Genomic DNA, 57,671 nt, shown 5'->3' on the forward strand with positions numbered 1-57,671 from the left:
CGCTTTAGCTGCAAGTGGGGTTAGTCCGGTGAGGGTCAGCATGAAAACCTGGTTTAAAATGGTGGCCCCAGCTGGGTGAAACGAGTGCAGTGACAAAGCATTGCTTTGAGCGAGTTGAACGCGCAGCCGCTTTAGCTGCAAGTGGGGTTAGTCCGGTGAGGGTCAGCATGAAAACCTGGTTTAAAATGGTGGCCCCAGCTGGGTGAAACGAGTGCAGTGACAAAGCATTGCTTTGAGCGAGTTGAACGCGCAGCCGCTTTAGCTGCAAGTGGGGTTAGTCCGGTGAGGGTCAGCATGAAAACCTGGTTTGAAATGGTGGCCCCACCTGGACTTGAACCAGGGACCTGCCGATTATGAGTCGGATGCTCTAACCAACTGAGCTATAGGGCCATTTTTACACTTTTGTATGAGGCTGCAAGGTACGTCCTGTAGCTTCATTCCGGTTCGGCCATCCACGGCCTCACCTTCGGGTCTTTCGCAGTGAAGTTAAATCACTGCTCATCGCCTTACGGCGACTGCCCCTCAGCCAACACAACTATAGGGCTGCATGCTTGGAAGCTGCAGGGCTGCAGCACAAAGCCACCGCAGTATATGTATTTTGTGTTGGCTTGTCACTGCTAAAACCACAGCACAAACAACTGATTGGCGGAATTTTAGGCAAAAAAACAGGCGCTGTACTGCGCCTGTTTTGTTCTGAATCGCTTTTTAAACTTTTATTCGTCCAGGAAGCTCTTTAATACTTCGCTGCGGCTTGGATGGCGCAGTTTACGCAAAGCTTTGGCCTCAATCTGACGGATACGCTCACGGGTAACGTCAAACTGTTTGCCTACTTCTTCCAGCGTGTGGTCGGTATTCATATCGATACCAAAACGCATCCGCAGCACTTTGGCTTCGCGGGCTGTTAAACCGGCCAGCACTTCGCTGGTGGCAGCTTTTAAGCTTTCCATGGTGGCTGAATCCAGTGGCGATTCCGAGGTGCTGTCTTCAATAAAATCGCCCAGATGCGAATCTTCATCGTCACCAATAGGGGTTTCCATTGAGATTGGCTCTTTGGCAATCTTCAGCACTTTACGGATCTTGTCTTCCGGCATACCCATACGCTCAGACAGTTCTTCCGGTGACGGTTCACGGCCCATTTCCTGCAGCATCTGACGGGAGATACGGTTCAGTTTGTTGATGGTCTCGATCATATGCACCGGAATACGGATAGTCCGTGCCTGGTCCGCGATAGAGCGGGTAATGGCCTGACGGATCCACCAGGTGGCATAAGTAGAAAACTTATAACCACGGCGGTATTCGAATTTGTCGACCGCTTTCATCAGACCGATGTTACCTTCCTGAATTAAGTCCAGGAATTGCAGACCGCGGTTGGTGTATTTCTTTGCAATTGAAATAACCAGACGTAAGTTGGCTTCCACCATCTCTTTTTTCGCCCGGCGCGCTTTGGCTTCACCAATCGACATGCGGCGGTTGATGTCTTTAATTTTGAAGATAGACAGGCCAGTCTCTTCTTCAATTTTTTTCAGCTTGTCGATGCTGCGGTACAGCTCGTCTTTCATCTCGGCCATCCGGGCTGAGTGAGGTTTGGCGGCTGCAATTTCGGCGTCAATCCAGGCCGTGCTGTTTTCGAAACCGCTGAAGGCTTTCATAAAGTTCTTCTTCGGCATCTTGGCGTATTCAACGCAGTGTTTCATCACAATGCGTTCCTGCACCCGCACCCGGTCCATCATCTCGCGCATGTTTTTTACCAGGCGGTCGAATTGTTTGGGGACCAGACGGAAGCAGCGGAAGACTTCGCTCAGCTTCTCAATTTCTTCTTTGGTGGTTGGGTGCTCACGGCCATTATTGATGATGGAGTGACGGGTCACTTCATACTGGGCACGTAAGGCACCGAATTTTTCCCGGGCCATTTCTGGGTCTGGGCCCGAATCACCGTCGTCCGAGGAGTCACCGTCTTCATCTTCCTCGTCGCCGGAGATGTCCGTGTCTTCGTCATCCAGTTGATCTTCTGGCACGTCGGAGCCGATATGGGTCGCGGTTGGCGCCATATCATCGGCTTCGTTCGGGTCAATAAAGGCAGTGACTATGTCACTTAAACGGATTTCTTCGGCTTCGTATTTATCCCACTGTTCCAGCAGGTAGGTAATGGCCTCAGGGTATTCAGCCACAGAGGTCTGAACCTGATTAATGCCTTCTTCAATACGTTTGGCGATGTCAATTTCGCCTTCACGGGTCAACAGTTCCACTGTCCCCATTTCACGCATATACATCCGAACCGGATCAGTGGTGCGGCCCAGTTCTTTATCGACACTGACCAGCGCCTGGGCAGCTTCTTCTGCTGCGTCTTCATCTGGTGTGGCATCTGTCATGATCAAGTCATCGGCATCTGGTGCTGTTTCAAACACCTGAATGCCCATGTCGTTGATCATCCGGATTATGTCTTCAATCTGATCCGAGTCGATGATGTCTTGTGGAAGGTGATCATTGACTTCAGCAAAGGTTAAGTAGCCTTGCTCTTTACCCTTTAAAATCAGGAGTTTTAGTTGCGACTGAGGATTTTGCTCCATAGAGGCTGCTCTTCCACCCAAATAAGTTAGTCTGAAAATGCGAATTAGCGATTATAACAAAGCGCGGCTTTTCTAGCCAGCCACGACCTGCCTGCCAACCCAGTGTTATTTGCTTTTAAACGCTTTTAATAACAGCACGAATTCCTGTTTTTCTGCCTGCGAAAGCTGTTCCAGCGTATCCTTACGTTGCAGCTCTTCCAGACGCTGCGCCAGATACTGATCTTCGATCGATCGGAAGGTATCCAGAAACTCCTGGGTCAATTGCTCTTCGGCGACCTGATGGTCCCACAAGGTCAGTTTGACCAGAATGTTGTATTCGGCGGTATCCCGCCAATGTTCTAACAATTGAGCTGTGGTTGCTTTGGGTTGTTGCAGCAGCTTCTGCTGCAACGCCAGTAATAACTGAATGCCCGGCAGATTGGCCTGAGCCAGCTCAGGCGCCACGGGCATCACCTGCGCCAGCACCGGGTGTTGTATCAACAGTGCAATGGCACGCCGCATAGGTGTAATTTTCGGGGCCGGTGTCGCCGCGGCAGCCACGGCCGTTTTTGCCACGGGCCGGGCCGCTGTTTTCACGTTTTTCCCCACCAGCGCCTGCAGTTTTTCATACAAGGCGTCACGGTAAAATTCGCTCGGTATTTGTTTAATCAGCTCGTTGGCTTTGGCCCACAAGGCGGATTTACCGGCATCTGTACTGACGTCCAGTTCTTTGACCAGATGATCAAACAAATAAATCCCTAAGGATTGTGCCTGGTCCAGCCGCTGTAAGAACGCTGCTTTGCCTTCTTGTTTGACCAGCGAATCCGGGTCTTCGCCTTCAGGTAAAAACACAAAATTCAGTTCAACACCATCTTTCAGATGGGGCAGGGCACTTTGCAATGCCCGCCAGGCCGCATCACGACCGGCTCTGTCACCGTCATAACAGCAGGTGACTGTGCTGGTGAGCCTGAACAGCGTCTGCATATGATCTGGGGTCGTTGCAGTGCCTAAACAAGCGACAGCGAAAGAAATTCCTTTATCTGCCAGGCCAACCACATCCATATAGCCTTCAACAATCAGCACCCGGTTTAACCGCTCGTCATTCTGCCGGGCTTCATAGAGGCCGTACAACTCACGGCCTTTATGGAACAAGCGGGTTTCCGGTGAATTCAGGTATTTTGGGGTTCCATCACCCAAGACCCGGCCACCGAAGCCAATAACCCGGCCACGTTTATCCCGAATTGGAAACATCAGGCGGTCGCGGAAAAAGTCGTACTCTCGGCCGTTTTCGTTGCGGTTGATCAGTTTCAGTTCAAATAGCTGATCGCGCTGCGACTTAGTGCTGGCCAGTTGCTTTAATAAAAAGTCCCAGCTTTCAGGTGCATAACCAATGCCATATTTTTCGGCTGTGGCTGCACTGATACCGCGATTGGTCAGATAAGCACTGGCTGTTTCATGGTTGCTTAAGGCCTGCTGATACAGCGCCGCCGCTTTTTGCATCTGACTGTAATCGTCGGCTTGCGCCTGCGGTCGCTGCGGCCCTTTGCCTTGCTCCCGTGGCACTTCCAAATGGTGCAAGCGGGCTAAATCTTCAATAGCTTCAACAAATTCCAGTTGTTCATACGCCATTAAAAAACTAATGGCATTGCCGTGTGCGCCACAGCCGAAACAATGGTAAAACTGCTTATCCTGACTGACGGTAAAAGACGGCGATTTTTCGTTATGAAAAGGGCAACAAGCCTGGTAATTCTTACCAGCCTTTTTTAATGGAACTCTGTGATCAATCAGCTCAACAATATCGGTGCGGGCGAGCAGCTCGTCGATAAAGTGTCTGGGAATTTGTCCTGCCACCTTTTTCCTTGCGCGGTCTTCAGAAAAAGACAAGCCGAGCATTAGCCCGGCATGCAGTGATTTGGCCTTAACTTAGTTCAGTCTGGATTTGACCAGCTGACTTAATGCACCCATATCAGTGCGGCCCTGCACCTGTGGTTTTAACCACGCCATCAGCTTGGCCATGTCCTGCATTGAGCTGGCACCGGTTTCTGCTATGGCTTGTTGCAGTAAATCATCCAGTTCTGCCGCCGACAAGGCTTTTGGCAAAAACTGTTCAATGATTGTAATTTCGGCTAACTCAGTGTCAGCCAAATCCTGTCTGCCTGCGGCGCTGTATTGACTGGCAGATTCTTTGCGTTGCTTGGCCATTTTGGTCAGCACGGCAAGAATATTGGCGTCAGTCGGTTCCATCTGCGCATCAATCTGGCGTTGCTTTACTTCGGCCAGCGCCAAACGAATAGTGCCAAGGCGTAATTTATCCTTGGCACGCATTGCGTCTTTTTGTGCTTCTTGCAGTTGCTCTAACAGCGACATCAGTCAGGCAGAAAAGAAATTAGTAAAGCTTGATACGACGAGCGTTCTCGCGGAACATTTTTTTCATGTGGCGCTTTACTGCGGCCGCTTTTTTACGTTTACGGATCCAGGTTGGTTTCTCGTAAAACTCTTTAGCGCGCACGTCAGCCAGAACACCAGCTTTTTCGCAAGAACGTTTGAAACGACGCAGAGCTACGTCAAACGGCTCGTTTTCTTTAACTTTTACTACAGGCATTAAATTCTCACCTCGGTCACTTTGGTTAGCGTCTAACCAATACGATTAAAAATGGTGCGGCATTCTACCCAAAAGCCACTACCAATGTAAAGCAATAAGTGTTTCGCTGGCTCTGCTCTACGGATGCCAGTACAATTCGCCGCGTATCATAGAGTGGAAGGGGAAAAAATGCGAGTCCTTGGCATCGAAACCTCCTGTGATGAAACAGGAATTGCCATATACGATGAACACAAAGGCTTATTAAGTCATGTGCTGTACAGCCAGATCCCACTGCATGCCGATTACGGCGGTGTGGTGCCTGAGCTGGCGTCGCGTGATCATATCCGTAAAACCCTGCCACTGATCAAGCAAGCGTTAACTGAAGCCGGATGCAGCGCTTCGGACATTCAGGGGGTTGCCTACACAGCAGGCCCGGGTCTGGCTGGTGCATTGATGGTGGGGGCTGCTATTGGCCGTTCTCTGGCAATGGCCTGGAATGTGCCGGCTCTGGCGGTACACCATATGGAAGGCCATTTATTGGCACCTATGCTGGAAGAAAAGCAGCCTGAATTTCCTTTTTTAGCTTTGTTGGTGTCCGGTGGTCACACTCAGCTGGTGCGGGTCGATGGCATTGGCCAATACAAGTTGCTCGGTGAATCCATTGACGATGCGGCGGGCGAAGCCTTCGATAAAACAGCCAAATTAATGGGGTTGGATTATCCAGGCGGCCCACTGCTGGCGAAATTAGCTACTTCCGGTGATCCGGCCGCTTATGCTTTTCCGCGGCCTATGACGGACAGACCTGGTCTGGATTTCAGCTTTAGTGGCCTCAAGACAGCGGCTGCGAACGTGATTGCTGCACAAGGCAAGAGCCCGGATGTGCAGGCGAATATCGCGGCGTCATTCCAACAGGCAGTGGTGGATACCCTGGTGTTGAAATGTCGCAGAGCGTTGAAAGAACAAAAGCTGAAGCGGCTGGTGGTGGCTGGTGGTGTCAGTGCCAATACTTCTCTGCGCGAGCAGCTGGAACAACTGCTGTCCAGCTTAAAAGGGGAAGTGTTTTACCCACGTAAAGAGTTCTGCACCGACAATGGTGCCATGATTGCGTTTGCCGGATTCCAACGCTTAAAAGCAGGTCAGCAGCAGGATTTATCGATAGGAGTCACGCCACGCTGGCCAATGGATCAATTGCCCGCTCTTTAAATGAATGGGGTCAGAGTCATACTCTGACCTCTACTCTGACCCCGGATCTGATTCCTTTTTGGTTTTCTTGCGGCCTTTATGCCAGACTTTGCTTTCTTCACCCTGCCAGAGCCGGATGATGTTGTCTTTATGGCGCAAAATAATCAGCAGGCTCAGCATCGACACAGGAACAGTGTATAAAGGTTTGATAAACCAGGTAAAAAGTGGTGCCAGCGACACTGTCACTATGGCAGCTAAGGACGAATAACCGGTCGCACCCACCAGTATCATCCAGGTGGAAATTAATAAACCTGCCAAATCCAAACCTATAGGCATCATGCTGCCAAAAGCCGTGGCGACCGCTTTGCCACCTTTAAAACCAAAAAACAGCGGATAGATGTGACCGAGGCAGGCGCAGATGGCAATCATGCCAAGGTAGAAAGCTTCAATCCCTAAGAAATAAGAGCCCCAGACCGGAATAGTGCCTTTGAGCACATCAAACACCAGCACTAAAATTGCGGGGAATGCGCCGCCCAGGCGCAATACATTGGTGGCTCCGGGGTTGCCTGAACCGTGGGTGCGCGGGTCGGGTAAACGGAAAATCCGGCTGACCAGAATAGCAGAGCAGATCGAACCGCTTAAGTAGGCGGCAAGCATCATTACTGCTATGGTTGGGGTCATGGTTCTGGGTTCCTCAGTCTGGCAAAGTGCGCTAGAATCACGCCCTTATCAAAAGGCGGTCAGCTTATAGAGTTTTGTGGTTTTTGCCTATCCGACCAGCAGACTACCTGAAACAGTAACTTAACAAAAGCGGAAATCAGAATGGACAAAGTTTTTATCAGTGCTTTACAGGTCCCGACCGTGATTGGGGTCTATGACTGGGAAAAACAAATCCACCAGACGCTGGTGTTTGATATTGAGATGAAAACAGATATCCGCCAGGCTGCCGCAACTGACGATTTGCAATTGACCATCGATTATGCAGCCGTCTGTCAGGCCGTCACTGAGCTGTGTGCTGTGCCGCATCAGTTGCTGGAAACTGTGGCGGAAAAAACTGCCACTATGCTGCTGCAGCGTTTTCCCACTACGGCAGTAGCGATCCGTATTGGCAAACCTGGTGCGGTGCCACAGGCCGCTACTGTCGGTGTGAGCATTAAAAGGGGCGACTGGTAATGGCACTGATCTACATCAGTGTGGGCAGCAATATTGAACGCGAGCGCCATATTGCTGCCGCTTACCTTGAGCTACACGCCTTGTTTGGTCCGCTGCGCTGTTCGCGGGTGTTTGAAAGTGAAGCTGTCGGTTTTGTCGGAGAGCCCTTTTATAACCTGGTGATCGAAGCCCATACGGAGCTGGCCGTTGCTGATTGTATCAGTGCGCTGAAAAGCCTGGAGCAGCGTTACGGCAAAGAGGCCACGGCGCCTAAATTTTGTGGCAAAACCCTGGACCTGGATTTACTGACCTATGACGCGCTGATCTGCCAGCAGCCGGTGGAACTGCCGCGCGGTGAAATCCTGAAAAATGCCTTTGTGCTTTGGCCCCTGGCTGAACTGGCACCGGAGCAGCTGCACCCTGTGACTCAGCAGTCTTATCTGGCTTTGTGGCAGGCCTATCAGGAACGGCAGCAGCTCTGGCCTATTGAGTTTGTCTGGCCTGATCCCACTGTTGTTTTACCTGCGTCACTGCTGCCAGCCGATGCTCAGCCAGTTTGTGTTTAATAGCTTCACCTTTTAAGCCTGACGCCACTATGGCTTTGATATCCACAGCACGTGCTGCTTGAGCCGCGTCTGTTAAATACTGCTGTTGTGGGTAGTCGGCTTGTTCAAAGCCGGTACGGCCACGTAAATCCGCAACGGCACACAGCAGCAATAAGTCCAGCCGTTCTGGTTTACGCCATAAATCAATGCCATCAAAGAGTTTCAGCACTGTCGCCGGGCGCAGCTCCAGGGCTTTGTGCAGCAGTTGATGGTACTGACAGGCAAGCAGCGCCAGATCTTTGCAGTCATTTGGCACCCGCAAGCGCTCACACATGGCTTTGAGCACAGGTAAACCACTATGTTCATGGCCATGATGCGAAGGCCAGAGCGCCGGGTCGGTTTCGCCTTTGCCAACGTCATGGCACAGCGCAGCAAAACGTACGTCTAACCGATCGGATAACAATGCCGCCTGTTGCAGCACCAACAAAGTGTGAATACCGGAGTCGATTTCGGGGTGCCATTTGGCTGGGTTGGGCACGCCCCAGAGTCTGGCCAGTTCCGGCATCAGCGCAGCCAAAGCACCGACCTGATACAGCACCTCAATATAGGCCTCTGGGTTGCGTTCCTGCAAAGCCCGGGCGCTTTCCTGCCAGACCCGCTCCGCCGTCAGGTGCTGTAACTCACCGCTGTGACTGAGCAGGCGCATCAGGTTCAGGGTCTCGTCGGCAATCTGAAAACCCAGGTGCTTATAACGGGCGTAGAAGCGGGCCACTCTTAATACCCGCAGCGGGTCTTCCGCAAAAGCCGGCGATACATGACGCAGAATTTTGTGCTGCAGGTCCTGGTAACCGCCATAAGGGTCATGCAGCTGCCCTTCTTCGTCCATCGCCATTGCATTGATGGTCAGATCGCGGCGCAGCAAATCCTGCTCCAGCGTGACGTCTTCTGCGAAATAGCAGGCAAAGCCGGTATAGCCCTGGCCCTGTTTACGTTCAGTGCGGGCCAACGCATATTCCTGTTTGGTTTTGGGATGCAGGAACACCGGAAAATCTTTACCAACGGCCTGATAGCCCTGAGCCAGCATTTGTTCCGGTGTGCTGCCGACCACCAGCCAGTCCTGGTCCAGCGCCGGATAATTCAAGAGTTTGTCGCGAACTGCGCCGCCGACCAGATACAGCTTCAATGCTTTCCCACCAACAGTTTTTTTGCCATTATAACGCCCCAGCAGCAAAAGTCGCTCAACCCAACCTCAGGAACGCCATGTACACCGGATTTTTTGGCCTGAACAGCCAGCCGTTTTCGATAGCGCCGAACCCTGATTTTTTGTTTCTCAGTGCCCGTCATGCAGAGGCACTGGCTCATTTGCGTTATGGTTTGGGTGATGCTGGTGGTTTTGTGCTGCTGACCGGGGAAGTCGGCACCGGCAAAACGACAGTATCACGCTGTTTATTGCAGGAACTGACCGACCAGACCGAAGTGGCTTTTATTTTAAACCCGACGTTGAATGAGCTTGAGTTGTTGGCGGCCATTTGTGATCAGTTGCGTATCCGCTACAAAAAGGCGGATGCCAGCCTGAAAAACCTGACCGACAAAATTACCAACCGCCTGCTGAAAAACCATCAGGCCGGTAAAAATACCATTTTGATTATTGATGAAGCCCAGCATTTGCAGCCTGCGGTGCTGGAGCAGTTGCGTCTGCTGACCAATCTGGAAACCAACACTAAAAAGCTGCTGCAGGTGATTTTAATTGGGCAGCCGGAATTACAGCAGTTGCTGCAGCGACAGGACTTACGCCAGCTGGCGCAGCGCATTACCGCCCGCTACCATCTGATGCCTTTAACCGAACAGGAAGTGCAGCAGTATGTCAGTTATCGTTTGCAGGTAGCCGGTTGCAGCCGGCCTGTGTTTACCGCAGCGGCGCTGAAAAAACTGTTTCTGTTGTCTGGTGGTATTCCGCGTCTGTTGAACCTGATTTGTGACCGGGCTTTGCTCGGCGGCTATAGCCAGCAAAAAGCCTTGGTGGATGCCAAACTGGTAGAGCAGGCAGCGACTGAAGTGTTGGCGGTAAAAATGCCGGTGCAAAGCCAGCCATGGCCCTGGTGGTTGTGGCCGGCTGTTACTTTATTGGCACTTGGCGCTGGTGCAGCTGTCGCCACACTGTGGTGGAAGTGAGAATTTATGTCGTTATTGATGGATGCGTTAAAACAACAGCAGCAGGTACAGATTGCGGCTGCATCAAAGCCAGCTTTGAATTGGCTGAAACCTCTGTTGTTGCTGCTGATTATTGGGACGGGTTTGGCAGTGGGGTTCTGGTTGGGCCGACAGCCCCAGCCAGAGGTTGTTGCTGTGCCCACAATACCAGCACCGCCTGCGGTGGTGCAGCCTGTGGCAGCGAGCGCCGCTGAAATTGCGCAGGAGCTGCAACTTGCGGCCGATCTATTGCCTGCTCAACCAACCGAAGACGCCGTTTCTGAGCAACTGCTGGTCTCAGCGCAGCCGGAGCCGCCGATGCTGGGGCGCAGCCGGGCCGAAACCGACTTTACTCAGCAAGAGGATTTTGTAGAAGCCGATCCACAGGAAGAACTAAGCCCGCTGGCCGACTTGCTGCCAGCCGAAGAGCTGGAAAACTCCGAAGCACCGGCTGAGCTGAAAGAAAAGTTTGCCAGTGCACTGGCGGCTGCAGAGCGCAGCAACAGACAACCTCAGATCAATTACCACGATGTGCCAGCCGTGCCGGTTCAGCAGCTGGACGATCTGCTGCAGCGTCAGCTGCCTGAGCTGAAATTTGAAGCCCATGTTTATGCGTCAGAGCCGGCTCAGCGCTGGGTGAAAGTCAATGGCAAAGACTTGCAGCAGGGCCAATGGCTGACGGCCGACGTGCAAGTCAAAGAAATATTGCCACAGTATGTGGTGTTGCAGTTTGGTCAGCAGACGTTTAGCGTCGAGGCGCTGAGTGACTGGAGTTATACCCGTCGTCCCTGAAGCAACCGTGCTGTTTATTGCAACACTGACTGGCGGAAAAAGCGCATTAAATCAATGTCAAAGTCTTCTGGCATTACCGCCGCTTCAATTTCATCATCCACTTTTGCCTGGGCTAAATCCAGTTCCTGCACTTCCAGATAATGGCGAAATTTGGTGTGATAAAACACTTTCACCACGGGTTTGAGCGGATCGACCAGATTGGCTTTGAGTACTATGGCCAGCCTCTGGCTTTTCAGTTTCACCAGCGTACCAACCGGATGGATGCCAATGGCCTGAATAAATTGCGCCAGCAATTCCTGATCATAGCTGTGGCTTTCTTTTTTCATGATTTTCAGAGCCGTAATGCCGCTTTGCCCTTCTTTGTAACAGCGGGTTGCTGTGATGGCGTCATAGGTATCGACGATAGCAATCATGCGGCCATACTGGGAAATCTGCTGGTCTTTCAAACCTAAAGGGTAGCCCTTACCGTCCAGCCGTTCATGGTGCACTGCCGCCACATCCAGACTGGCTTGGCTTAACCCTGCTATGGACTCCAGCAATTCGAAGCTGTAGATCACATGGTTGCGCATTTCCTGCAGTTCCTCCGGATCCAGCCGACCTGGTTTATTCAGAATATGGTCCGGCACTTTAATTTTGCCCATATCATGCAGCAAAGCGCCGGTCGCCAGTTGCTGGATCAGCTCTTGTTCAAAGCCCAGTTGTTTGGCAAAAATGGTCATCAGGATCGAGACATTGACGGAATGTTCCAGCAGGTAGGCGTCTTTGTCGCGGATACGGCTGATGCAGAGCAAAGCGTCCTGATTACGGAAGACGGATTCAATAACACCATTGGCGCAATCAACAAAAGGCTGCAGAGCCAAAGGGCGACCTGCCTGGATATCGGCAAAGGCTTTTTTCTGCAGACCTTTGGCTTGCTGGTACAACACCTGCGCCTGTTCCAGTTCCTTGCTGTAGGGCACAACGCGGCTTCTTTTTGTGCCTGCCGCTGCGCTGACAGGTTCGCTTGCAGGCAGCTCAGTCGTTTCTTTCGACTGATTCAGATCTTTGCTTGGATCGGTCAGCAGTTCCAGCACGCCCTTTTTTTTCAGCTGGGCAATAATAGCGTCAGTGCGAACCCAACCTTCGGTTTTAATTTCGACCCGGCCTTTTTGTTTTAAAACGGCCACCACGTACATTCCTGGTACTAACTGGTCTATAGAAACGGTTTTGAACTGATTTGACTGATTCATTGGACCTCAGCAACAAAAAGTTAACCGAAATATATAAAAACTGTAAATTTGATAAAAATGATATCATTTCTTTTGGGCAAACAAAAGCCCACCATGAGGTGGGCTTATCCAGTGAACGCCAGAAATAAAGTAAGGGGGTCAGAGTGGCAACCTGACCCCGGGCATTAACCCAGATTATCGGCCATCGTCATCAGTGACGCATTGCCACCGGCCGCCGTAGTATTGATGGTCACGGTTTTCTCTGTGACCAGGCGGTGCAGCAACTGATGATCGGCCGGGCTGGTCACCAATGCTGTAATAGCACCTGAGCGTGCAGCAATCCATTCACCTGCCAGTGCTTTGTGCGGATCTGTGGCTTCAATCACCGCAGTGGCCAGTTCAGGTGCTGCCAGCAGTGCTTTCAGCTGATTCAGGCTGGTGACGGCCGTCAATTCAGCCGGTAACCCCACCTGAGTCAGCAACTGACGAATGGTCTCCAGTTCTTTCAGCTGGCTGTCACTGCCGGTGCTGACCAGAGCGTTGCCTGACACCAGGGCTGTGATCAGGCTCAGCACATAGTGGTGGAAACTGCTGTGTTCGCTGTGCAGCAAAGCGACAACCCCTTTGGCTTCCAGGAACAGCTGGTTCGATTCACCGGTCGGGCCTGGTAAGGTGATGGGGTTGGTCAGTTGTTTTTCCAGGAAACTCAGCTGCTCGCGGGCCGCTTCCAGTACCTGATTCAAATCATGTTCACGTTCGGAGACCAAACGGTTACCGGCCAGCTGCGCCAGGAAACGTCGCAGTACGGAACTGCGCGCTGTGACGGACTGACGTTGCCACTGGTACTGCGCCTGCGCCATTTGTTGCAGTTGTTGATTCAGCTTGCTGTCGGTGGCTGGGGCTGCACTGAGCTCTGCTACCACAGCGCTGTCCAGCGCCGGTGCGTCCAGTTCATGTTCTTTCACCAGACGGCTTAAGTAAAAAGGACCACCGGCTTTCGGGCCAGTGCCGGACAAGCCGCGGCCACCGAATGGCTGCACACCTACCACAGCACCAATCATATTGCGGTTCACATAAATGTTACCGGCTTTGATTTCGCTGGCCACTTTCAGTGTGGTCTGTGCTATACGGCTGTGTACACCCATGGTCAGGCCGTAACCTGTGTTATTGATCTGGCGAATCACCTGGTCCAATTGCTCAGCTTTGAAGCGGATAATGTGCACCACAGGGCCGAACACTTCACGTTCCAGCAGGCTCAGGCTGCTGATTTCATACAAACGCGGCGCAAAGAAGAAGTGGTTGCCTGCCGCTGGCGCCTTGCAGACATAATGCAGTTTGGCTTTGCCTTCCAGGTACTGCACATGGTCGTTCAGGCGTTGCAGGGCTTTGGCGTCAATCACCGGGCCTAAGTCGGTCGATAACCAGGCCGGGTCGCCGACTGTCAGTTCGGCCATGGCCCCTTTGATCATGGTGATGATTTTGTCCGCCACGTCTTCCTGCAGGAACAGTACCCGCAGTGCCGAACAACGTTGGCCGGCACTCTGGAAACCAGAGGAAATAACGTCGTCCACGACCTGCTCCGGCAGGGCGGTGGAGTCGACAATCATACAGTTTTGACCACCGGTTTCGGCAATTAAAGGTACGGGCTCGCCACCACGTTCAGCCAGTTTACGGGCAATCCAGGCGCCGGTTTCGGTCGAGCCGGTAAACATCACGGCTTTAATCCGGCTGTCCGGCACCACCTGTTCACCGACCTGACGGCCTGGCGCTATGATCAGACGGACCACGTCAGCAGGGAAACCGGCTGCGGCCATCAGCTCGACCGTACGCACCGCAATTAAGCTGGTTTGTTCGGCAGGTTTAGCCACCACTGTGTTACCTGCCACTAAAGCAGCAGCCACCTGACCTAAGAAAATAGCCAATGGGAAGTTCCATGGGCTGATGCAAAGCACCACGCCGCGGGCCTGGCTGTGCTGCAGGTTCTGGTTAGCCTGGTCTGCGTAATAACGGCAGAAGTCGACGGCTTCGCGTACTTCAGCCATGCTGTCGCCCAGGGTTTTACCTGCTTCTTTGATGCAAAGGGCCAGCAGTTCATCACGGTGCGCTTCCAGTTGATCGGCCAGTTTATTCAGCAACAAGGCGCGCTCAGCGACAGGCCGGGTTGACCAGCTCTGGAAAGCCTGCTCTGCTGCTGCGACAGCAGCCTGCATATAGTCCGCAGTGGCATGTTGGTGATAACCAATAATTTCGTCCGTATTGGCCGGGTTACGCACGGGTTCGGCATCGGCCTGATGTTCGATGGCGTGCACTGTCGCCAGCCAGTTGTCCATGGCCTCACGCATTTGGCTCATCTGATCGATATCGGTCAGATCCTGGCCTTTGGAGTTCAGGCGGCTGCTGCCATACAGATTGGCCGGCATCGGAATAGAGCCGTTGCGTTTTTTGCTCCAGCTGCGCACCAGTTCGACCGGGTCTTTCAGCAAGGACTCCACCGGAATGTTTTCATCGACAATGTTATTCACGAAGGAGCTGTTGGCACCGTTTTCCAGCAGGCGGCGCACTAAATAGGCCAACAGATCCTGGTGTTCACCCACAGGGGCATAAATACGGCAAGGCACTTTATCGTCAGCCACCACCTGGTCATACAAAGAATCCCCCATGCCGTGCAGGCGCTGGAATTCGTAACCTGTGCGATCGGGCGCCATTTCAAGAATGGTGGCTACTGTGTAAGCGTTGTGGGTGGCGAACATAGGGTAAATGCTGTCGCGGTAGTCCAGCATCTTTTTGGCACAGGCCTGGTACGACACGTCGGTCGATGGCTTGCGGCTGAACACAGGGTAATCGGCCAAGCCTTCGGCCTGGCTGATTTTCACTTCCGTATCCCAGTAGGCGCCTTTGACCAGACGCACCATCATTTTGCGGCCCACTTTGACGGTCAGCTCACGCAGCCATTCAATGACAAACAAACCACGTTTCGAGTAGGCCTGTACCGCCAGGCCAAAACCTTCCCAGCCGTTCAGATCCGGGTCGGCAAACACCGCTTCGATAATATCCAGCGACAGATCCAGCCGGTCGGCTTCTTCGGCGTCCACGGTAAAGCTGATGTTGTAGGACTTAGCCGCCAGCGCCAGCTGTTTCAGCATAGGCACCAGTTCTGCCATTACGCGTTCGCGGTGAATAAATTTGTATTTCGGATGAATGGCCGACAGCTTGACTGAAATACCGGGGCTTTTGAACGGCCCCCGGCTTTGCGCTGCTTTGCCTATCACATGAATGGCCATCATGTAGCTGTCGAAATACCGTTTGGCGTCTTCGCTGGTGCGGGCGCCTTCGCCCAGCATGTCATAGGAATAGGTAAAACCTTTGCTTTCCAGCTCCACTGCACGTTCTACGGCTTTTTCAATGGTGGTGCCCATCACAAACTGGGTGCCCATAATTTGCATCGCGTACCGCACCGCCTGGCGGATCACCGGTTCACCCAAACGGCCACAGGTGCGTTTTAACAAACCAAACTGGGCTTTTTTCTGGTCGTCGCTGTAGTTCACCAGCTTGCCGGTCAGCAATAAACCCCAGGCAGAGATATTCACAAAGAGCGATTCGCTGTTGCCCAGGTGAGAGCTCCAGTCGCCGGTGGACAATTTGTCCCGGATCAGCAAATCGGCTGTGTGTTTGTCTGGCACCCGCAGCAGCGCTTCGGCCAGACACATCAGCACCAGGCCTTCTTCGGTCGAGAGGGAAAATTCGTTCAGCAGCGCATCGACGCCGCCTTTACCAACCTGCAGACGGCGGATTTCCACCACCAGCTGACGGGCGCGTTCCCAGGCCCGGCTGCGCGCAGCCACACCAATATCTGCAATAGGCAGCAGGTTGTTCAGTACCAGATCTTCGTCGGCGCGATAGTGGTCGCGCATGGCCTGGCGGATGGGATTTGTGGTGGTCAGTTGGCCTTGAAATAGCATGATCATTGTCCGGTTGAGGTCAAAAATAATGCTGCATTTTATTGAAAGCGCAGCCGCATTTGGTGGTTTTCTTTTAGGTTTAACCCTATATAATTTGGATTAATCATAATTGGGCAAGAAAAAATACTGCCATGACGCAAAGTGCCAAAAGCCGTCCGCTGGACCGGATTGACATGACCATTTTAGACACGCTGCAAAAAGACGGGCGGATTTCCAACGTGGAGCTGGCGAAAAAAGTCAATTTAAGCCCGAGCCCCTGCATCGACCGGGTGCGTCGTCTGGAACTGGAAGGTTATATCGAAGGCTTTGGCGCGCGTTTAAGTGCCAGTAAGCTGGGGTATGGCACTGCGGCTTTTATTCAGGTGACGCTGGACCGGACCACAGCGGCTATCTTCGACCAGTTTCGTGATGCGGTGGTGAATATTCCACAAGTAGCCGAATGCCATATGGTGGCCGGTGGTTTTGATTATTTACTGAAGCTGCGGCTGTCCAGTATGGAAGCGTACCGGGCCGTGCTTGGCCGTATTGTCGATTTGCCCGGCGTGCAACAAACCCATACCTATGTGGTGATAGAGCAGGTGAAGCAGGATGCGGGTTTACCACTCAAAGCGGTAAACCCGGAGTTAAAAGCGGACTAGAGCTTACATCCAGCGGTCATTGCGACGGCGTTGTGGTAACAAAGCCGGTACCAGTAATCCCAGAATTAAACCGGCAATGGCCAGCAGGGCGCCCATCACCATTTTATCCTGCCAGAATGACGTTGGTTTGTCCTGCAACTGGGTAGTCAGCAGCGCTATGGTCTGCTGCGCTGTCGCCGTGGCGGCTTCGGCCTGAGTGACAGCTGCCGCGGTTTCTTCCAGCTCTTGTTGTAACTGCTGTTTTTCCTGCGCCAGCGCTTCAATCTGGCTTTGCAGATTGTTCAGCTGGGTGGTCAGTTGTTCTGTATTCTGGTCAAACACTGGGGTCGCGCTGACATACTGCTTTAAGATCCAGCCGGTACGGCCTTTACTGTCGGTCACCTGCCAGTAACCCGCTGTGGCATCTTCCCCTGTCAGCTGAATTTCGTCACCGGCATTAATGCTGGCAATAATTTTATAATCCTTGCCAGGACCATTGTATAAATAAGTCACCAGCCGATCACTGATATAGGCGGTGCCTGAGACGGCAGGAGCTGCAGTGGTGACAGCGGCCGTGCTGTTGTCTTGCTGAGCCGAAACAGGGAAAACAAGACTGGCGCTGAGCAGGGCCAGGCCCAACCAGCGGGAAGAATGTGCAGGCATAAAAGTTCCAAAAAAACGGGCGACTGACTGGCCAAAATTTTAAATTGCATCGATCATAGGCCAGGTGATTGATAAATAACAAGAGGCAGTAGAAAAGGATGCAAACGAATGGCGGTTGAAGCTGAGCTGAAGTTTATCTGTAACGGGCCATTGCCGGCGGATTTAACCCCTCTGTGGTCTGCCGTGGCAGAAAAAGTTGAGAGCCGGGCGGGCAAACAACTGGTGAATGCTTATTACGATACCGCTGACCAATGGTTTCGCCGGCAGGATGCTGGCCTGCGAACCCGCTTGCAGCAAGGCCGCTATGAACAAACTATGAAGCTGGCCGGAACGCAGCAAGGCGCCTTGCAGGTGCGGCCTGAATACAATCTGCCGTGCGCTTCGGTCTGGCCTGAGTTAAGTGCTTTTCCTGCCGATATCTGGCCAGCCGGGGTAACAGCGGCAGAGTTGCAGCCACAGTTAGTGCAGTTATTCAGCACCGATTTTTACCGCCAGACCTGGTTACTGCATTTGGCCGGCGGCGCTGTGGTGGAAGTGGCACTGGATAAAGGCTGGGTTACAGCAGGTGAGCGCAAAGAAGCCATCGAAGAGCTGGAGCTGGAACTGATTGCCGGGGACACTGATGCTTTGTTTGACCTTGGCCAGGTCGCGGTGCAGCAGCTGCCGCTGCGTCTTGGAGTCATGTCCAAAGCCGAGCGGGGGTATCGTTTGTTTCAGCAGCAGCCGGTCAAGGCGACTGCGGCTGAAAGTGCGGCCCCTGCCGCGGTGCTCACCGCCATTTTGTATAACGAAGCCTGCTGGTGGCAGCAGCAGGACCAGGCCGCTTTGGCGTTGTTGCACCAGCAATGGGCGGCGCTGGCCGAATTCTGGCCGGAGTTTTTGGTGTTTACCGGCCAGCCAGCCACCACAGTGCTTGGCAGCCAGAGCTATGTGCAGGCACAGCTCAGGCTGTCGCAACATCTGAGTAAGGAGTAAGCCGATGTCTGGTGCAGAGCTGTTACTGCAGGAAGCTCGCTGTACCCAGGCCAGCCTCGCGCTGCAGCTGACCACAGCGGAACAGCAGCAGAGTCTGGATTTGTTGCTGTCCGTCAGTCCTTTTATTGGCCGGGTGCTGACACAACAGCCTGAGCTGGCGACACAGCTGCTGGATAAAAAGGCGTTAAGCCAGGACTGGCAGTATCAAAATCCGCTGCTGAGCTTGACTGAGCTCAATGAGAACAATGTGTTCAGAGCATTAAGGCGCTATCGCAATCAGGTGCTTGCGCAGGTGATGGCCGCAGAGCTGTTGGGCGTAAAGACAATCCGGCGTTGCCTGACTGAAATTTCTGCCTTGGCTGACGGGCTGATCAACAGCGCTTACCAGTGGGCCTACGCGGATTTAACCCCACAGTGGGGCACGCCACTGGACCACAAAGGCGTGCCGATGCCATTGCTGATCCTGGGGATGGGCAAACTGGGCGGCGGTGAACTGAATTTTTCTTCGGACATCGACCTGATTTTTACCTACCCGGACAACGGCGACACTCAGGGCGGGCGCCGCAGTATTGAGCATCAGCAGTTTTTTACCAAACTGGGGCAAAAACTGATTTCTGCCCTGCATCAGGTGACGGCCGATGGTTTTGCGTACCGGGTCGATATGCGGTTGCGGCCTTTTGGTGACAGCGGTCCGCTGGTGCTGAGTTTTGGTTCGATGGAAGACTACTACCAGGCGCAGGGCCGGGAATGGGAGCGTTATGCAATGCTCAAGGCCCGGGTGCTGAATCCGGACCCGGTCTGGACACCTCAGCTGCAACAGCTGCTGAAGCCTTTTGTGTACCGGCGTTATATTGATTTTTCGGCGCTGGAATCGCTGCGGCGCATGAAGCAGCTGATTGAGCAGGAAAACCGTCGCCGTAACAGAACCGACAATATCAAACTCGGCTCCGGCGGTATTCGTGAAGTGGAATTTGTGGTGCAGACCCTGCAGCTGATCCGCGGTGGCCGTTTACCCGACTTACAGCAAGTGTCTGTTTTTGCCGCAATGGAGGCCTTGTGCCGGCATCAGCTTTGGTCAGAGGCCGATACCCTTCAACTGACAAAGGATTACCTCTGGCTGCGTCGGGTAGAGCAGGTCCTGCAAGGCATAGACGATGCGCAAACTCAGACCCTGCCGCAAGACGAGCTGAACCGTGCCCGGCTGGTTCTGGCGTTGGGGCTGAGCGACTGGTCAGAATTTTCGGCGCTGACAGAGGCCTGTATGACCCGTATTCACCAGCAGTTTAAAGCAGTGATTGATCAGGGAGACAACCCGGAGCCGGAAGCTCTGGCTTTGGGGCGTTTATGCTGGGACTCACAACTACCGGCGCAGGAACTGGCAGAGCAGCTGGACTGGCTGCAGCCGGAGCAGGGGCTGGAACTGCTGGCAGAGCTGCAGCAGTTTAAGCTGGACTGTCAGAAACGCAGTGTTGGCCCGCGCGGCCGTGATTTGTTGGAAAAGTTGCTGCCGTTTTTACTGCAGCTGTTGGCGAAGCAACAGGGCTCGGCCACTGTATTGAAACGGTTGTTGGGCGTGTTCCGCCAGATTGTCAGCCGCACTGCTTATCTTGAGCTGTTACATGAAAACCCGGCGGCTTTGCAGCAACTGGTTCTGCTCTGTGCCAAAAGCGGCTGGCTGGCCGAACATTTGGCGCGTTACCCCATGTTGCTGGACGAACTGATCGACCCGGCGCTGTTGTACCAGGTGCCGCAGATGACGGATTACCAGGACAGACTGCGCCAGCAGATGCTGCGGGTACCGGCGGATGACCTGGAACTGCAGATGGAAGTGCTGCGCCAGTTTAAGCAGGCGCAGCAGCTGCGCATTGCGGCGGCTGACATTAGCGGTATTTTGCCGCTGATGAAAGTCAGCGACCATCTGACTTTTCTGGCGGAGGCCTTGATAGCTCAGGTGGTGGAACTGGCCTGGGCTCAGATGGCGGAAAAATACGGCGTGCCACAGGGCTTGTCCGGTCCGGACGACAAAGCTTTTGCCGTAATAGGTTATGGCAAGTTGGGCGGGCTGGAACTGGGCTACGGTTCCGATCTGGATTTGGTTTTTGTACACCAGTCCAACCCGGATGGGGCCACGGACGGCGACAAATCCATTGATTCACGCCAGTTCTATATCAAGCTGGTGCAGCGTATTGTGCATATTTTCAGTACCAGAACCGCCAGTGGCGTGCTGTATGAAGTGGATACCAGGCTGCGGCCTGCCGGCAACTCCGGCTTGCTGGCCGTGCATATCAATACGTATCGGGATTATCTGCAAAGCGAAGCCTGGACCTGGGAGCATCAGGCGCTGGTGCGGGCCCGGCTGGTCTATGGCGGGGAACGCATCCGTCAGAGCTTTGTGCAGATCCGCGCTGAAATTCTGGGGCAGACTCGTGATCCGCAGCAGCTGCTGTCTGAAGTGGTGGAGATGCGGCAGAAGCTGCGCCAGCACCACGGGATGAATTCGACGGAAGTCAAACATGCCACAGGCGGTATTGTTGACCTGGAATTTATCAGTCAGTTTCTGGTGTTAGCCCATGCAGCCAGCTACCCGGCCTTGTACCAGTACAGCGACAATATCCGTATTCTGGACGCCGCCCAAAGCTGTGGCCTGTTATCTGATACTCAGGTGGCTGATTTGCAGCAGGCCTACCGTCAGCTGCGTGGGGTCAGCCACCGGCAGACACTGGCTCCGGCCGCTGAAGAGCCTGCTGAGGTGCAGCAGGCAATGACTTCAGTGCAACAGGTATGGCAGCAGTTATTTGGTGCAGGGTCAGAGCTTCAGCTCTGACCCTCTGTTAACCAAACAGGGGTAAGCGTCGTTTCGGCGCCTGAATGTTGATACAGCTTTGCTGCAGGTAAGGAACGGTTTTGTCGGTCAGTACCACAGCGCGGGATTGGTTGCAAAAATAAGCCTGTACCGGGTCTTCGAAATCGGACGCAAGCGCAGTGGCCGCTTCACGGATCGCACTTAAATAACTGAAATCGGTCTGGAAGTAATGTTTGACCTTGTAGTCCCTGGACAACACCCAATACAGCTCCACGCCTTCTTTGCGGCCTTCCATCGTCAGAATAGTTTTCAGGGTATCCCCAACACGAAAGCGCCGGTCTGTGCGGCTGCCCTGCCAGTTTTCAGGTAAAGACTCCACCCGCTCAGCCCTGTCTTTTAACAGGCTGACCAGCTGGCTGTGATCATCGTGCAGTTCAATGACGAAGTCTTCAGAACCTTCCGACTGGCTGTTCATGGAATCCCGTATCGTGCTGTAGAAGTTGGTAAAGCCCTGTACCGCTTCATTGCCTTTTTCTGCCAGATTTTTTGGCTGTATTACCAGCCATTCTGGTTTCAGCATGACCAGAGCGGCAAGCGCCAACAAAAAAGCAGCTAATAATAAGTGCCTGATCCAAAACCACATAGCTTATCTTCCCGATTCCATTGCAGCCATCATAGCCAACCCACCAGAGGCTGCCAACACTTTATCAGTAAAGGCTGGGGTCTTCTGGGTTGGGTCTTGTCTTAAAGCGACGGTGCAACCACATATATTGAGAAGGGTGTGCAATTATTCCTTGTTCCAACCACTGATTGACCCGGGTGACATCAGCTTTATTGTCGCCGCTGGGAAAGTTATCGAACGCAGGCAACACTTCCACCTGATAGCCCTGGTACCCAGGCAGACGGTAGCTGTGAATAGTGACTGTTTTGCAGTTAGCGCTGCCAGCAAATAACAAAGTGCCGGTGGTGGTGGCGGTTTCTTGGACGGCAAAAAAGGGCACAAACTCAGCTTTATTGCGGCCATAGTCCTGGTCCGGCAGGTAAAAACACACTTCTTTGTCATTCAGCGCCTGGATCAGCGCCCGCACATCGCGTTTGCCAATCAGGGCTCTGTTGGAGCGCAAGCGACCATGGTACTGAAAGTACTCCATAATGGGGTTGTCATTCGGCCGGTAAAAACCAACAGCCGGGCAATAAAAACCGAAAGTGCGGGCAATCATCTCCAGGCATAAGAAATGGCCACTCAGCAGGAACACACCTTTGCCTTCGGCCTGAATGGCTTCAATATGTTCCAGCCCTTTAAAGTGGCACAAAGGTCGGGCACGCCAGTCCGGCCACCACCAACCCATAAAGGTTTCAAAAGCCGCTTTGCCGGTTTCTTTAAAGTTTTGCCGTACCAGACGTTCGCGTTCAGCTTCAGGCATATCCGGAAAACAGAGCTCAAGATTGCGGCGTGTGACTTTCACGCGGGATTTCAGTGCCTTCATCAGCAGCAGTCCCAGGCCTTCTCCCAGTTTCATCAGTGCCGGATAAGGCAACCACAACAACAACCAGAGAAAACCTAATCCCAGCCATAAAGGCCAGTGTTTTGGATGCAAAAATGACAGCTGAAAACGCGGAGCCTGAACCACAGCAACCCCTTAAGAAAATTCAAGTGGCGCTATTGTAACGAAATTGCCGGACGGCGAAAGGTTTAACTGGTCTGAGGTATCGGCTTCAGGCGCATCCCATAAAGCCTCAGGTCAGAAGACGGGAACCTCAGCTTTTCGTGCAATCGGCTGTAACCGTGCATGCCTCTTCGGCATTACATTCGCTAGCCTGTTTGCAGGCCATTGCCCGTTCTTGCTGATAGAACTTGTGCAGAAATCCAAATAGCTCGCTGTTCGCCTGGTGGCCATAGCTATGTTTCAGCTCGGCAAAGCCTTTGGTATCCGAGATTTTCATGGTGCCCTCAACAGGCTCGCAGAGTCCTCGCTGCGTAGTGACGTTGAGTTTACATACCTGATATACACCGGGGCTGACCTCGATAGCGGTAAAACTTGGGGCTTGCTTAGGGGCTGTGGCGACTTTTGCCTGTTTAAAGTAGATAGTCTCACCCTGGCCTGCAGTGTCAATCAGACTAATGGTGACTGAGGGGGGGATCATGTGTTGTATGTAGCTAAATAGCTCATAGGTGTGGTCGTCATCAGGCATTTCTGTCACGCTCACTTTATTGGCGGCTCTGGCTTTTTGGAACGAAGATTGTAGTGACGCCGCTGCAATTTCTGAATTTTCACAGTTCAGTTTGGCGTGACACTGAGTGTCAAAATAAAGGTTGCCATGCAGCAACTGCTTGTCAGCTTTTGATATCACAGCGGTCATTCTGACCTTTTGTTGTACACCAAAAGCATCAGGAAAATGGCCTTCTGCTGAGGCGTATTCATAATCCGGGCAGGCAGAGCTTTGGTCCTGCCAGGGGCTAAAGCAATTGTGTTGTTCAGGGCTGGCGACTAATAAATAACTGGCCAACGAGCCAAGTACCAGCAGTGGAGCTGCAATGCAGATTTTAGTTGTCAGTTTCATAGAAAGTCTATTTATCGAGTGAAAACATCAGGTTGGGCACAGTGGTTGTCCCCATTTTTGACATAATCAAGGTAACATGGGCGCTCTGATTTGCAAAGTTTGAAGCTGGGGTTGAGGAAAAAAAACAGGGAAAAAATGAGTGGCTGGCAATAAGACTAAGGGGCTGTGCAGCCCCTTAGTCGTGCTAAAAAATTTAGCTACCCAAGGCTTTATTGACTGTAAACAGGTCGTCTTCGGTCAGAGTGCCGGCAGCCTGTTTCAGTGCCAGAATGGACAGAATATAGTCATAACGGGCTTTGGACAGGTTACGGCGGGCGTTGAACAGGTTACGGGTGCTTTGCAGCACGTCAACAATGGTCCGGGTGCCTACTTCAAAACCAGCTTCTGTGGCTTTTAATGCCGACTCGGCTGAAATGACCGCCTGCTCCAGCGCCTTAGTGCTGGAGATTAAGGAACCGACATTGTTGTAGTTGCTACGCACCTGACGCACCACGCTGCGATAACTCAGTTCCAGGTCTTCAGAGGCTTCGACATAATTAGCCCGTTTGACTTCTTCATTGGCACTGGTGCCGCCACCTGAATAAAGGGGGACTGACAGTTCCAGGCCAACAGAGCTGCTGTCAGCTTTGGGTGAGTTAAAAGTGATATCTGTGTCACGGTTTTTGCTCTTGCTGTCGCTAAAACCGGTTTGAGCTGTGAAGTCCACAGTCGGGTAATGACCAGCTTCGGCCACATTGATATTGTGTTCAGCAATTTCCACCGATAACTTACGGACTTTCAGTTCCAGGTTATTGTCTTGTGCCAGTTGCACCCAGTCCTGCGGGTTGGCCGGATTGGGTTGGGTGGGCGCAAAACGGCTGGTATTCAGCGGGTCCAGTTGAGCATGGTATTCGCCGGTAATTTCACGCAGGTATTCGCGGGCAATTTCCAGAGCGTTTTGGGCGGCAATTTCGCTGGCCACAGCGCTGTCAAATTGGGCCTGTGCTTCATGCACGTCAGTAATGGCGGTTAAACCCACCGCAAAACGTTGTTTGGTCTGTTCCAGCTGGCGCTCAATGGCGCGTTTTTCCGCCACCACAAAACTTAAGTCGTCGTCGGCGGACAGCACATCAAAATAAGCCTGAGACACCCGCACTATCAGCGCCTGCACTGTAGCGTTGTATGCGGTCTGGCTTTGCAGCGCCACTTTTTCGGAAATATCCAGATTTTCCCAGTTGGTCCAGTCAAACACTGACTGGCGCAAGGCAATTCCTGCGCTGGTCTGGGTGCTTTCTGCTTTGTATTGAGTGCCGGTTTCAGAGTTGTACTGGTCACCTATGGATTTAGTCGCGCTGGCACTGAAACCAATTTGGGGCAGTAAACGGGATTTGCTGACATCAATGCCGGCTTTGGCGGCATCACGGGTAGCGGCCGCTTTTAAAACCTGCGGGTCCTTTTTGGTGGCCAGCTGATAAATGGTTTGCAAATTTTCGGCGTTTGCCTGCACACTCAACAGCGCCAGAGTGGACGCGATGACAGTGCTCAACAGGGTCTTTTTCATAAACTAAATTCCATTATTTAGCGAAAGTGATGTCATCATACTCTGTGGAAACGGAGCAGGTAACGAAATAAAGCGTAAACGATATGCGCTCAAGTGTAACAGAATGTGAGATCTCAAATGTCTGATTTCAAGCCGGAAAATTATCCAATCTTTTCTAAGGCCGATGTTGAGGTTGTCGACAGGCAGACAGTTTTTCAGGGTTTTTTCCGGATTGAGCAGTATAAAGTCCGACACAGGCTGTTTAATGGCGGTCACAGTGAAGTGTTTTCGCGTGAGCTGTTTGAGCGGGGGCATGCGGTGGTGGTGCTGCCCTATAACCCGCAAACAGACGAGCTGGTGCTGATTGAACAATTCAGGGTTGGCGCTCTGGACAACCCCAATGGCCCTTGGTTGCTGGAAGCCATAGCCGGCATGATTGAGGCGGGCGAAAGCACAGAGCAGGTGGCACAGCGTGAAGTACAAGAAGAAGCAGGTCTGGTACTGGACCAGTTCTGGCCTATGCTGAGCTATCAGAGCAGCCCTGGTGGCAGCACAGAACGTATCTATTTACTGCTGGCTCGCCTTGCGCAACGCGATGTGGGCGGCGTTTTTGGTCTGGCAGAGGAACACGAAGATATTAAAGTCCATTTACTGCAACGTTCAGACGCTATGCTGTTACTGAAGGCCGGAAAAATCGACAATGCCGCCACTGTGATTGCGTTACAATGGCTGGAGCTGAACCTGAACCAAGTAATTGAAAACTGGAGTTAACTTGACCCAACTGCAGCTTGCACGAAAAAAATATGTGCCGTACTTGCCAGACTTCCTCAGTCTGTGCGAGCGCAATTATGCTCAGCTGCGTTTTTTTCTGCCGCGCTCAGAGCGGCAAGGCGAGCAGCACCTAATCCATATCAGTGCCAGTGAAAGTTACAGAGTGGCGCTGCTGGAACGTTGCAAATACACGGTGACAGTGCGGATCGAATTGCTGCAGGAGCAGAGTAACTCCTGGTTTCACCCTCAGTTTGAGGTGCGGCTCTACCATGATGCCCGTATGGCGGAAGTACTGGCCTGTCAGCACGTACGCCAGTTCAGGGCTGTGTACAGCTACCCCAATGTGGATATGCTGCTGCCCGATGAGAAATTACAAATTAACCTGCTACTGCGCGACTGGCTGAAGCTATGCGCGTTACGTGGGTATCAGACCACTGAACTGCTGGCCTGAGCGCTGTTGCAGTCAAACCGGATATTCCCATGAAACTTGCCTTGTACCTGCATGGCTTTGCCAGTTCGTCATTATCGGAAAAAGCGCTGCAAACCAGAGATTATTTCACCACCGAGCTGCCGCATGTGGAGCTGTTGACGCCCGATTTGCCTTATACCCCGGAGGAGGCCATTGCAACGATAGAGCTGGCATTACAAGGCCGTCGCCCTGATGCGGTGATAGGCAGCTCCTTGGGCGGTTTTCTTGCCACCTGGGTGGCGGAACGTTATGGCTGTAAAGCAGTGCTGGTCAATCCGGCCGTTCAGCCAGACCAATTGCTCAGTCAGCATTTGGGCCTGTATCGCCACCCTGTGTTGCAGCAGGACTTTCTGGTGAATGAACAGCAGATGCCAAAACTGCGGGCGCTGGAGCGGCAACCGACAAACCCAGGCCGTTACCTGGTGTTGCTGCAAAGTGGCGACGAAGTGCTGGATTACCGTAAGGCGCAGCAGTGGTATCAGGGCTGTCAGATTGAAACGGTGCAGGGAGGCGACCACAGTTTTGTCGGTTATGCCAATTACCTGCCTGCTATTGTCAAGTTTTGCCAATTCGCGTAAAACACTGGTTGTTAATACAGTTATTTTGAGAGCTGAACCCTGTTATGACGGAAAGTCAATACAATGCCGATTCCATTGAGGTGCTGACGGGCCTTGAGCCGGTGCAGCGCCGACCAGGGATGTACACCGATACCACCAGACCCAACCATTTGGGGCAGGAAGTCATTGACAACAGCGTCGACGAGGCGCTCGCCGGGCATGCTGACACAGTGCATGTGATTTTGCATGACGACCAGTCGCTGGAAGTGATCGACAATGGTCGCGGTATGCCAGTGGATATTCACCCGGAAGAAGGAGTCAGCGGTGTGGAGCTGATCCTGTGCCGCTTGCATGCAGGTGGTAAATTTTCCAATAAAAACTACCAGTTTTCCGGTGGTTTGCATGGCGTCGGTATTTCAGTGGTGAACGCCTTATCTGGCCGGGTTGAAGTGGCGGTGCGCCGCGACGGCAATGTCTATGAAATTGCCTTTGAACACGGCAATAAAGTGTCGGAGCTGGCGGTGACCGGCACAGTCGGCAAACGCAATACTGGCACCAGGGTGCGGTTCTGGCCAGCGCCTCAGTATTTTGATTCGCCCAAATTTTCGGTCAGCCGGCTGCTGCATGTGCTCAAAGCCAAAGCGGTGTTGTGCCCTGGGCTGACCATTAAGTTTGACGACAAGGTGAATGATCAGACTTATCAGTGGTGTTATCAGGCCGGTATACGTGATTATTTAGCTGATGCGGTAAAAGAAATGGTGGCGTTGCCGGACAGCCCTTTTGTCGGCAACTTCAACGCCAAAACTGAAGCGGTGGAATGGGCTGTGCTCTGGTTGCCGGAAGGCGGCGAGCTGGTCACCGAAAGTTATGTCAACCTGATCCCGACGGCACAGGGCGGTACCCACGTCAACGGTCTGCGCCAGGGCCTGCTGGAAGCGCTGCGTGACTTTTGTGAGTTCCGTAACCTGTTGCCACGTGGCATTAAACTGACGCCGGAAGATGTCTGGGACCGCTGTGCTTATATTCTGTCGCTGAAAATGCAGGAACCGCAGTTTGCCGGTCAGACCAAAGAAAAACTGTCGTCGCGCCAGAGCGCGGCTTTTGTCACAGGTGTGGTAAAGGATGCCTTCAGCTTGTGGCTGAATGAACACACAGACATCGCCGAGCAACTGGCGGCCTTTTGTATCAGCAATGCACAAAAACGCTTAAAAGCTGCCACCAAAGTGGTACGGAAAAAAGTCACGGCTGGCCCGGCCTTGCCGGGCAAACTGGCGGATTGCAGTGCACAGGATTTAAACCGTACCGAACTCTTTTTGGTGGAAGGGGATTCGGCCGGTGGTTCTGCCAAACAGGCGCGTGACCGCGAGTTTCAGGCGGTGATGCCGCTGCGCGGTAAAATCCTCAATACCTGGGAAGTCGAATCCGAACAGATCCTGGGGTCGCGGGAAGTGCATGACATTTCAGTGGCTATTGGCATGGACCCGAACAGCGCAGATTTAACTCAGCTGCGTTATGGCAAAATTTGTATTCTGGCCGATGCCGACTCGGACGGTCTGCACATCGCGACCTTGCTGTGCGCTCTTTTTATGCAGCACTTCCGCCCACTGGTGCAGGCCGGTCATGTCTATGTGGCCATGCCGCCGCTGTACCGTATCGACTGCGGCAAAGAGGTGTATTACGCGCTGGATGAAGATGAAAAAAGCGGCATCCTGGAGCGGCTGGAGGCGGAGAAAAAACGTGGAAAAATCAACGTGCAACGCTTTAAAGGTTTGGGTGAGATGAACCCATTGCAGCTGCGTGAAACCACCATGGACCCGAACACCAGGCGACTGGTGCAACTGACCATTGACGATGTGACTCAGACGCTGGAAACCATGGATATGCTACTGGCAAAAAAACGCGCGACCGATCGCAAAGACTGGCTGGAACTCAAAGGAGACAGAGCTGTTCTGGCTTAAAGGAAGCTGAGATGACACCACAACAATACCCCAGGTTATGGGGAGCTGTGCTGAGCGGGTTGCTGCTGATTGCGCCTGTGCTGCAGGCGCAGGAACCGGAGTGGCTGGAGCTGGTCCGGCAGCAAAAGGCTCAGCAGCCAGCTGCCATGCTGAAACTTCTGCAGCAGCATGAAGCTGAATTTCCGCGCTGGCAGCGGGCTGTGCAATTGCAATACCTGCTGCAGCAGGCCGATATTTATGAAAGCCTGGAAAAGTATCAGCAGCAGTTGCAGGTGGCAGAGCAAGCTTTGGTGTTGCTGGGGGATGAGCGCACTGAACTGACGGTGGAGTTCTGGAATAATCTGGGGTTTGCCCGTGAAATGCAGGGCCAGTACCAGCAGGCCATGGCGCATTACCAGCAGGCGTCACAACTGGCCAAACAACTGGGGCTGCAGAAGTTGGCGATTGAAGCTGATATCAATATTGCCGCTATCTATTCGGCTGAAGAAAAGTATCAGGAAGCACTGCAGCTGCTTCAGGCCTGTTATAAAAAGGCCAGCCAGCTGAACGATGAAGAAACCCAGGCCTACGTCAATTCTGAATTGGGGCTGCTGTATTCCTCGCTGGGGTTTGATCGCGATGCCCGCCAGTTTATGCAGCAGGCGCTTGCCGGTTACAAAAAACTCGGTTTTCAGAAAGAGCAGCTGGATGTGTTGTTTAACCTGGCGGCCAGCTACAACCAGGCCGAAGATTACGCCCTGTCGATGCAATATTATGACGAGTTGTTGCAACTGGCCAAAACCCAGAACGACCCGGTAAACCTGTATTTCGCTTATCTGGGGTTGGCCTCCACCAGCCGCAACAGCGCTAAAACCGATGCGGCACTGGCGTATATTGAAAAAGCCGAAGATTATCTGCCGGTCTTACAGTCGACCTTTCAGAATGCGATGCACCATCTGGAACGGGCGATGATTTCGCGGGATCTGGGGCAAATCTCACTCGCGGGCCAGCAACTGGAGCAGGCAGAACAGGCGCTGGCGCAGGAAGATAACAGTCAGAACCAATCCAGCCGCTTGGGCATGCTGCGGCTAAAAGCCAGGCTGGAGGCTGATTTAGGCCGCTATCAGCAGGCCTATCAGCATCTGGACGAATTTTTTAGCGGTTACCGCAAACTACGCAATAAAGAACATGAATTGTCGGTGGAACGGCTGCGACTGGCCTTTGATGTAGAGCGGCAGACCGCTGCCAATGAATTACTGGCCAAAGACAATGAACTGAAAGCCATGCGATTGCAGGAAGTGGAACGTAACCGTCAGATCCAGTGGCTGTGGATTGCCATTTTTGGTTTCACCACCCTGATTTTACTTATTTTATTGTTATGGCAACTGACCCGGCGGCAACAGCAGATGCGGGTGCAGCAGTCAGCAAGTGGAAACAGCAGATGACAGAGATCCAAATTTCAGCCGACGGCGTGGAACAGTTACCGCTGCGCCGTTTTACCGAAGAGGCGTACCTGAACTATTCGATGTACGTCATTATGGACCGGGCCCTGCCACATATAGGCGACGGTTTAAAACCAGTGCAGCGCCGCATAGTCTATGCCATGTCGGAGTTGGGCTTGTCCCACCTGGCCAAATACAAAAAATCGGCCCGTACCGTCGGTGACGTGCTGGGTAAGTTCCACCCTCATGGTGACAGCGCCTGTTACGAAGCCATGGTGTTGATGGCGCAGCCGTTTTCTTACCGTTACCCGCTGGTCGATGGCCAGGGCAACTGGGGGGCGCCGGATGATCCGAAGTCGTTCGCCGCCATGCGGTATACCGAAGCTAAACTGTCCCGCTTCAGCGAAGTGTTGTTGTCTGAACTGGGCCAGGGCACCACAGACTGGGTGCCCAACTTCGACGGCACGCTGGACGAACCCAAGGTGCTGCCCTCCCGCTTGCCTCATATTCTGCTGAACGGTGTGACAGGTATTGCCGTAGGCATGGCCACCGATATTCCGCCGCACAATGTGCGGGAAGTGGCCAAGGCAGCTGCAGCTTTGCTGGATAACCCCAAGGCCACTGTGCCGGATCTGATGCAGTATATTCAGGGCCCGGATTACCCGACCGATGCGGAAATTATCAGCCCGGCCCATGAAATCCAGGCCATGTACGAAACGGGCCGCGGCAGTGTCAAAATGCGGGCTGTCTACCAGATTGAAGACGGTGACATTGTGATTACGGCCTTGCCGCACCAGGCGTCCGGTTCCAAAGTGCTGGAGCAGATCGCCGCTCAGATGACAGCGAAAAAGCTGCCGATGGTGTCGGACCTGCGTGATGAGTCAGACCACGAAAACCCGACCCGTATTGTGATAGTGCCACGCTCAAACCGTGTGGAGGTGGAACCATTAATGGCGCACTTGTTCGCCACCACCGACCTGGAAAAAAGCTACAGGGTGAACCTGAATATTCTCGGGCTGGATTTACGGCCACGGGTCAAGGGCCTGGTGGAAATTCTGACCGAATGGCTGACCTTCCGCCGCGACACAGTGCGCAAGCGTCTGCATTACCGGCTGGATAAAGTGCTGGACCGCCTGCATGTGCTGGAAGGTTTACTTATTGCCTTTCTGAACATTGACGAAGTGATCCGCATTATCCGCGAAAACGACGAACCCAAGCCGGTGCTGATGCGTCACTTTGGCATCTCAGAACGGCAGGCCGAAGCCATTTTAGAGCTGAAACTGCGTCATCTGGCCAAACTGGAAGAGATGAAAATCCGCGGCGAACAGGCCGAGCTGGAAAAAGAGCGGCAGTATCTGGAAGGGGTGCTGGGCTCGGAGAAGAAGCTGACTAAACTGATCCGTGACGAGCTGATGGCCGACGCTGAAAAATACGGCGACGAGCGCCGCAGCCCTATAGTGCAACGCGAAGAAGCTAAAGCGCTGAGTGAAAAAGAGCTGCTGCCCAGTGAGCCTGTCACTGTGGTGTTGTCGGAAAAAGGCTGGGTGCGCTGCGCCAAAGGTCATGACGTAGACGGCAACAGCCTGCAATACAAAGCCGGTGACGGATTCCGTGCAGCCGCCATAGGCCGCAGCAATCAGCAGGTTGCCTTTCTCGACTCCTCCGGCCGCAGCTTTGCCTGCGAAGCCCATGATTTGCCGTCAGCCAGGGGGCAGGGGGAGCCACTGTCCGGTCGTTTTGCCATAGTGGCAGGTGAGAGTTTTGAGCATGTGCTGATGGCCGAAGACAGCCAGAAACTGCTGCTGGCGAGCGACGCTGGTTATGGTTTTGTTGGCAGTTTTGTCGATCTGGTCAGCCGTAACAAAGCAGGTAAAGCGGTGTTGAGCCTGCCGACCGGAGCCAAAGTGCTGCCGCCTGTGGCCATTAAAAATGCCGACACAGATTTAGTGGTGGCGATCAGCACTGAAGGCCGTATGCTGGTATTCCCGCTGTCGGAGCTGCCGCAACTGTCCAAAGGCAAAGGCAATAAGATTATCTCTATCCCGTCCGCCCGGGCGGCGAGTCGCGAAGAGTATGTAAAACTGCTGGCGGTGGTGCCGCAACAAAGCGCCGTAACTCTGGTGGCAGGCAAACGCAAAATGACCATCAAAGCCGATGATTTACAGCATTACCTGGGCGAACGGGGCCGTCGTGGCAACAAACTCCCGCGTGGCTTGCAACGCATTGATGAATTGCTGGTGGGCGAAGTCGAGTAGTTCAGCACCTGATTGCGACAGATCAAACCAGACCAAGCGGCGGAACCCGTTATACTCGGGCCCTTGTCATAACAAGGGCCTTTTTTATTGTGTTAGCTGTGCTTCGTTTACTAGTGATCGCCATCTTTATTGTGCTGACTGCTGCTGTGGGATTAGCCATCTGTTTGGTCAAACCTTTTTATCCACCCAATACAGCCCGTTTTGCTCACTGGTACGGCTGGGCGGCGCGGATTTTTGGTTTGCAGGTGGAAATTCGCCGGGCTGACGGCATCCCTGAGGCCATGCCTTGTGTTTTTGTGGCCAACCATCAGAACAGTTATGACCTGTTTACCCTGTCGGGTTCCTTGTTACCTGGCACTGTGACCATAGGCAAAAAGAGCCTGAAGTGGATCCCGTTTTTTGGTCAGCTGTATTGGCTTGCCGGTAATATTCTGATTGACCGTGCCAATCGCAACAAAGCGGTGGGTACCATGCAAGGCGCTGTGGACCATATTCAGCAGGATAAAGTGTCAGTCTGGGTCTTCCCTGAAGGCACCCGCAGCTATGGCCGTGGTTTATTGCCCTTTAAAACCGGAGCTTTCCATATTGCGCAGCAGGCCGGGGTGCCTGTGGTGCCCGTGGTGATGAGCAGCACCCACAAGGTGCGGCTGAATAAATGGAATAACGGCAAAGTCATTATCCAGATGTTGCCACCCGTGCCGGCGCCGACAGAGCAACCTGTCCGCGAACTGATGGAGACAGTACGTCAGCAGATGCAGGACACACTGACAGCGCTTGATAGCGAACTGGCAAGCGACTACACTGCCGGTTCTGTCACTGTTACGGGATAACCTCATGGAAAACTGGAAAGAATTTGCTGAAGACACCATTGCCGCATTAATGGAAGATGGCAGCGATCCGGATGCGGAATACACCATTGAACACCATTTTTACCATGAAGATTTCAGCAAGCTGGAGAAGCTGGCGGTGGAAGTGTTCAAACTGGGTTTTGAAGTGACAGACGCCGAAGAAGTGGAGTTTGAAGAAGGTGGCAGCGCCTGGGTGTTTGACGCCATTCGTGAACAGTCTTTGGATGCCGATGCCATCACAGCCGATGCGGTCAAGCTGGACCAGCTGGCGCAGAAATTTGGGGTCGATTACGACGGTTGGGGCACTTACTTTGAAAGTGACGAAGAAGGCGATGACGACGACTTCGACGACGACGGAGACGACGAACCGCGGCATTAAGTCTGCTGTCTGTTCAAAAACCAAAGCCCGGCGCATGTGCCGGGCTTTCTGGTTTCTGGGGCTGGTCAGAGCGAATTTAAGAAAGTTCGGATGGCTGAACGTTGATCCGCACTGAGGTTTTCATACACAGTGCGGCTTTGGCTGGCTTCACCGCCGTGCCACAAAATGGCTTCGTCCAGGCTGCGGGCGCGGCCATCATGCAGGTAACGCACTTTGTCTTCACCTCCCTGTACATACTTCAGGCTGCCCAGGCCCCATAAAGGCGCGGTGCGCCACATAGTACCTGAGGCATTGCCTTGCGGCAGGTTGTCCGCCAGACCAGGACCCATATCGTGTAGCAGCAGGTCGGTGTAGGGCTGGATCCGCTGATCACGCAGCTCTGCCAGCGGGTGGGTGTTGCCCGTGGTGAAACTGGCCGTATGGCAGGCCACACACTGGCTTTGCACAAAGAGCTGTTTGCCTTGCTGAATAAGCTCCGGGTTCACATCATGTTCCGGTGAAACCCGAATGCCGTCCGGATAGCCGCTGCGCAAACTGCGCTGGGCTGGCACGCCAAGCAGACCCAAATACTGGCTCAGTTGTTGCAATTCAGCGTCAGAGACTGCAGTGGAGTCAGTCGACTGCTGACAGTCGCTGGCCGCTTTTTGGCAAGAACGCTGCGGATACACCGGGCTGGTCACGCCCATATCCTGCAGCAGCGCTTCTGCGGCCTGATGACGCGCAGAGATTTTGGTGGCTTTCCAGCCGAAACGTCCGAGCTGACGGGCACCGGTTTCCGGGTTTTGCACCCAATGAGCCATACCACGCACGCCGTCGCCGTTGGCATCATTGATATCTACATTGGCCAGAATGGCTTGCTCAGGGATGGCTTCCAGCAGCCCCATACCTATGACTTGTGGCGCTTGCCGCACTGAATACAGCTCTGGAACTGGCCCTTTAAATTCGTACAAAGGTTTTTGCAGCTCCACCTGGCTGCCATCAGGCAGAGTCCTTATTTCGGTCTGATACCCCGTCAGGTACACATGAAAGTCCGGGGCCTGACTGTCGCGGCTTTGGCTCTGAATATTCAGGCCATACAGCGGGTCGGCCTGCAGCCGGTTGTTGGCCATCACGCCGGTAAAGACCGAATAGGTGTCCAGTGGTTTGCCGGGCTGCAAGGCCAGGCTGCGGCCATTGTTCTGATGACAGCCAATACAACGTTCATTGTTGTAACGTGGTCCCAGCTGATTCTGATGTTCGGTAAACACAGGGTTCTGGGTTGGCGACTCCGAATGGATACCAGACAGGAAGGAGCTGTGGAACAAACGACGGCCTTTGGCAAACCGCAGCGTATTGGCAATGCCTATATTGTTAGCCATCTGCTGGAACATGCGAAACGGTTCTTCCGAGTAGTTGTAGGATACACTGGTGTCGCCTCCGAGCAGGGTGTGCTCAGGCAGAGGCTCTGAATCCAGGTTAGGTACCACACCATACCAGGGGCGTAAGCCGACACCGACTATATACAGCTGCTCGAAGGAGTAATAGCGTTCGCCGCCGCCATCGATCACAGGGGTTAGCAGGCGTGGTGCCGGCGCCAGCTCAATTTTGTCACCGACTTTGAGCGGGCTGTGCGGACTGGTGCGCCAGTTGGAGTTAAAGCTCATCATGCACTCACGTTTACCGGCATGACAGAGAGGCTGGCCGCCTTCATTCGGGTTGTTAAAACCATAATTCAGTGACCAGCCAAAATCGCGCACATTGGGGTTTTCAATATTACGGAACAGGCTGAAGGTGGTGCCGCGGAAACTTCCTTCATTGACATGCAGCCAGACCTCAATGCTGTTGCCGCCAGCCGGAATGCTGTCGCGGATCTCCAGACCAAAGGTGCGGTTCTGGAAATAAAAAGGCGGAAAGGTCAGGTAGCGGCCGGGTCCCTGATCGGGCGCATCCCAGGCTTCGCCGCGCTCACGGGCATGACGTTCAGTCGGCCGGGCACCCATCAGGGTCACCAGGGTGCCATCTGCTTCTTTGTACTGAATTTGCTCAATCACCTCTGTGTTTTCCGGAAACAGCGGCAAAGCCCCTTCAGGCAATGGAACTGGTTCTGGTTCCGGCTCGGGGTCAGTCGGGGTGCCGGGATCCGTCGTCTCTGGCGGCTCGGTTGGGTCTGTTGGCTCAGGTGGGTCCGTTGGATCTGTTGGCTCTGGTGCTGGCCCGAAGACTTCCAGTTCCCTGATGGAATAGCCCCAGGCGTTGCCCGAGCTACGGCTTTGCGCCAGGATCCGCAGGTAGCGGTAGCTTGCGTTCAAATCGAAGCGGTCGGTTCTGTTACCGAACTCATCAATATAGGGGCTGGCGAGGGAGGTCCACTGGCTGTTATCCAGCGAGCCCTGAATTTGATAAGCGGCGGCGTTGGCGGCCTCCCAGTGGATAGCCACCTGCTGAACCCTGCTGATGGAACCCAAGTCAACTGACAGCCAGGCTGAGGCTTCACTGTGCTCAGATTCCCAGCGACTGTCGGCATTGCCGTCGACCGCTTTGCCTGAAGACTGCAAGTGGCTGCTGGCATAACTGGTTTTACCCTTGGCCAGATTGATACTGCCCGCCGGTGGAGCGTCTGACGGTGGCGCTTGGGTTTCACCCGCCGTGCCCATGACCCGCAATTCCCAGATGGAAAAACCATAACCATTGTGCGCACTGTGTTTGGTGGCATAAATCCGCAGGTAACGCTGTTCTGTGTCCAGTTCGATCCGATCGGTCCTGTTGCCTTTTTGGCCGCCTGTTTGCACGGACAGGGTCGTCCAGTGCTCGTTGTCGTCTGAACCCTGTATTTCATAGACTTCAGCATTGGCATCTTCCCAGTCAATCTGCAACTGGTTGATATGGCTGACTGTGCCTAAATCCACCGCCAGCCAGCTTGGTGCCACTTTATGCACAGACTCCCAGCGGCTGTTGCTGTCACCGTCGACGGCCAGCTTGGCCCGGCGCAGTTCAGTGCTGGCCGTCACTTTTTTATTCAGTGCCAGGTTTTGCAGTTCAGCTGCCGCTGTGCTGGCTGATAACAGCAATACAGCGGACAGCAGGCCCTGTCCCAGAGCCATCAGCCCCGGGAGCCGCCTGAAGGTGCGGTTTTGTCTGGTATAGGGGTCCATAACATCTCCTTTGGTGAGCGGATTCGACGCATGCGAAAACGCTTGTTTGTTGTGGTGACCTGGTCGTTGCGTGCTGCGAAGAAAGGCGTTTCAAACGCTGCTACCGTCTGAAATCATCGCCAGCTCTATGATAGAGCGGCCAGTGTGAAACAGCAGTGAAGGCTAAATTGTATTTATTTGTCAGTGCAAAGATTTTATCACGCTAATGATAATTACTATTATTAGCGTCTTCTTGTTTGGTATGATAAATAGGAATAGTTATCCACACTTCAGACGTACAGAGGACTCCATGACCAGTAAACCCATTTTTGCACTTTCCCCTCTCATGCTGGCGTTTGGCTTGCATGCCCAGGCCGCAGCAGTGGCAGATGCTCAAAGCAGCCAGGCCAGTGAAGAAAGTGTTGAAGTGATCCGTATTGTTGAAAGCCGGATCCAGCGTGTCAGTTCGGGGGCTACTGGCCTGGGCCTGGACAGTTTTGATACGCCTCAGTCCCTGTCGATTCTGGAGCAAGGCACCATAGCGAATTACGGCCTGAGCGATATCAACAGCCTGTTTAAACATGTGACCGGCATCAACGTGGACCAAAGCGAAACCGACCGGACCTACTTTAATTCCCGTGGTTTTGACATCAGCAGTATGCATATCGACGGTTCAGGTATTCCTTTTGGCGATATTTTTGTCGGCGATTTGGACACTGCTATCTACGACAAAATTGAGTTTATCCGCGGCTCCAATGGCTTGATCACTGGCCTTGGCAATCCGTCTGGCACAGTGAACTATGTCAGAAAACGGCCAAAAAATGATCCTCAGGCCAGTGTGGATTTGAGCTATGGTCGTTGGTCGAACCTGCGGGCTGTGGCGGATCTATCCACCCCATTAACAGACTCCGGCAGCTGGGCAGCCCGGACTGTGCTGGTGCATCAGGACAAAGAAAGCTGGTTAAATTTATACGACAACAACCGCACTGTGTTGTATGGCGTGGTGGACGGGCAGCTTACGGATTCAGTGGCGCTGACCTTTGGCTACACCCATCAGGATAACAACAGCAATGGGGTGACCTGGGGCGCCGTACCGCTGATTTACTCAGATGGCACCCAGGTTGATTTTTCCCGCTCGACCAGCTCGGCCATGGACTGGTCTTATTGGGACACCTTAAACAACACCGCCTTTGCCGAACTGAGCTGGTTTATTAACGAAAACCTGAACTTCACCAGCAAACTGAACCATATCAGGTACGAAGAGCAGTCTGAGCTGTTTTACACTTATTCCAATACCGGCATGGATCCTCAGACAGGTTTAGGCATGCTGGGGTACCCAGGTAAGTTCTCGGCCGATGACAAGACACTGATTTGGGACAATACCCTGCAAGGCTCATTTATGGCCTGGGACCTGGAACATAAGTTTAATCTGGGCGTCAGTCTGGCAGAGGCTGAAACCAGTGATCTGGATTATGGGGCTTTAAGTGGTTTTGATGTGATGCCCGCCTTGCCCTGGACAGGCAAAGAGGTCGCAAGACCAGACTGGGCTGCCCCTTATGAGGCAGGTTTTACCGATATCAGCCTCAACCGCATTTATGGCTCGGTGCAACTGGCCCTGACAACAAATTTTGATTTGGTGCTGGGTGCCAGCTTTGTCGACTATGAAAACGAAGGGGAATCCTGGGGGGCTTCGACCTCAACAACTGAAGATGGCAGCAGCCCTTACCTGGGCTTTACCTGGGAGCTGATGGACGGTCTGAATCTGTACGGCAGTTACAGTGATATTTACCAGCCGCAGTATTATTTAAATGAGGATTTAGAGCCGCTGGGCTCTGCCGAAGGCCGCAGCTTTGAGGTGGGTCTGAAAAAACAATTCGACAATAAACTGCTGGTCACTGTGGCGTTGTTCCGAACTGAACAGGAAAACCTGTATGAGTTTGTTGAATACGGTGACGGGGATGGGGTAGAAGATGACGACTATTCGGATGACTTTAACTATGCCATCTACAAAGGGGTTACTGTCGATTCCAATGGTTTTGAGCTGGAAGTGTCCGGGCCTGTCAGTGAAGAATGGACTTTGCAAGGCGGTTTTACGGCCTTAACCATGGATGATGAACAGGGTGATGAAGCCCGTACTTTTATTCCACGCCGCACCCTGAAACTGCTGGCCGATTATTCGCCGGAGTGGCAAGACAAGCTGAACGCCGGTGTATCCGTGCGTTGGCAAAGTGACACGTACTTTACCTCTGGTTATGGCCGTATTTCCCAGGACAGTTACGCGTTGCTGGGCGGTTATCTGAAGTACAGCTTGAACGACCAGCTGTCGCTAAGCCTGAACCTGGACAATATCACCGATGAGAAGTACTTAAGTTCAGTGCGCACCGAACAAGCTTTCTACGGTTCACCCAGTAACTACAGCCTGACCCTGCACTGGGATTATTAATCCGGTTCAGGCTGGTGTAGTCATCCCCCTCAAATGCAGCAACGCCACATGCCGGTCCGTTTTACGGACTGGCATTATTCAGGCTGGCAGGCATTTTGCCGGTTGGGTCAGTTAAATTGCTGCGCCAGTTCAGTAAAAGCGCGCAGGTAGTCCACATCCAGGTCGGCTTCCCGTATACCCAAAAAAATCTGTTTTTGAATACCTTCAGCGCCAAGCTGCACCGGCACCACCGCAACGTTCTGGCTTTGCTCATCCACCAGCCAGCGAGGCAGCGCGGCAACACCTCTGTTATTGGCCACCATCTGCAGCATAATTTCGGTGTTTTCTATGGGTTTATGTTGTTTTGGCAGTATGCCGGCGGGCGTCAGAAATTGCGTGTAAATATCCAGCCGCTCTGTCGCCACAGGGTAAGTGATCAGCACTTCCTGGCTGAGCTGCTGTGGTTGAATGTGCTGCTCTTTCGCCAGCCTATGTTGTGCGCTGACGGCCAGTACCAACTCGTAGTCAAACACGGCTTCATAGTGCAGGCCCTTTTTGAATACCGGGTCTGGGGTGACCAGCAGGTCAATTTCATAACCAAATAAGGCACCCAGGCCACCAAACTGAAACTTCTGTTTCACGTCCACATCAATGTAAGGCCAGGCTTGCAGGAAAGGCGACACCATTTTCAGCAGCCACTGGTAACAAGGGTGACACTCCATACCAATGCGTAACGAGCCACGTTCACCGCTGGCAAACTGGCGCAAACGCTGCTCGGCGTGATCGAGCTGGGGCAGCAGCCGGTTCGCCACGGCCAGCAGGTAGTGTCCGGCCTGAGTTAACTTCAGGCTGCGGCCTTCCCTTAACCAGATATCGGTGCCTAGTTGTTGTTCCAGTTTGCGCATACTATGGCTCAGCGCCGATTGGGTCAGGCACAGCTGACTGGCGGCGGCGGTTAAAGAACCAAGCTCCTCAACCGCCCGCACTATGGCCAAATGGTGACGTTCCAGCATTCTAATGAATTCCATTCATGGTTTTCTAAAATAAATACCATTTTAATTCATGCATTCCCAGCCTCAGACGAGGGCGGTGTCAGTAATTTTTTATCACCTTTTATTATAACTTTGCTTCAAAAAAGTATTTTAGGTTATTTGAAAGCTCTGCTGTAATGAGACCACTTTGATTAAGGTGGGATAACCGAGATGGCGCAAAAAGATCTGCAACCGGATTTGCTGAATCAGCTGCTGGATAAACTGGAACGGCTGGTAGGTAAAGTGGAGTTTGGTTCCATTGAACTGGTGTTTCACCAGGGCAAACTGGTGCAACTGGAAAAAAATGAAAAACTGCGGCTGGATAAACCCGCTGCTTAATACCCCCTTCTTTTGGTCTTCAGCATACCGGACCACCGGCTCTGAGGTTCGATAAGGTAAGGCTCGCAGCCTGTTACTGAGAACTCACATGAGCATTCAATTACAAAACATTCAGAAAAAATTTGGCGATTTTGTCGCTGTTGATCAGGTTAATCTGCATATAGGCACAGGCCAGCTCACTGCATTGCTGGGCCCGTCGGGTTCAGGAAAAACCAGCCTGTTGCGTATTATTGCCGGTTTGGAACAGGCCGACAGTGGCCAGGTCTGGTTTCATGGTCAGGATATCAGTGAGCGCCATGTGTCTGAACGGGGGGTGGGTTTTGTGTTTCAGCACTACGCCTTGTTTAAACATATGACGGTCTTTGAAAACGTGGCTTTTGGCCTGACCGTGAAACCGAAGAAGCTGCGCCCGTCAGAGGCGCAAATCCGCAACAAAGTGCAGCATCTGCTGGAACTGGTACAACTGGACTGGACGGCCAGCCGTTACCCTTCACAGTTATCCGGCGGACAGCGTCAGCGGATTGCCCTTGCCCGGGCCCTGGCGGTGGAGCCACAGGTGCTGCTGTTGGATGAACCTTTTGGTGCTCTGGATGCCAAGGTGCGGGCTGAACTGCGGCGCTGGCTGCGCCGTTTGCATGATGAAATTCATGTCACCAGCGTGTTTGTGACGCATGATCAGGAAGAAGCCTTAGAAGTGGCCGACCAGATTGTGGTGATGAACAAAGGCCGGATTGAACAGCAAGGGTCGCCAGAGCAGGTGTATGACCACCCGGCCAACCCCTTTGTGTATGAATTTCTTGGCAATGTGAATCTGTTTCATGCCCGTATAAAGCAAGGCGCAGTGCAGCTGAGTGCCCTGTCCACACCTCAGACACAACAACATGAACTGGCCTATGTCCGGCCCCATGAAATTGATGTGCTGCTTCAGGCGGAGCCGGGAGGTATCAGCGCCGTGGTGGATCTCATCACCATAGTCGGGCCAACAGTCCGGCTGGAGGTGCTGGCGGAAGAAAACCGGCAACTTATTCAGGTGGAGCTGGCCAAGGACAAATTTAAGCAACTGGGGTTGAGCCAGCATCAGCAGATCTGGCTGAAGCCGCAGCAAAGCAGAATTTTTTTGGGAGAGGGTATTTAACCCGACTGCACATTCTGTTCACATCCTGGCGCAGCACAGGTTAAATTTTGCTGCCACTCTTTAAAATCTGCAAAAACTGCAATAATGTGATGGCCAGAGCGGTAAGCGTAAGGTTTTTCTTTATGGCGCAGTCTGGATCCGGGGTTTATCTGCACAGTCAACGACAGCAGCGACGGTTGCGTCAGGTGATTTGGGTCTGTTTTATCACTGTGGCCTGCGGCTCTCTCTTATCCGGCCCCCGTTCAGCGGTTTGGTTGTCTGCCGTGGCCGCACTGATGTTGCCTGCTTTTTTCTGGTTAAAAAACTCGGCCTACGACAAAGCCAACAGCTGGTTGCTGTGGGCTTTAACTATTGCCATCAGTGGGTTGTTACTGATTAATTCAGGGATCCATGAACCGCTGATTATCTGCTACCCCATGATTCTGATGTTTGCCGCTTTATTTGCCGGCCCCAGACTGTACCTGAGTCTGGTGACTTTTATGTTGGTTTTTTGCTGTTCTCTGGCGGCTGTGGACTGGTGGCAGCAGAACCTGACTGCCATAGGCCCTGTGCGTTGGCAGACTATTGTCACACTGGCGATGCTGTTCAGCGTTTGTGGTTTTGCGGTACGGATGGTGGCGCAGGATTATCGCACTTTATTAAAGGAGCTGTCTGATGAGAACCTGCGGGTGCAGCAATCCCACCAAACCATTTTGCATCTGGCTCAAACCGACAGACTGACTGGTCTGGCGCAACGCGATTTTGCCCGGCAATGCTTTGAGCAGTGGCATCAGCAGCAGGTGGAGCTGGCTGTGGTACTGCTGGATTTGGATCAGTTTAAACCTGTCAATGATTCGTTAGGCCATAGTGTGGGTGATCAGGTGCTGGCTGAGATTGCCAGCCGTTTGGCTCAGCAGCTGAATGACGGAGAAATTGCCTGTCGTTTTGGCGGTGATGAGTTTGTGCTGGTGCTGCGCACTGTCGATGAAACTGCGCTGTTTGCCCGGCTGGATAGCCTGCTAAGCAGTCTGCAGCAGCCCATTCTGGTTGAAGAATACAGTATTCAGTTGTCCGCTTCTGTCGGGGTGGCTTTTTCGTCCCCGCAACAGCATGACTTTAACCAGCTGTGCCGGATGGCTGATCAGGCCATGTACAAAGCGAAAGACGCTGGCCGCAATACCTACAGGCTGTACAGGCCTGAGTGGCAGCAGCATCAGACCGACACACTGAAGCTGATTACCGAACTGCGTCAGGCGGTACAACAGCAGCAGTTGGAGCTGCATTATCAGCCTAAATATGAATTAAGTACGGGTCGGCTGAATGGCGTTGAAGCGCTGCTGCGCTGGCAGCATCCTGAACTGGGCTGGGTAGGGCCACAACATTTTATCCCGCTGGCGGAAGAAACCGGGTTGATTGACAGCCTGGGGCTTTGGGTGCTCCGGCAAGCCTGTCAGCAGGCGGCGCAGTGGTATCTGGCTGGCCAGCCTTTGGTCGTGGCGGTGAATTTATCTGCCCGCCAGTTCCGTTCTGGCCAATTGCCACAGCAAGTGGCTATGACACTGGCTGACACTGGCCTGCCTGCGCATTTGCTGGAACTGGAATTGACAGAATCCATGCTGATGGACGAGCAATATCAGGTGCAACAACAGCTGGCTGAGCTGATGCAAACCGGGGTCAAACTGGCGATTGATGACTTCGGCACTGGCTATTCCAACCTGCACTACCTCAGCCGTTTTCAGGCGGCGACCTTAAAAATTGACCAATCCTTTATTTTGCAACTGAACAGCTCCATCCGCGATCAGGCGCTGGTCAGCGGCATGATCCAACTGGCGCACAGCCTGGGACTGACCGTGGTGGCTGAAGGGGTAGAGCGATCTGAAGTGGCCACTTTACTCAGCCAGATGCACTGTGATTCTGCTCAGGGCTATTTATGGTCCAAACCTGTGCCAGCCGACCAGCTTTGGCTGTTGCTGACACAAAAACAGGCCAGCAATCTGAATTAATTACTGGCCTTAAAGCTGCATCCTGCTTAATGACGGGTGTTACCGCTTTGCCATTCCAGCAGGCTTTTCAGCAGCAAGGTGACCAGTGCCAGTAATGCCAGTAACGAAGACACGGCAAAAGCGGCGGCAAACTGGTATTCGTTGTACAAAATTTCAATATGCAGCGGCATGGTGTTGGTTTGCTCGCGGATTTTTCCTGAAACCACACTGACAGCTCCAAATTCCCCCATAGCACGGGCATTGGCCAGCACCACCCCATACAGCAACGCCCATTTTACCGAGGGCAGGGTGACACGGAAAAAGGTTTGCCAGCCACTGGCGCCTAAGGTCAGAGCGGCTTCTTCCTGCTCTTTACCCTGTTCCTGCATCAGCGGAATCAGCTCACGGGCAATAAAAGGAAAGGTAATAAAAATAGTCGCCAGTACTATGCCTGGCACGGCAAACATCAGCTGAAGTTCCTGTTGCTGTAACCAGGGTCCCAGATAGCCCTGAGCACCAAAAATCAGCATCAGACAGAGACCAACAATCACCGGGGAAACGGCTATGGGTAAATCAATCAGCGTCAGTAACAGTTGGCGGCCACGGAACTGAAACTTGGCAATGGCCCAGCTGGCTGCCAGGCCAAAGACCAGATTACTGGGGACGGCGATGGCTGCGGCCAGCAAGGTCAGCTGAATGGCATGCAAAGCGGCTGGTTCGGTGACGGACGCCAGATAAACTTCTGTTCCTTTCGCCAAGGCTTCGCCAAAGACAATCAGCAGCGGCAGTACTAAAAACAGCGTTAAAAAGGCCAGCGCCAGAATAATAAGTAACAGCTGTACCCAAAGTGGTTCAGTGGTGGCCTGTCTTAACCTGTGAGTAGCAAGGATTTGGGGCATTTTGGCTGGGAGGGAGGGTTGTGGATTGAGGCGGCTCATACTTTGGCTCCTGCCTGGTGGTTACTCCAGTGCTGCAGTGCATTGATCAGCAGCAATAATAAAAACGACAGCAGCAACATGACAGTGCCGAGTGCAGCAGCTCCGGCGTAATCGAACTGCTCCAGCCGGGTCATAATCAGCAAGGGGGTAATTTCGGTTTTCATTGGCATATTGCCGCTGATAAACACCACAGAACCGTATTCGCCCACAGCCCGGGCAAAGGCCAGGGCAAAACCGGTCAGCATGGAAGGCAGCAGGGCCGGAAATAAAATCCGCCTGAAGGTCTGAATGCGGCTGGCGCCCAGGCTGGCCGCTGCTTCTTCAATTTCTTTTTCAATGTCAGCCAGCACCGGCTGCACAGTGCGCACCACAAAAGGCAGACCAATAAAAATAAGCGCAATGGTCACCCCCAGCGGACTGTACGCCGATTTAATGCCCAAGACTGCCAGATGCTGGCCTATCCAGCCGTTGGGCGCATAAATGGCCGTCAGTGCAATACCGGCTACGGCTGTAGGCAAGGCAAAAGGCAAATCGACCAAAGCGTCCAGCACTTTTTTTCCCGGAAACTGATAACGCACCAGCACCCAGGCCACCAGTAAACCAAACACCAGGTTGACGGTGGCGGCGAGCAATGACGCACCAAAGGTCAACTGATAACTGGCAATAGCTCTGGGGCTGGCAATCACAGCCCAGAATTCAGCCAGGCTCAGGCTAAAGCTTTTGGCCACTAAAGCGGCCAGCGGAATTAACACAATTAAAGACAAGTAGAACACCGAAAAACCAAGGGACAATCCTAAGCCCGGCAATACCGCTCGTCGGTTCTTGCGCAACAAATTCACATTTCTCTCCTGCAAGGCAAAAAAATGCTGACCGCTTACACGGCCAGCACCGGACCCTGGTTGTTATCTGAGGTTATTGATAAATCTGGTCAAACACCGCACCTTCACTGAAGTGCTGTTTTTGTGCTTTGGCCCAGCCACCGAAGTCGTTAATAGTCACCAGCTTCAGCTGTGGGAATTGGCTGCTGTACTGCTGAGCCACATCGGCATTGCGTGGCCGGTAATAATGTTTGGCGGCAATTTGTTGGCCTTGAGGGCTGTACAGGTATTCAAGGTACGCCTGAGCTACCTGCAGGTTTCCTTTGGCCTGTGCATTTTTATCCACGACAGCCACAGAAGGTTCTGCCAGAATGGATAAAGAAGGCACCACAATTTCTACTGCATCAGCACCCAGCTCATTGACCGCCAGGAAGGCTTCGTTTTCCCAGGCCAGCAGCACATCACCAATACCACGCTGCACAAAAGTGGTGGTCGAGCCACGGGCCCCTGAATCAAGCACAGGCACGTTTTTATACAGCTGGCCGACAAAATCACGGGCTTTGTCTGCAGAGCCATATTTGCCTTCAGCAAAGGCCCAGGCGGCCAGATAATTCCAGCGCGCCCCGCCCGAGGTTTTTGGGTTGGGAGTGATCACTTCCACGCCGGGTTTAATCAGGTCGTCCCAGTCTTTAATTTGCTTGGGGTTGCCCTTACGCACCAAAAACACAATGGTGGAGGTGTAGGGGGCGCTGGCATCCGGCAACCGGCTTTCCCAGTTGTCCGGCAAGAGTTTGGCGATTTGGGCGATAGGGTCGATATCGCCCGCCAGTGCCAGCGTCACCACATCGGCTTTTAAGCCATCAATGACGGCACGCGACTGGCTGCCTGAGCCGCCGTGCGACTGTTCAATTTTCACTTTATCGCCGGTTTTTTGTTGCCAGTACGCAGCAAAGGCCTGGTTGTAATCACGGTACAACTCGCGGGTTGGGTCGTAGGACACGTTGAGTAAAGTGACCTCTTTAGCCTGAGCCGTCAGTGCCAGAGCCACAGTGCTGGCCACCAGCCAGGTTTTCAGTAACGCATTGAAGTTTTGCATGATGTTTTCCTTAAATAGCCAAGGGTCAGAATCTGAAATCCAGGCCGACAGCCAGGGTGCTGTCGCTGGGGGTGGCGGTGCCTATGGCGGCATCGCCTTCGGTGTCGAGCTGGGCGTAATAGCTGTACAGACGGGCTGCTTCATTCAACCGGTAGTCCAGCCCCAGAGCCAGCGCATCGGCTTTGACGTCTTTGTAGGCTGCATTAAGTGGGGTGGTCTTTGAGTGACCATACTGCAGCTTGGCACTCCAGGGGCCGGTCAGTTTCCAGACGGCGTTCAGTACGTAACCATCCTGCTCTTTAAAAGCAGTGCCGCTGGCACCGTCCCATTCGCCGATGGGGTTGATACCGTTTTGTGCACCGTTGGCCGACACCGAAGAGCCGACAAAAGTGCTGAATGGCCCAATGCGGTCGGTGTCGTCATGCCGTTCTGCTGTCTGATAAATGGCACCGAGTTTGACCGGGCCAAGACTGAGCTCACCGGTCAGACGGACGGCGTCTGTAGCGACCACATTTGAATCCAGCGCCACGCCGACAAACCATTTGCCTTTGCCGTACGTCAGGGCGCTGGAGTAGCCGGTCGCCAGGCCATCGTCATCTTGCGGATTGCTGGCCGACACCGGTACGCCAGTTTCTTCGTTTTGCACGGCTGCCAGTTTGAATTCAAAGCCTTGCCAGAAAATAGGTGAGTTGTACTGGATCACATTGTCAGGCCGGTTTTCGCCGACCAGATAACTGCCAATATCAGCCAAAGCGGCGTCGTTAAAGCGGTCAATATCGGTGCGGGTGATCGGGTTGGCCAATAAGGTTTTCAGCGGACTGTCGTTTTTGCCCAACAACACAGTGCCCCAACGGCCTTCAATACCTGCGTAAATATTGCGTTGACTAAGCTCACGGCCATTGCTGTTGGTGCCGTTGTCGGCGTCAATGCCGTACTCCACCAGATACACCAGCTTCAGCTCGTCATGAATGGCTACATCACCTTTAATACCGAAACGGGAGGCATTGCTTTCAATGGCCCACTGCTCCAGTTCTGGCACAGTGGCTGTGGCACCTGTATGCAGATAGGTGGCTGGGGTGCCGGTCTGGCCGAACTCCAGTTTTTCAAACTTATAGTGCTGGGCTGATAAATTCAGCTTGCCGTAAATAGTCGGGCCCGCTGCGTGGGCCTGACTGCTGAGTGCTGCAGCAACCGCCAGAGCCGTCAAAGCCAAAGGCCGGTAAAAACGGGTCGGCAACTGCCGGGATTTACTTACTTTTCCATAATACTGAGCTGACATAAAAACTCCCAAAGGGCTTTATCGCTCTTCCGGTGTTCCGGTCAGTGTGCTGTGTTCTGTGACTATTCCTGGTAAGCAGCCATCAGTGGTGGTGTGTGTGCTGCCCGCCTCCTTATCTATGGTTATCTGGAGGCGTAATCGCACTGTAGAAGAAATTTATATTTCAAAAAAGAAAGAAATTTGAATTTGTTAGTATTAAAAGGAATATGTAAATGAAAGAAAGGCGGTATCCAAAGTGAGGAAAGGCAAAGAGCTAAGCAGACCGTTTTTGGCATGGATGCCAAAACCGAGCCTACAGGGAGCGTATTTACGGCCTGTCTGCCTGAGCTTTGCCTTTTCCGCTGTATCCGATGGGCTTTAGCAAACTGCTAAAGCCTGCGCTAAATCGGCAATGAGATCGTCGGCGTCTTCCACGCCAATACTTAAGCGAACCAGGTTGTCGCTGACATTGGCACGTACACGGTCTTCTGCTGTCATGGCGGCGTGGGTGGTACTGGCCGGGTGGCAGGCCAGGCTTTCTACATCCCCTAAACTGACCGCCTGAGCGAACAGTTGCAGCTGATTGAGAAACTTGGCGGAACGGGCAAAACCGCCATCCAGTTCAATCGCCACCATGCCACCAAAACCGCTGGCGGTATCGGCAATGGCCTGATGTCCCGGGTGACTGGCATGACCTGGGTAATACACTTTCGCCACGGCCGGATGCGCTGCTAAAAAGTCGGCCACTTTGCGGGCGTTGGCGCAATGTGCATCCATCCGCAGTGGCAGGGTTTTGACGCCACGTTGCAGCAAATAGGCTTCTTGTGGGCCAATAGGAGAACCAATATGTTTCAGCGCCACAGTGCGGACTTTTTGCATCAGCTCAGTGCGCCCTGCCACCACACCGGCAATGATATCGCCATGACCGGACAGGTATTTGGTGCCGCTGTGCATCACCAGATCGGCCCCCAGCGCCAGTGGCTGAGACAAATAAGGCGTCAGAAAGGTGTTGTCACTGACCACCAGCGCGCCCACTTTACGGGCCGCTTCTACCACAATACGGGTGTCGATCACCTTCAGCGTCGGGTTGGTGACAGGTTCAAACAACACCAGCTTGGTATTGGCTTTCACCCGGTTGGCAAAATCCTGATCGCTGCTGTAACGGCTCAGCGTGATGCCAGCGCGGGTGAGGGTGTTGCGTAAAAAGGCGTCGGTGCCGCCATACACAGGGTCAATAAACGCTACTTCATCCCCGGCATCAGCCAACGCATACATAATGGCGCTGACCGCCGCCATACCACTGGCGACCACCAGCGCTTCATCGGCCCCTTCCAGAGCCGCCAGTTTTTGCTCCAGCGCGGCTGTGGTCGGGTTGGCAAAACGGCTGTAAATGTAACCCGGGTTCTGGCCGGCAAAACGGGCCTGGCCTTCTTCGGCCGTGCCATAGCTGAAGGTGCTGGTGAAATACACCGGGGTGGCTAAGGCGCCAGTGCTCGGGTCGGGTTGCTGACCTGCGTGTACGGATAAGGTTTTAAACTTCATAACGGACCTTGTTCAGAGCCGCTGTCGCGGCTGTTTATTGTGATGCTGTCTGCGGGGCTGAATAATGAGCAGCCGCCACATCTGGGTGCGAGCGTAATCTGCCTTTTAGCACATTCTGACCCACCTGATAAAACAACGGATTATTCGGATCGCTGGCCGGACCTTTGGCTTCGGCAGCTAAATGAGACGGCAACTGCAATAAAGGCACAGTGGCATTGAGCTCTGCCGCCATAAAAAAGGCACAGGAAAAACGTTCCAGCCCAGCCTGGGGGCTGACCACTCTGTGCATGGTGGCTTTTAAGTAGCCGTTGGAGGCCAGTTCCAGCAGCTCACCAATATTGACCACAAAAGCACCGGGCAGCGGTGCCACTGCGACCCAACCCTGCTCAGTTTCCACTTCCAGGCCACTGTGTTCGTCTTGCACCACCAGTGTCAGGTAACCTGGGTCTTTGTGAGCGCCCACCCCTTGTTTGCTACCCTGGGTTTGGCCTGGGTAGCGAATAAGTTTCATATGGGTGTAAGGGCCGCTGCTAATGGTGCTGTCCAGCGCGTCGGCTGGTTGCTGCAGTGCCAGCATCAAGGCGCGCAGCAGTTTGACTGTGATGTCGGACAGGCTCTGTTGCCAGCTCAATAACTCTTGCTGCATCTGCGGCAGCGCGCCGGGCCATTGATTGGGGCCAATCAAACCCAGCCAATCCGGGTTATTGCGGCTGTACTTTGGCTGCTGCTGTTCCGCCATAATATCGAATTGCTCACGGATATCCGGCGCGCCGCGGGTCAGCTCGGCCATCAGGCCGCTGTAACCACGAAAATGTGGCGATTTCACCATCTGCACTTCCAGCTTGTCTGCCAGTGGTAAAGCAAAAAAATCTTTGGCCAGTTGCAGAATGTGCTGCTGGCGTTGTTCGCTCTGGCCATGGCCTGTCAGGTAAAAGAAGCCAACATCACGGGCTGCAACCCGCAATTGCTGAATAAACTGCTGTTGCTCGGCGGCGCAGCCATCCAGCAGGCTCAGGTCCAGTACCGGCAAGGCGGTTTTGCCTGAAGCTGGATATGACTGCTGTTGAGTGGTCGATTGCAACATAAGTACCTCTGCGTACGAAAAGCCCGTGGGGCGAATGGCGCGCATTCTAGGCAGTGTTTATGCAGTAATTAACTAATGCTTTCGTATGTTTTAGATGCTTTGGTAATAAACAGATGGCTGGATAGTTAGCTGTCTTTTGGTATAAAAGTCTGAATATCTAAAACTTTATGGAATATCAGCAAGGTTTTTTTGATGTGCTGTTTAACCTTATGATTTTATTCGGTTAAACACTAATTGGTCGATGTGGTCACTGGATGTAACGAAAGAAGTACCCGAAGATGTAATAACTGAATGTTCTAAGTAAGTTAAAAAAGAAGGGGCAGCTGATTTAGCTGCCCCGGCGTTTTTGTGCTGTCAGGCAATCAGAATAAAGCCCACAAAAGCGACACTGGCCGCAATCAGGCAATAAGGCAGCTGAGTCACGGCGTGCGACACCAGGTTACAGCCTGACCCCTGAGCGGCCAGTACAGTGGAGTCACTGTAGAAGCAGGCCTGGGAACCAAAGGAGCTGGCAGACAATAAAGCGCCAATGACCAACGGGATATGGGCTTCCACCGCATAAGCCAGCGGCATCACAATAGGAATGGACACCGCAAAAATGCCCCAGCTGGAACCGGTAGCAAAAGACAGGATCGCCATGGCCAGAAACACTATGGCTGGCAGCATTTGCGCTGTCATATAAGGGGTCAGGTTTTCAATGACAAACTGAGGCAACAGTAATTTGTCGCAGACATCTTTAAACACAAATGCAGCAATGACGGTGCAGATGGCAGGTAACATGGTTTTAAAACCATTCATCATTACTTCCATCATTTCGGTCAGTGGCATCAGGCGCTGATAAGCATAAAAAGCCAGCGTCAGCACCAGGGTTACCAACAAGCCTTTTAATACATCAATATCAAAGAAGATGGTAAAACCGATCAGCATCAGCATAGGCACCAGGAAGTTGCGCAGTTTGCCACCTTGCTGGGCCTGTTCAAACTCTTGCTCCATTGAATGCACGGCATACTGGTCACCTGCCGGCACGTCTGTCCCCCCTGAATGTGCCGGAATATGGTGGCCTGCCGCCGGTTCAGTGCCAACGTCGGGCAGCACATCGATAGGAGTGCCATTTTGCGCCGCCAGCTCGGCTTTTTTCATCGGGCCAATGGCGGGCATAATTTTTAGTGCCACCAGCACGACCAGCAGCACCGCCAGCCAGGGGTAAAGCATATAAGGAATAGCCTGGGTGTACACCTGAATGCCCTGACCTGGTTCAGCCACTTTGTTATCGACCAGCAAGCCACCAAAGAAAATGGCCCAGGTGGAGATTGGAATAATGACGCAAATAGGCGCAGCGGTAGAGTCGACAATATAAGCCAGCATCTGCCGGCTGATTTTGTATTTGTCGGTCACCCGTTTCATTGCTTCGCCTACCGACAAGGCGTTCAGGTAATCGTCGATAAAAATAATGCAACCCAGGATAAAGGTCATAAACAACGACGAGCGTTGTCCTGTGGCCAGCCTCGCGGCGGCGCGGCCAAAAGCCAGAGCCCCACTGGTGTGGATCAGCAGCGCAATCAGGGAGCCAAAACCACCACAGACCAGAATCAACCAGCCAATGGTTTCGTCCTGCATGACGCCTGTGGCAATGGTGGAAAAGGTGTCAATTAACTCAAGGGGCTGAGTCGGGTACAGCATCAATAAACCTGCGACTGCACCTACAACCAAAGCGAGAATAGGGCGCTTCAGCCACACTGCAACCGCCATCACCACCAGAGGTGGGATCAAACTAATGGCACTTGGTGAATCCATTTAAGGGTTCCTTCACAAAGCCTGGCATTGCCAGAAAAGTAAAAGCCAACCACTGCGAAGCGGCAGCGGAACATGGGTTAGAGCTGCCAGAGCCCGGGCCTGAATGGGACTGCTTATGCTGCAACTTCTTCAGAGATCAGGTTACACAACAGAATCAATTTACCGCAGGTAAATTTAGGGGCGCAATAATAACAAAATTTCATTTGCGCACAATCATTGCGCTGCCTTTTCAGCTGCTGTTCAGCTGGCGATGACCAAAGTAACTGAACCAGGGAGGTGAAGATGAAAACACGTCTGCTTTTAATCGTTTTGTTTGCCACGTTTAGTGTGTTAGGCGGCTGCAGTTCAGTGCCGATGGAAATGCATGTGACAGAAACTATACCGCCAACAGATTGTTACCCGCAGCCGTATTGGTAGCTAAAAAAAAGAGGCCAGCGAATGCGGGCCTCTTTTTCTGCTGCTTTCTTACAACGCAGCTATTTCCGCTTGCTGCGCTTGCAGCTTGGTAATAGCGGCTTCAGCGTCAGCCAGCTTCTCGCGCTCTTTCGCCAACACCGCCTCCGGCGCTTTGGCCACAAAGCCTTCGTTGGCCAGCTTGCCAGCCACGCGGTCACGCTCTTGCTGTTGTTTTTCCAGTGCCTTGGCAATACGGGCCAGCTCGGCTTCTTTGTCAATCAGGCCGGCCATTGGGATCAGAATATCCATAGCGCCTAACAGCTGAGTCGCACTGGCTGGTGCAGTGGCGCCGTCGTCCAGCACAGTAATGCTGTCCAGCTTGGCCAGGTTCAGCAGCAACGCTTCGTTGGCGGCCAGGCAACGGCTGTCGTCGGCGGACAGGTTACGTAGCAGCACAGGCAGCGGTTTGGTAGGGGCAATGTCCATTTCACCACGCACCACCCGAATGGCCAGAATAAAGTTCTTCACCCAGTCAATATCGGCTTCCACCTGACTATTGCTCAGACTATTGTCCGCCTGCGGGAAGGACTGATTCATAATGCTCTGGTCAGCACTGTAATCGGCGCGGGCCAGTGGCGCCACTTTGTGCCAGATCTCTTCGGTGATAAATGGCATCAAAGGGTGCATCAGACGCAGCAGGCTTTCCAGTACCTGCACCAGGGTGCGGCGGGTGCCCCGTTGCTGGGCGTCGTCGCCTTTAAACAATACAGGTTTGGTCAGTTCCAGGTACCAGTCACAGAACTGGTTCCAGGTGAACTCATACAGCGTATTGGCGGCTAAGTCAAAACGGTAGTTGTCCAGATGCTGACGGAAAGTGGCCACGCAGTTGTTATACGCAGACAAAATCCACTGATCAGCCAGGGACAGCGTCATGTCACCACCCTTTAAGCCGCAGTCTTTGCCGTCTGTCATCATCATTACGTAACGGCTGGCATTCCATAACTTGTTAACGAAGTTACGGTAACCTTCCAGGCGTTTCATATCCCAGTTGATATCGCGGCCGGTCGAGGCCAGCGCAGCCAGCGTAAAGCGCAGCGCGTCTGTGCCTGAAGCTTCAATACCGTCCGGGAATTGTTTTTTGGTGCGGTCAGCAATTTTTTGCGCCAGTTGCGGCTGCATCATATTGCTGGTGCGTTTTTCCAGCAGGTCGTCCAGGCTGATACCGTCAATCATATCCAGCGGGTCAATTACGTTGCCTTTGGACTTCGACATCTTGTCGCCGTTTTCATCGCGGATCAAGCCTGTCACATAGACAGTTTTGAAGGGTACCTGCGGCTTGCCGTTTTCATCTTTAATGAAGTGCATCGTCATCATAATCATCCGGGCCACCCAGAAGAAAATGATGTCAAAACCTGTCACCAACACATCGGTTGGGTGGAAGGTTTTTAAATCCAGTGTTTCCTCAGGCCAGCCCAGGGTTGAGAAAGTCCAGAGCGCAGAGCTAAACCAGGTGTCCAGCACGTCGTTGTCCTGACGTAGGGCAACACTGTCGGCCAGACCATGTTTGGCACGCACTTCGGCTTCATTGCGGCCGACGTACACTTTGCCTTCGCTGTCGTACCAGGCCGGAATACGGTGGCCCCACCACAGCTGACGGCTGATACACCAGTCCTGAATGTCACGCATCCAGCTGAAGTACATATTTTCGTACTGCTTGGGCACAAACTGAATATCGCCGTTTTCCACCGCTTCAATGGCGGTTTTGGCCAAAGGTGCCACCCGCACATACCACTGGTCGGTCAGCAAGGGTTCAATCACCACACCAGAACGGTCACCGTAGGGCAGGGTGTTATTAATTTCTTCAATTTTTTCCAGCAGGCCAGCGGCCTCAAAGGCGGCCACTATGGCTTTACGGGCAGCAAAGCGATCCAGGCCCTGGTATTCGGCCGGAATAGGGGCCGACAATTCGCTGTTTTCTTCGCCGTTGCAGAAGAAACATTCACCTTCAGTGCGAATGGTGGCGTCCGGCGTCATCACGTTGATCATCGGCAACTGATGGCGTTTGCCCACTTCGTAGTCGTTAAAGTCGTGAGCCGGGGTGATTTTGACGCAGCCCGAACCTTTTTCTTTGTCGGCGTGCTCGTCAGCCACTATAGGAATACGGCGGTTCACCAGTGGCAACTGAATAAACTTGCCAATCAGCGACTGATACCGCTCGTCATCCGGGTTCACCGCCACGCCGGTATCACCCAACATGGTTTCAGGCCGGGTGGTGGCGACCACAATGTAATCTTTGCCATCAGCGGTTTTTACGCCATCGGCCAGCGGGTAACGCAGGTGCCAGAACGAACCTTTTTGTTCTTTGTTTTCCACTTCCAGGTCGGAAATAGCGGTATGCAGTTTCGGGTCCCAGTTCACCAGGCGTTTGCCGCGGTAAATCAGGTCGTCCTGATACAAACGCACAAAGACTTCCTGCACCGCATTGGACAGGCCTTCATCCATGGTAAAACGTTCTTTATCCCAGTCGACCGACGCCGCCAGACGGCGCATCTGCGACGTAATGGTGCCGCCGGATTCAGCTTTCCATTGCCAGACTTTTTCAATAAAAGCGTCACGGCCCAGCTCGTGGCGGCCAGGCAAACCTTCAGCCGCCAGCTTACGTTCTACCACCATTTGCGTGGCAATACCGGCGTGGTCTGTCCCCACCTGCCACAAAGTGTTTTTACCTTGCATGCGTTGGTAGCGGATCAGCGCATCCATAATGGTTTGCTGGAAGGCGTGGCCCATATGCAGGCTGCCCGTCACATTAGGTGGCGGGATCATGATGCAATAAGCACCGTTGCTGTTGTCGTACGAAGGCTTGAAATAGCCCTGGCTTTCCCAGGCCTGATACATGGCCTGTTCAATGCTGCTGGGATTAAAGGTCTTTTCCATTGTCTCTACACCTGTCGGCAGCCTTACAGCTGCACTGTCTGCGGGGCTTGGCCCGCTTGTCGATATACCTTAAATTTTTCCCGCGCCAGCTGTTTGCCAGCATCGTCGGCGGGAACAAATTCAATCACTTGCTGATAACGGGCGGCGAAGGGCGGCACGTTGTCGGATAAATTCACCAGCACGGCTCTGCTGTTGCGTGGCGGCTGGGCACTGATTTCCACCGGAGCCCCGCGCGACGGGCCTTCGCCTGCCAGGTTATGGGGCACAAAACGGTCTGGATCAAAGCGCCATAATACCTCATCCAGCTGCTCGGCGTCGGCCTGATTTTGGCAGTACACGAAAACCCACTGGTTTTGCCGGTACAAGTCAGCGCAAAGCTGCGCCGCCTGAATAAAACGAGCTGGCACTGTGGCCAGCTCGGGGTTTGCGGCTGCAGCCTGCTCAGGCAGCAGATAAAAGGTCACAGTGGACACTGTTAATCCTCTAGGCCGGTACCAACCCGGTTGATTAAAAACTGCGTCAGCATGGCAACAGGGCGTCCGGTGGAGCCCTTGTCTTTGCCGCCGCTGCGCCAGGCGGTGCCAGCTATATCCAGGTGCGCCCAGTTGTATTTACGGGTAAAACGCGACAGGAAACAGGCGGCGGTAATAGTACCGGCAGCGCGGCCGCCCAGGTTGCTGAAGTCGGCAAAGGGGCTTTCCAGCTGATCCTGGTAATCATCCCATAACGGCAAACGCCAAGCGCGGTCACCGGATTGCTCCGACGCATTCAGCAGCTCATGGGCCAGCGGGTTGTGGTTGCTCAGCAGGCCAGAGGCGTGTTTACCGAGAGCTATCACACAAGCGCCAGTTAAGGTCGCCACGTCAATCACCACATCCGGGTCAAAACGCTCGACATAGGTCAGGGCGTCACACAGCACCAGGCGGCCTTCAGCGTCGGTATTCAGTACTTCTACGGTCTGGCCTGACATGGTGGTCAGAATGTCGCCCGGCCGGTAAGCGCGGCCATCCGGCATATTCTCCGCAGCGGCCAGTACTGCGACAATGTTAATTGGCAGGTTCAGGCTGGCGGCGGCATGCACAGTCCCCAGTACGGACGCTGCACCACACATGTCGTATTTCATTTCATCCATCGCGTCGGCCGGCTTAATGCTGATACCGCCGGTGTCGAAGGTCAGGCCCTTGCCCACCAGCACCACAGGAGCGCTGTCATTGCCAGCGCCTTTGTAATGGATCACTGCCATTTTGGCTTCGTTTTCTGAGCCTCGGGCGACCGCTAAATAGCTGTTCATACCCAGCGCTGTCATCTCCGATACGCCTAACACATCCACCGACACTTTGTCCGACAGAGTGGTCAGGGCTTTGGCCTGATCGGCCAGATAAGCTGGTGTGCAGATATTCGGTGGCATATTGGCCACGTCTTTGCTGGTTTTAATGCCTGCAGCCACGGCCAGGCCATGTTCTACCGCTTTTTCGCCAATGGTCAGGTCACGGCGTGTTGGCACGTTAAACACTATTTTGCGCAGCGGGCGACGGGTTTCGTCTTTGCGGCTTTTTAATTTGTCGAACACATACAGGCAGTCTTGGGTGGTTTCCACCGCATGGCGCACTTTCCAGTAGGTGTCGCGGCCTTTGACATGCAGCTCGGACAAGAAACACACAGCTTCCATCGAGCCGGTTTCATTCAGGGTGCTGATGGTTTTGGCGATGATTTGGCGGTACTGACGCTCGTCCAGCTCACGCTCTTTGCCACACCCTACCAGTAACACACGTTCACTCAGCACATTGGGGACATGGTGCAACAACAGCATCTGGCCGGGTTTGCCTTCCAAATCGCCGCGGCGCAACAGATTACTGATGTA

45 protein-coding genes and 1 tRNA gene (1 of these 46 running past the window's edge) are annotated in these 57,671 nt (G+C 53.3%); 20 read left to right on the plus strand and 26 right to left on the minus strand.

Going from position 1 to position 57,671, the window contains the following annotated elements:
• Positions 1–313 precede the first annotated feature (313 nt).
• The 5 genes from WKJ03_RS16965 to rpsU form a co-directional block, all read right to left on the minus strand.
• Positions 314–390, minus strand: a tRNA-Ile gene (locus WKJ03_RS16965).
• A 323-nt stretch (positions 391–713) separates the two neighbouring features.
• A complete protein-coding gene (rpoD, locus tag WKJ03_RS16970) occupies positions 714–2,567 on the minus strand; it encodes an RNA polymerase sigma factor RpoD (RefSeq protein ID WP_337843429.1) in 1,854 nt (617 codons plus the stop codon).
• A 105-nt stretch (positions 2,568–2,672) separates the two neighbouring features.
• On the minus strand, positions 2,673–4,397 hold the full coding sequence (gene dnaG, locus WKJ03_RS16975; protein ID WP_337843430.1) for a DNA primase: 1,725 nt from the start codon (positions 4,395–4,397) through the stop codon (positions 2,673–2,675).
• A 72-nt stretch (positions 4,398–4,469) separates the two neighbouring features.
• A complete protein-coding gene (locus WKJ03_RS16980; protein ID WP_337843431.1) occupies positions 4,470–4,913 on the minus strand; it encodes a GatB/YqeY domain-containing protein in 444 nt (147 codons plus the stop codon).
• Between the two features lie 19 nt (positions 4,914–4,932).
• On the minus strand, positions 4,933–5,148 hold the full coding sequence (gene rpsU / locus WKJ03_RS16985; RefSeq protein WP_337843432.1) for a 30S ribosomal protein S21: 216 nt from the start codon (positions 5,146–5,148) through the stop codon (positions 4,933–4,935).
• A gap of 168 nt (positions 5,149–5,316) precedes the next feature.
• Between rpsU and tsaD the strand changes: the two genes are divergently transcribed.
• Positions 5,317–6,330, plus strand: coding sequence for a tRNA (adenosine(37)-N6)-threonylcarbamoyltransferase complex transferase subunit TsaD (gene tsaD / locus WKJ03_RS16990; RefSeq protein WP_337843433.1), 1,014 nt, complete (start codon positions 5,317–5,319; stop codon positions 6,328–6,330).
• A gap of 30 nt (positions 6,331–6,360) precedes the next feature.
• Here tsaD and plsY read toward each other — a convergent pair whose 3' ends face one another.
• Complete coding sequence (gene plsY, locus WKJ03_RS16995; protein WP_337843434.1) at positions 6,361–6,990, minus strand: glycerol-3-phosphate 1-O-acyltransferase PlsY; 630 nt, start codon at positions 6,988–6,990, stop codon at positions 6,361–6,363.
• Positions 6,991–7,131: 141 nt separating this feature from the next.
• Here plsY and folB point away from each other — a divergent pair, with 141 nt between their 5' ends.
• Together folB and folK are read left to right on the plus strand one after the other, a co-directional pair.
• The gene (folB, locus tag WKJ03_RS17000; protein WP_337843435.1) at positions 7,132–7,482 is read left to right on the plus strand and encodes a dihydroneopterin aldolase; all 351 of its coding nucleotides are present in this window, start codon (positions 7,132–7,134) and stop codon (positions 7,480–7,482) included.
• A complete protein-coding gene (gene folK, locus WKJ03_RS17005) occupies positions 7,482–8,027 on the plus strand; it encodes a 2-amino-4-hydroxy-6-hydroxymethyldihydropteridine diphosphokinase (RefSeq protein ID WP_337843436.1) in 546 nt (181 codons plus the stop codon). Before folB ends, folK begins: the two co-directional genes overlap by 1 nt.
• On the opposite strand, the gene WKJ03_RS17010 is transcribed toward folK, so the two are convergent.
• Positions 7,945–9,189, minus strand: coding sequence for a multifunctional CCA addition/repair protein (locus WKJ03_RS17010; protein ID WP_337843437.1), 1,245 nt, complete (start codon positions 9,187–9,189; stop codon positions 7,945–7,947). The two genes, folK and WKJ03_RS17010, sit on opposite strands and share 83 nt — an antisense overlap.
• Before the next feature lie 77 nt (positions 9,190–9,266).
• Between WKJ03_RS17010 and WKJ03_RS17015 the strand changes: the two genes are divergently transcribed.
• Positions 9,267–10,178 carry an AAA family ATPase gene (locus WKJ03_RS17015; protein WP_337843438.1) on the plus strand — a complete coding sequence of 304 codons (912 nt, stop codon included), beginning with the start codon at positions 9,267–9,269 and terminating at the stop codon, positions 10,176–10,178.
• Positions 10,179–10,184: 6 nt separating this feature from the next.
• A complete protein-coding gene (locus WKJ03_RS17020; protein ID WP_337843439.1) occupies positions 10,185–10,988 on the plus strand; it encodes a general secretion pathway protein GspB in 804 nt (267 codons plus the stop codon).
• 14 nt (positions 10,989–11,002) lie between these two features.
• Here the strand turns inward: WKJ03_RS17020 and WKJ03_RS17025 are convergent, their stop codons facing one another.
• Positions 11,003–12,217: an HD-GYP domain-containing protein gene (locus WKJ03_RS17025; protein ID WP_337843440.1), complete on the minus strand. Its 1,215-nt coding sequence runs from the start codon at positions 12,215–12,217 to the stop codon at positions 11,003–11,005.
• A gap of 164 nt (positions 12,218–12,381) precedes the next feature.
• Positions 12,382–16,155 (minus strand): bifunctional proline dehydrogenase/L-glutamate gamma-semialdehyde dehydrogenase PutA, encoded by a 3,774-nt coding sequence (gene putA, locus WKJ03_RS17030; protein WP_337843441.1) that lies wholly within the window; start codon positions 16,153–16,155, stop codon positions 12,382–12,384.
• A gap of 131 nt (positions 16,156–16,286) precedes the next feature.
• On the opposite strand from putA, the gene WKJ03_RS17035 reads away from it, so the two are divergent.
• Entirely contained in the window at positions 16,287–16,793 is a 507-nt protein-coding gene (locus tag WKJ03_RS17035; protein ID WP_337843442.1) for an Lrp/AsnC ligand binding domain-containing protein, read from the plus strand.
• Positions 16,794–16,796: 3 nt separating this feature from the next.
• Here the strand turns inward: WKJ03_RS17035 and WKJ03_RS17040 are convergent, their stop codons facing one another.
• Positions 16,797–17,435 carry a TIGR04211 family SH3 domain-containing protein gene (locus WKJ03_RS17040; RefSeq protein ID WP_337843443.1) on the minus strand — a complete coding sequence of 213 codons (639 nt, stop codon included), beginning with the start codon at positions 17,433–17,435 and terminating at the stop codon, positions 16,797–16,799.
• A gap of 108 nt (positions 17,436–17,543) precedes the next feature.
• Between WKJ03_RS17040 and WKJ03_RS17045 the strand changes: the two genes are divergently transcribed.
• The gene (locus WKJ03_RS17045) at positions 17,544–18,410 is read left to right on the plus strand and encodes a CYTH domain-containing protein (RefSeq protein WP_337843444.1); all 867 of its coding nucleotides are present in this window, start codon (positions 17,544–17,546) and stop codon (positions 18,408–18,410) included.
• A gap of 4 nt (positions 18,411–18,414) precedes the next feature.
• A complete protein-coding gene (gene glnE / locus WKJ03_RS17050) occupies positions 18,415–21,234 on the plus strand; it encodes a bifunctional [glutamate--ammonia ligase]-adenylyl-L-tyrosine phosphorylase/[glutamate--ammonia-ligase] adenylyltransferase (RefSeq protein WP_337843445.1) in 2,820 nt (939 codons plus the stop codon).
• Between the two features lie 7 nt (positions 21,235–21,241).
• Here glnE and WKJ03_RS17055 read toward each other — a convergent pair whose 3' ends face one another.
• The 4 genes from WKJ03_RS17055 to tolC form a co-directional block, all read right to left on the minus strand.
• Positions 21,242–21,856, minus strand: a complete 615-nt coding sequence (locus WKJ03_RS17055; RefSeq protein WP_337843446.1) for a TcpQ domain-containing protein — start codon at positions 21,854–21,856, stop codon at positions 21,242–21,244.
• Positions 21,857–21,920: 64 nt separating this feature from the next.
• Positions 21,921–22,844 (minus strand): LpxL/LpxP family Kdo(2)-lipid IV(A) lauroyl/palmitoleoyl acyltransferase, encoded by a 924-nt coding sequence (gene lpxL, locus WKJ03_RS17060; protein WP_337843447.1) that lies wholly within the window; start codon positions 22,842–22,844, stop codon positions 21,921–21,923.
• A gap of 127 nt (positions 22,845–22,971) precedes the next feature.
• Positions 22,972–23,721 (minus strand): hypothetical protein, encoded by a 750-nt coding sequence (locus tag WKJ03_RS17065; RefSeq protein WP_337843448.1) that lies wholly within the window; start codon positions 23,719–23,721, stop codon positions 22,972–22,974.
• 247 nt (positions 23,722–23,968) lie between these two features.
• The gene (gene tolC, locus WKJ03_RS17070; protein ID WP_337843449.1) at positions 23,969–25,315 is read right to left on the minus strand and encodes an outer membrane channel protein TolC; all 1,347 of its coding nucleotides are present in this window, start codon (positions 25,313–25,315) and stop codon (positions 23,969–23,971) included.
• Between the two features lie 117 nt (positions 25,316–25,432).
• Here tolC and nudF point away from each other — a divergent pair, with 117 nt between their 5' ends.
• From nudF to rraB, 8 genes are all read left to right on the plus strand, one after another.
• Positions 25,433–26,065 carry an ADP-ribose diphosphatase gene (gene nudF / locus WKJ03_RS17075; protein ID WP_337843450.1) on the plus strand — a complete coding sequence of 211 codons (633 nt, stop codon included), beginning with the start codon at positions 25,433–25,435 and terminating at the stop codon, positions 26,063–26,065.
• A gap of 1 nt (position 26,066) precedes the next feature.
• Positions 26,067–26,516 carry a DUF1249 domain-containing protein gene (locus tag WKJ03_RS17080; RefSeq protein ID WP_337843451.1) on the plus strand — a complete coding sequence of 150 codons (450 nt, stop codon included), beginning with the start codon at positions 26,067–26,069 and terminating at the stop codon, positions 26,514–26,516.
• A gap of 29 nt (positions 26,517–26,545) precedes the next feature.
• Positions 26,546–27,112 carry a YqiA/YcfP family alpha/beta fold hydrolase gene (locus WKJ03_RS17085; RefSeq protein WP_337843452.1) on the plus strand — a complete coding sequence of 189 codons (567 nt, stop codon included), beginning with the start codon at positions 26,546–26,548 and terminating at the stop codon, positions 27,110–27,112.
• A gap of 44 nt (positions 27,113–27,156) precedes the next feature.
• Positions 27,157–29,049 carry a DNA topoisomerase IV subunit B gene (gene parE / locus WKJ03_RS17090; RefSeq protein WP_337843453.1) on the plus strand — a complete coding sequence of 631 codons (1,893 nt, stop codon included), beginning with the start codon at positions 27,157–27,159 and terminating at the stop codon, positions 29,047–29,049.
• Positions 29,050–29,060: 11 nt separating this feature from the next.
• The gene (locus WKJ03_RS17095) at positions 29,061–30,473 is read left to right on the plus strand and encodes a tetratricopeptide repeat protein (protein WP_337843454.1); all 1,413 of its coding nucleotides are present in this window, start codon (positions 29,061–29,063) and stop codon (positions 30,471–30,473) included.
• The gene (gene parC, locus WKJ03_RS17100; protein WP_337843455.1) at positions 30,470–32,725 is read left to right on the plus strand and encodes a DNA topoisomerase IV subunit A; all 2,256 of its coding nucleotides are present in this window, start codon (positions 30,470–30,472) and stop codon (positions 32,723–32,725) included. Before WKJ03_RS17095 ends, parC begins: the two co-directional genes overlap by 4 nt.
• Positions 32,726–32,823: 98 nt before the next feature.
• Complete coding sequence (locus WKJ03_RS17105) at positions 32,824–33,555, plus strand: 1-acylglycerol-3-phosphate O-acyltransferase (protein ID WP_337843456.1); 732 nt, start codon at positions 32,824–32,826, stop codon at positions 33,553–33,555.
• A 4-nt stretch (positions 33,556–33,559) separates the two neighbouring features.
• Positions 33,560–33,952 (plus strand): ribonuclease E inhibitor RraB, encoded by a 393-nt coding sequence (gene rraB / locus WKJ03_RS17110; RefSeq protein ID WP_337843457.1) that lies wholly within the window; start codon positions 33,560–33,562, stop codon positions 33,950–33,952.
• A gap of 65 nt (positions 33,953–34,017) precedes the next feature.
• Here the strand turns inward: rraB and WKJ03_RS17115 are convergent, their stop codons facing one another.
• Positions 34,018–37,083: a di-heme oxidoredictase family protein gene (locus WKJ03_RS17115; RefSeq protein WP_337843458.1), complete on the minus strand. Its 3,066-nt coding sequence runs from the start codon at positions 37,081–37,083 to the stop codon at positions 34,018–34,020.
• A 289-nt stretch (positions 37,084–37,372) separates the two neighbouring features.
• Here WKJ03_RS17115 and WKJ03_RS17120 point away from each other — a divergent pair, with 289 nt between their 5' ends.
• The gene (locus WKJ03_RS17120; protein WP_337843459.1) at positions 37,373–39,505 is read left to right on the plus strand and encodes a TonB-dependent siderophore receptor; all 2,133 of its coding nucleotides are present in this window, start codon (positions 37,373–37,375) and stop codon (positions 39,503–39,505) included.
• A 107-nt stretch (positions 39,506–39,612) separates the two neighbouring features.
• On the opposite strand, the gene WKJ03_RS17125 is transcribed toward WKJ03_RS17120, so the two are convergent.
• Entirely contained in the window at positions 39,613–40,503 is an 891-nt protein-coding gene (locus WKJ03_RS17125; protein WP_337843478.1) for a LysR family transcriptional regulator, read from the minus strand.
• Between the two features lie 183 nt (positions 40,504–40,686).
• Here WKJ03_RS17125 and WKJ03_RS17130 point away from each other — a divergent pair, with 183 nt between their 5' ends.
• The 3 genes from WKJ03_RS17130 (at position 40,687) to WKJ03_RS17140 (ending at position 43,971) form a co-directional block, all read left to right on the plus strand.
• A complete protein-coding gene (locus WKJ03_RS17130; RefSeq protein WP_337843460.1) occupies positions 40,687–40,854 on the plus strand; it encodes a YezD family protein in 168 nt (55 codons plus the stop codon).
• 88 nt (positions 40,855–40,942) lie between these two features.
• Positions 40,943–41,989, plus strand: a complete 1,047-nt coding sequence (locus tag WKJ03_RS17135) for a sulfate ABC transporter ATP-binding protein (RefSeq protein ID WP_337843461.1) — start codon at positions 40,943–40,945, stop codon at positions 41,987–41,989.
• A gap of 122 nt (positions 41,990–42,111) precedes the next feature.
• Positions 42,112–43,971, plus strand: coding sequence for an EAL domain-containing protein (locus tag WKJ03_RS17140; RefSeq protein ID WP_337843462.1), 1,860 nt, complete (start codon positions 42,112–42,114; stop codon positions 43,969–43,971).
• A gap of 26 nt (positions 43,972–43,997) precedes the next feature.
• Here WKJ03_RS17140 and cysW read toward each other — a convergent pair whose 3' ends face one another.
• From cysW to pepA, 10 genes are all read right to left on the minus strand, one after another.
• Positions 43,998–44,888 carry a sulfate ABC transporter permease subunit CysW gene (gene cysW / locus WKJ03_RS17145; RefSeq protein WP_337843463.1) on the minus strand — a complete coding sequence of 297 codons (891 nt, stop codon included), beginning with the start codon at positions 44,886–44,888 and terminating at the stop codon, positions 43,998–44,000.
• Positions 44,885–45,718: a sulfate ABC transporter permease subunit CysT gene (cysT, locus tag WKJ03_RS17150; protein WP_337843479.1), complete on the minus strand. Its 834-nt coding sequence runs from the start codon at positions 45,716–45,718 to the stop codon at positions 44,885–44,887. The genes cysW and cysT overlap by 4 nt, the downstream gene beginning before the upstream one ends.
• Before the next feature lie 82 nt (positions 45,719–45,800).
• On the minus strand, positions 45,801–46,802 hold the full coding sequence (locus tag WKJ03_RS17155; protein WP_337843464.1) for a sulfate ABC transporter substrate-binding protein: 1,002 nt from the start codon (positions 46,800–46,802) through the stop codon (positions 45,801–45,803).
• Positions 46,803–46,827: 25 nt separating this feature from the next.
• Positions 46,828–48,081, minus strand: coding sequence for a porin (locus tag WKJ03_RS17160; RefSeq protein ID WP_337843465.1), 1,254 nt, complete (start codon positions 48,079–48,081; stop codon positions 46,828–46,830).
• Positions 48,082–48,438: 357 nt separating this feature from the next.
• Positions 48,439–49,602 carry a PLP-dependent aspartate aminotransferase family protein gene (locus tag WKJ03_RS17165; RefSeq protein ID WP_337843466.1) on the minus strand — a complete coding sequence of 388 codons (1,164 nt, stop codon included), beginning with the start codon at positions 49,600–49,602 and terminating at the stop codon, positions 48,439–48,441.
• A 34-nt stretch (positions 49,603–49,636) separates the two neighbouring features.
• The gene (locus WKJ03_RS17170; protein WP_337843467.1) at positions 49,637–50,686 is read right to left on the minus strand and encodes a 2-oxoglutarate and iron-dependent oxygenase domain-containing protein; all 1,050 of its coding nucleotides are present in this window, start codon (positions 50,684–50,686) and stop codon (positions 49,637–49,639) included.
• Positions 50,687–51,040: 354 nt separating this feature from the next.
• Positions 51,041–52,480, minus strand: a complete 1,440-nt coding sequence (locus WKJ03_RS17175; protein WP_337843468.1) for a Na+/H+ antiporter NhaC family protein — start codon at positions 52,478–52,480, stop codon at positions 51,041–51,043.
• A gap of 465 nt (positions 52,481–52,945) precedes the next feature.
• Positions 52,946–55,810, minus strand: coding sequence for a valine--tRNA ligase (locus WKJ03_RS17180; protein ID WP_337843469.1), 2,865 nt, complete (start codon positions 55,808–55,810; stop codon positions 52,946–52,948).
• Positions 55,811–55,833: 23 nt separating this feature from the next.
• Positions 55,834–56,283 (minus strand): DNA polymerase III subunit chi, encoded by a 450-nt coding sequence (locus WKJ03_RS17185; protein ID WP_337843470.1) that lies wholly within the window; start codon positions 56,281–56,283, stop codon positions 55,834–55,836.
• 2 nt (positions 56,284–56,285) lie between these two features.
• Positions 56,286–57,671: the 3' portion of a leucyl aminopeptidase gene (gene pepA, locus WKJ03_RS17190; RefSeq protein ID WP_337843471.1), read on the minus strand. 123 nt of this gene lie beyond the right edge of the window; the window shows 1,386 of its 1,509 coding nt (coding positions 124–1,509); the start codon falls outside the window, past its right edge; its stop codon occupies positions 56,286–56,288.

This window comes from Rheinheimera sp., assembly GCF_037442525.1.
Classification (GTDB): Bacteria; Pseudomonadota; Gammaproteobacteria; order Enterobacterales; family Alteromonadaceae; genus Pararheinheimera.

Coding starts and splice junctions, on each gene's coding strand:
- rpoD (WP_337843429.1), bottom strand. CDS start 2,567: ATGGAGCAAAATCCTCAGTCGCAACTAAAACTCCTGATTTTAAAGGGT.
- WKJ03_RS16980 (WP_337843431.1), bottom strand. CDS start 4,913: ATGTCGCTGTTAGAGCAACTGCAAGAAGCACAAAAAGACGCAATGCGT.
- rpsU (WP_337843432.1), bottom strand. CDS start 5,148: ATGCCTGTAGTAAAAGTTAAAGAAAACGAGCCGTTTGACGTAGCTCTG.
- tsaD (WP_337843433.1), top strand. CDS start 5,317: ATGCGAGTCCTTGGCATCGAAACCTCCTGTGATGAAACAGGAATTGCC.
- plsY (WP_337843434.1), bottom strand. CDS start 6,990: ATGACCCCAACCATAGCAGTAATGATGCTTGCCGCCTACTTAAGCGGT.
- folB (WP_337843435.1), top strand. CDS start 7,132: ATGGACAAAGTTTTTATCAGTGCTTTACAGGTCCCGACCGTGATTGGG.
- folK (WP_337843436.1), top strand. CDS start 7,482: ATGGCACTGATCTACATCAGTGTGGGCAGCAATATTGAACGCGAGCGC.
- WKJ03_RS17015 (WP_337843438.1), top strand. CDS start 9,267: ATGTACACCGGATTTTTTGGCCTGAACAGCCAGCCGTTTTCGATAGCG.
- WKJ03_RS17020 (WP_337843439.1), top strand. CDS start 10,185: ATGTCGTTATTGATGGATGCGTTAAAACAACAGCAGCAGGTACAGATT.
- WKJ03_RS17025 (WP_337843440.1), bottom strand. CDS start 12,217: ATGAATCAGTCAAATCAGTTCAAAACCGTTTCTATAGACCAGTTAGTA.
- putA (WP_337843441.1), bottom strand. CDS start 16,155: ATGCTATTTCAAGGCCAACTGACCACCACAAATCCCATCCGCCAGGCC.
- WKJ03_RS17035 (WP_337843442.1), top strand. CDS start 16,287: ATGACGCAAAGTGCCAAAAGCCGTCCGCTGGACCGGATTGACATGACC.
- WKJ03_RS17040 (WP_337843443.1), bottom strand. CDS start 17,435: ATGCCTGCACATTCTTCCCGCTGGTTGGGCCTGGCCCTGCTCAGCGCC.
- WKJ03_RS17045 (WP_337843444.1), top strand. CDS start 17,544: ATGGCGGTTGAAGCTGAGCTGAAGTTTATCTGTAACGGGCCATTGCCG.
- glnE (WP_337843445.1), top strand. CDS start 18,415: ATGTCTGGTGCAGAGCTGTTACTGCAGGAAGCTCGCTGTACCCAGGCC.
- WKJ03_RS17055 (WP_337843446.1), bottom strand. CDS start 21,856: ATGTGGTTTTGGATCAGGCACTTATTATTAGCTGCTTTTTTGTTGGCG.
- tolC (WP_337843449.1), bottom strand. CDS start 25,315: ATGAAAAAGACCCTGTTGAGCACTGTCATCGCGTCCACTCTGGCGCTG.
- nudF (WP_337843450.1), top strand. CDS start 25,433: ATGTCTGATTTCAAGCCGGAAAATTATCCAATCTTTTCTAAGGCCGAT.
- WKJ03_RS17085 (WP_337843452.1), top strand. CDS start 26,546: ATGAAACTTGCCTTGTACCTGCATGGCTTTGCCAGTTCGTCATTATCG.
- parE (WP_337843453.1), top strand. CDS start 27,157: ATGACGGAAAGTCAATACAATGCCGATTCCATTGAGGTGCTGACGGGC.
- WKJ03_RS17095 (WP_337843454.1), top strand. CDS start 29,061: ATGACACCACAACAATACCCCAGGTTATGGGGAGCTGTGCTGAGCGGG.
- parC (WP_337843455.1), top strand. CDS start 30,470: ATGACAGAGATCCAAATTTCAGCCGACGGCGTGGAACAGTTACCGCTG.
- rraB (WP_337843457.1), top strand. CDS start 33,560: ATGGAAAACTGGAAAGAATTTGCTGAAGACACCATTGCCGCATTAATG.
- WKJ03_RS17115 (WP_337843458.1), bottom strand. CDS start 37,083: ATGGACCCCTATACCAGACAAAACCGCACCTTCAGGCGGCTCCCGGGG.
- WKJ03_RS17120 (WP_337843459.1), top strand. CDS start 37,373: ATGACCAGTAAACCCATTTTTGCACTTTCCCCTCTCATGCTGGCGTTT.
- WKJ03_RS17130 (WP_337843460.1), top strand. CDS start 40,687: ATGGCGCAAAAAGATCTGCAACCGGATTTGCTGAATCAGCTGCTGGAT.
- WKJ03_RS17135 (WP_337843461.1), top strand. CDS start 40,943: ATGAGCATTCAATTACAAAACATTCAGAAAAAATTTGGCGATTTTGTC.
- WKJ03_RS17140 (WP_337843462.1), top strand. CDS start 42,112: ATGGCGCAGTCTGGATCCGGGGTTTATCTGCACAGTCAACGACAGCAG.
- cysW (WP_337843463.1), bottom strand. CDS start 44,888: ATGAGCCGCCTCAATCCACAACCCTCCCTCCCAGCCAAAATGCCCCAA.
- WKJ03_RS17155 (WP_337843464.1), bottom strand. CDS start 46,802: ATGCAAAACTTCAATGCGTTACTGAAAACCTGGCTGGTGGCCAGCACT.
- WKJ03_RS17160 (WP_337843465.1), bottom strand. CDS start 48,081: ATGTCAGCTCAGTATTATGGAAAAGTAAGTAAATCCCGGCAGTTGCCG.
- WKJ03_RS17165 (WP_337843466.1), bottom strand. CDS start 49,602: ATGAAGTTTAAAACCTTATCCGTACACGCAGGTCAGCAACCCGACCCG.
- WKJ03_RS17170 (WP_337843467.1), bottom strand. CDS start 50,686: ATGTTGCAATCGACCACTCAACAGCAGTCATATCCAGCTTCAGGCAAA.
- WKJ03_RS17175 (WP_337843468.1), bottom strand. CDS start 52,480: ATGGATTCACCAAGTGCCATTAGTTTGATCCCACCTCTGGTGGTGATG.
- WKJ03_RS17180 (WP_337843469.1), bottom strand. CDS start 55,810: ATGGAAAAGACCTTTAATCCCAGCAGCATTGAACAGGCCATGTATCAG.